Raw genomic sequence first — 57,671 nt, 5'->3', positions numbered from 1 at the left:
AAGGGTTTGCCGGGCAACTCCAACATCCCAGTGCCCGGCAGCATCGCGGTCGAGGGCATGGGCGACAGCGGCGGAGCCTTCGGCTGCCCCGTCAACTTCTACTGCGTCAAGAACGACGGTAAGTACCCGGCGTCGATGTCGATCACGCAGGCACTTGCACTGTCGCCCAACACGGCCTTCGTCAAGTTGCTGCAGCAGGTCGGCGTGAAGCCGGCGGTCGATATGGCCGTCCGCCTCGGCATGCGTTCGTACACGGTGCCCGGCTCATCGGGCTTCGGCGACAAGAGCATCGCGCAGTACGTCAAGGACGGCAATCTCGGTTCGTTCACACTCGGCCCCTGGCCGGTCAACGCCATCGAGCTCTCGAACGTGGCAGCGACCCTCGGCTCCGGCGGCATGTGGTGCCCACCGAACCCGATCAAGTCGATCAGCAAGATCAAGCGCGACCAGTACGGCAACCCGGTCCTGGACCCCGACGGCAAGCCCGCGACCACTCCGGTCGCGTTCAATCCGCCCGGATGTGAACGGGTCGTCGAACCCGGTATGGCCAACACGATGGCCAATCTGATGAGCCAGGACGACAGGGGCGGCGGCACGTCCGCGGGCGCGGCAGGCGCATCGGGCTGGAACCTACCGATGTCGGGCAAGACCGGTACGACGGAAGCACACCGCTCGGCGGCGTTCGTCGGGTTCACCAACCAGATGGCTGCGGCCACCTACGTCTACTCCGACGGCCCCAACCCGTCGGGTGTCTGCTCCGGACCGGCACGGCTGTGCGGCGAGGGCGACATCTACGGCGGCATGGAACCCGCGCGGACGTGGTACTCGGCACTCACCCCGATCGCGACGAAGTTCGGTCCGGTCAGCCTCCCACCCGCCGACCCGCGCTACATGAACGGCAATAACAGCGGTCGGATACCGCAGGTCACGGGACTGCCCGCCAGCGACGCGACGTCGCGTCTGCAAGAAGCGGGCTTCAAGGTGAACCAGTTGGAGGTCGACAGCGGCAGGCAGCAGGGCACGGTGGTGTTCACCGCGCCGTCCGACTCGGCGATGCCCGGCAGCACTGTCACGATCTACGTGAGCAACGGCAGAAAGAACGACAGCGGCGACAGCCCCGGCCCGACACAGACCACGGTGCAGGTACCGGGCGTCGGTCCGGTGGTGATCCAGCTTCCCGGCTGACGCCGACCGGTGGGGCTCCCCGGCTTTGACGCCGGAGGGGTGAGTTCGCCGGCGTGCGCTCGCCGAGACGTGCTGTTGAGGTGGTTGGCCGACCACCGTGGCGCGTATCCTGGGTGAATGTCTGATGTCCACTCGGATGCCGCATCACGGGTGCGGGCCGCAATCTCGTCTATCGCGTCGTCTACTCCGTCGGGGCTGTTCCGTGAGCAACTGGCGTCGCACCGCACCGCGCGTGCGGTCGGCGCAGCGGCGGGCCTCGCCGCGGGCGGACTCTTCTATTCGACGGTGATCGAGCGCAACGCCTTCACGTTGCGGCACGCCACCATGTCGGTCCTCGAACCGGGCGCCGCACCGCTGCGCGTCCTGCACATCAGCGATCTGCACATGACGCCCAACCAGCGCCTCAAGCAGGCCTGGGTGTCTGAGCTCGAGTCGCTCGAACCCGACCTCGTCGTCAACACCGGCGACAACCTCGCCCACCCCGGCGCGGTGCCTGCCGTGATCCAGTCGCTTGGTGGATTGCTTTCGCGCCCAGGGCTTTTCGTGTTCGGTTCCAACGACTACTTCGGTCCGAGCCCCAAGAACCCACTGAAGTACTTCAAGACCGATCACGAGCGCACCCACGGCACCCCGCTGCCCTGGCAGGATCTGCGCGCGGCGTTCATCGAGCGCGGCTGGCTCGACGCGACGCACTCCGTACGCGAGCTCGAGGTGTCCGGGGTCCGCGTCGTCGCATCGGGCGTCGACGACCCGCACATCGAGCGCGACCGCTACGACACCATCGCAGGGCGCCCCAACCCACTCGCGCACCTGCGCCTGGGATTGACGCACTCGCCCGAGCCGCGCGTCCTCGACCGCTTCGCCGACGACGGCTACGACCTCGTGATGGCCGGCCACACGCACGGCGGACAGCTCTGCCTGCCCGGCATCGGGGCCATTGTCACCAATTGCCACCTCGACCGTTCCCGCGTCAAGGGGCCGTCGAATTGGGGCACGTCGATGAAGTTGCACGTCAGCGCCGGACTCGGCACCTCACCGTGGGCGCCCGCGCGGTTCTGCTGCCGCCCCGAAGCCAGCCTGCTGACCCTCACACCGGTCTCGCACGGCAACGCCGAATTCGACGAAGACCACTCGCTGCCACAGCTGGCCTCCGAGACGAGCTGACGGCTCGAGGCCGACAGCCACGCAGAAACAAGCGATAGCCCCATAGAAACGAGGAGGCCCTGACCTGGATCACTCCGGGTCAGGGCCTGCTACTACTTCTCAACCACAAGAAGCCTTGTCGGATCCGGTTCAACCAGATCCGTTGTCGGGGTGGCGGGATTCGAACCCACGACCTCTTCGTCCCGAACGAAGCGCGCTACCAAGCTGCGCCACACCCCGTGTGCAACCTGCGATAGCTTACCCCCGCGACCGCCCAGCCACTAAATCGCCTGGTCAGAGTGTCGATTGCAGCCAACGCAAACAGGCGGCCGCAGCGCGCGAATCCAGACGCGGGCAACGGGAATCACCGGAACACAATCCGACCACCGTGATCGCCCAAGGACTCAGAACAACGCATTCTGAGACAAGGTTTGGCATCACTACCACACAAAAAGGACACATCTGCCCCTGTGGTCACTAGTGTCCGAACCAGAACAATCACCTCTCGACCAGCGCGACCAATTCATCAGAATCGACAATGCGAAAGGTACGGGCACATGAGTAGTGAGTTCGAGAAGTACGAGGCGAAACAAGGCACCGCATTCGGAATCACCGTCGTGGCCGCTGCACTTCTGTTCGTGGCGGGCATCGTCGGCGTCTTCGCCGGAATCTCCGCGATCGCGGGCGACAACCTCTATGTCGCCACTCCCGATTACATCTACAAGTTCAACCTCACCACGTGGGGCTGGATTCATCTGATCATCGGCATCATCGCGATCATCGTCGCGGGCGGCCTGGCGGTCGGCTCCGGATGGGCGCGAGTCTCGGCGATCATCATCGCGTCCCTCTCGATCATCGCGCAGTTCCTCTGGCTGCCCTACAACCCGTGGTGGGCGATCCTGATCATCGTCCTCGACATCGTGGTCATCTGGGCCGTGTCCACCTGGGAACCCGACGTCGTCTGACACGCTGACTCCCTGACCTGCCAACTCACAGCAAAGCGGGCGAGCCCTGGACAAGGGCTCGCCCGTTTTCAGTCATTCCCGTTTTCAGTCATTTGGGGCGGTGTCGATCGGCAAAAGCCCAGGTCGTCGTCGACGGTCGGCGAGAAAATGACTGAAAACGGGCAAGCCGCTGATCGGGACCGCACTCTTCGCGCGACAGACGTGGCCCGCGAACCAATCCGCCGTGTCATCGGCGTCGAATCCTGCAACGTTCCATGACCCCACCCGACCCCAGGAGTCGTCCGATGCACACGCAGCGTCCCGTCCGGATTCTCGTCGTACTCGCCACAGCACTGCTCGCCGCCATGACAGCGCTGCTGTCGATACCCGCGCCCGCACGCGCCGACACCACGCTCCACCGGTGAAGAACCTCGACGTCGAGCGCTACCTCGGAACCTGGTGGCAGCAGGCCACCATTCCGGCGTTCTACGGAATCCGCTGCGCCAAGGACACCAACGCCACCTACACGCTGATCAACTCGACGACGGTCGGCGTCGACAACAAATGCACCAGCTTCACCGGACAACCCGACGGGATCAAGGGAAAAGCGACCGTCGTCGATCCCAAGAAGAGCAATGCCGCGCTGGCAGTCTCTTTTCCGGGAATCCCGAACACGATCAACACCGGTTCGTTCCCCAATTACGTGATCGCGTGGGTCGCGGATGGCAAGGATCCGAAGGGCCCCTATGAGTACGCGATCGTCGGTGACCCGTACCGGCTGTCGGGTTTCGTGCTGAGCCGAGAGAAGGTCGTGAGCAACGAGCAGCTGCACATGCTGCGGCTCAAGACGGAGTCGTTGGGCTTCAACTCGTGCACCTTCCTGATCTCCCCCATCACGGGTGGCCGCTCGGACTACTCGCCACTCTGCACCGTCTGATCAATCCGGGCGGCGAGCTCGGCTCGAGTTCGCCGCCCGGCCGATTACCCTGAACGCGTGGACACCGCGCCAAGCCCCACCGCGCTCATCGACGCCGCTTACCGCATCGCCGACGACCTCCTCTTTCCCGACGCAGCAGAGGTCGACCGCACGGGAGAGGTGCCTGCCTCCCACTGGAAGGCACTCGCCGACGCCGGGCTGTACGGCGTCGCGGCACCGCAAGCGGTTGGCGGCCCCGGACTCGAACTCACTCAGGTCATCGAGATCATCGAAGTCCTCACCAGCGGCTGCCTCTCCACGGCGTTCACCTGGCTGCAGCACCACGGTGTCGTCATCTCGCTGGCAAGCACCACCAACGACGCCCTACGCACCGAACTCCTCGCCGACGCCGTGACCGGCCGCACTCGCGCGGGCGTCGCCTACGCGGGTGCCGTACCGACACCGCCACGGATGAGTGCGTCGCGTACCGACGGCGGCTGGGTCTTCTCGGGATACGCGCCGTTCGTCAGCGGGTGGGGCCACATCGACCTGCTGCAGATCTCGGCGCGAGACGTCGACACCGACGACGTCATCGCCGCGATCGTTCCCACCCACCCGATGTCGGCAGCCATCACGGTCTCGCCGATGCGACTCACCGCGGCCAACGCGTCGCACACCGTCAGCCTGCGTGTCGATTCGCTGCCGGTTCCCGACGCACTCGTGGTCAGCAGAGTCGCGCTCGACGCCTTCTTCGCCAACCAGAACATCGGCATCCGACTCAACGGCGCACTGCCGTTCGGAATTCTCCGCCGATGCACAGCGCTGCTCGACCGCGGTGGCGCAACCGCGCAGGCACGACGACTCCGCGAGCGCGGCAGCGAGATCCGCACCCGCCTCGACACCTCACTCGCCGACGCCGACGCGTTGCTCGCCGCACGCGCCGACGGAGCGCAACTGGCTGTCGACGCCGCCGCCGCGCTCGTGGCAGCAGACGGCGGCCGCGCACTGATTGTCGGAAGCGACGCCGACCGACTCTCCCGCGAAGCGACGTTCACCCTTGTCGCCGCAAGTCGCCCCGAACTGAAAGGCCTACTCCTGCAACGCTTCAGCGGGGAGGAGGACTAGTCGTCGACTACTCCGGCCGCACGTAGTCGCGCAGGAACAAGGCCTCCGCGATGGCCAGGTTCTCGATCTCCGACGGGTCGACACTCTCGTTGGGCGCGTGGATCAGACACGACGGCTCTTCGACACCGAGCAGCATGATCTCGGCGTCGGGGAAGGTCTGCTGCAGCACGGTACACAGTGGAATCGATCCGCCCTGCCCCTGCATGACCACGTCGCGCCCGTATGCGGAACTCATCGCGTCGACCAACGCGTCGAAGGCCGGCCCCTCGGTCGATCCGGAGAATGGCGCCCCGATGGCCTCGCGCTCGACCGAGATCTTGACGTGCCAGGGCGCGACCTCTTCGAGGTGCGCGATCAGCGCGTCTTGTGCGACCTTCGCGTCCATGCCGGGCGGCACCCGCAGGTTGATCCGTGCACGTGCTCGTGGAGTCACCGCGGCCGACGACCCGACGACCGGCGAACAGTCGATGCCGAGCACCGTGGCGGCGGGGCGCGCCCACACCATGTCCGAAATACGGCCGGACCCAACGACATCGACGCCGTCGAGGACGGTGGCGTCGCGTCGGAAATCCTCTGCGGGATAGTCGATGCCGTCGAATTCCTGTGTGGCGTCCAGCCCGCGGACCGTGGTGTTCCCGTGCTCGTCGCGCAAGCTCGCGAGCATAGAGATCAATGCCGCCAAGGCGTCGGGAGCCGCACCACCGAACATGCCCGAATGCATTGCCGATTCCAGTGTTTCGACACTCACGACCACGTTGGCGACACCACGCAGGCTCGTCGTCAAAGTCGGTTGTCCGACAGTGCAATTGCCGGAGTCGCAGATGAGAATGGCGTCGGCGTCGAGCAATTCGGGATGCTTCGGCACAAAGTCCTCGATGCCTCCCGAACCCTGCTCCTCCGAGCCCTCGCCGATGATCTTGATGTTCACTCCGGCCTCGCCCGCGAGTGCGCGCAGCGCGGTGAGGTGGACGGCGATGTTGCCCTTGCAATCTGCCGCACCCCGCCCGTACCAGCGGCCGTCACGTTCGGTGAGCTCCCATGCGGGCGACTTCCACGCGTTGAGGTCCATCGGCGGCTGCACGTCGTGGTGAAAGTAGAGCAGCACGGTCGGCGCACTGGGCGGTCCGGGGATGTGTCCGGTCACGGCCTTGCTTCCGTCGGCGGTCACATGCGCTTCGACGTCGTGCACCCCGACCTCGGTGAACGCCGCAATCAGCCACTCGACCATCTCGTCACAGTCGGGCGGGGGCTCTCCGGCGGGATCGTAGACGGATTTGAAGGCAACCATCTCGGCGAGGTCGCTGCGGGCCTGTGGCATCAGCTCGTGGACGCGGGTACGGAGGGTCTCGACATCGTTTGACTCAGTCACCCCTCAAGTATCCCGTCAGTGATGAAAGTTCGGGCCGCTTCCGTCGCGTGGCAGCGGTGCCTCAAGGGTTTCGAGGTAGCTGACCTGGCTCTTGATGTCGGCCACGAGCGCGACCGCGAGATCGTGACTCATCCCGTTCTTGACGACGACGCGCTGCAGGACCAGGTTCGACATGTCGTCGGCCATCGGATACGCGGGCACCAGCCATCCGCGAAGTCGAAGTCTGTCAGCGAGGTCGTACAGGGTCCACGTCGAGGTGTAACCCTCCTTGATGCGCCAGGCGAACACAGGGATGGTGTCGCCCTTGCTCACCAGCTCAAAGGGCTCCATCGCAGCGATCTCGCCCGAAATGTACTGGGCCACATCGAGGGATTCCTGCTGCGTGGCACGATAGCCCTCGAACCCCAGGCGCAAGAAGTTGTAATACTGCAAGAGCACCTGGGCGCCGGGTCGTGAGAACGGCAGCGCAAGGGTCGGCAGGTCACCACCGAGATAGCTGACGTGGAAGATCAGGCTCTCTGGCATAGCGGCCTTGTCCCGCCACACCGCCCAACCAATGCCTGGATATACCAAGCCGTATTTGTGACCTGACGCATTGATCGATGCGACCCTCGACACCCGAAAATCCCACTCGAGGTCTGGTTGGCAGAAGGGTGCGACGAAGCCGCCCGACGCAGCGTCGACGTGGATCTTTATATCGAGCCCGGTCTTCTGCTCGATCTCGTCGAGTTTCGCCGAGATCTGCTTCACCGGTTCGTAGAGCCCATTGAACGTGACGCCCATTATCGCGACCACGCCGATGGTGTTCTCGTCGACGTAGTTCTCGAGGTCGGTGCCGTCGAATACAAAGTGTTCGGGCGTGCAGGGCACAAATCGCGGTTCGACGTCCCAATAGTTGCAGAACTTCTCCCAGCAGACTTGCACGGCGCTCGAGAGCACGAGATTCGGCTTGTCGAATGGCTTGCCCGCGGCTTTGCGCGCATCTTGCCATCGCCGCTTGAGTGCCAAGCCGCCGAGCATCGACGCGTCGGACGAGCCGACGGTAGCTGTACCGATGGTGTGCCCGGGATCAGGCGCATGCCACAGGTCTGCGATGATGCGCCAACAGCGTTCCTCGACGGCGGCGGTCGCTGGATACTCGTCCTTGTCGATCTCGTTCTTGTCGAACGACTCCGCATACAGGCGGTTGGCGTGATCGTCCATCCAAGTGGTGACGAAGGTCGCCAGGTTGAGTCGGGCATTGCCGTCGAGCATCGCTTCGTCGTGGACGATCTGGTAGGCCGTTTCTGGCAGCATCGAATCTCTCGCCAGGGAGAACTTCGGCAATTCGGTTGCCTCGCCGCTGCGGGAGAAGACGGGGAGCGACAGGGAGTCGCTCAGATTGGTCCTGAATACACTCTTGCGGTCGTCCGAAGGCATCGGGCTACTCCTTAGTGTTCCTCCTGAAGGTTCCTCATGACCGTACCGACATCGCGGCGTGGCCGCGGCCATAGCTGCACAAAGAGAACCGAAAAGCTCAGTCGCAAAAGAGATTATTGGAACGACACAAAGTATGGTCGCGGCTCCACATTCATCGTCTGAGAAGGCGTCAACATCGGGGTGTCCTCGGTGTAGAAATTCTTCCACCCCATCACCACGTTCGGCGGTAGGTCGACCAGAATTCGACGCCAGGTGTCCATCTTGACCGAGGGAATCCCGTGTCCGTCGGCGTGGATAACGGTTTGCAGCTCCGGTCGCGTCGTCACGATCTGTTGGCGGTTCGCGAGCATGTCGGTGTCGAACTCGTGCAGCACGAACAGTTTCTGCGGCAACCGATGCTCACGTGTCAGGCCCGCGAGCCAGTCCGACGTCGCGTTCACTTCTGCGGCCCCGACCGAACCGATCTGCGTGAGGTGCACCTGGTCGGGTTTGAGCCGCCACTCGGGGTCGAGCGCGAGTCCGACATGCGGCATCGCGAGTAGGTCTGCGTAACGCTTGGCCTGCGTCAGGAAGTTCATCCGCCCGGGCTGCAGATCCAATGTGACATAGACGCCCGCCCTCCCGGCGGCCTCGACCCACGGCCGAATCTGCGCGGGATCGATCATCGAGGTGTAGGCGCCGCCGTCACCCGGCGACGCAGATGCGACGGTCACGATGATCTCGAAGGCAGGCACCACCAATTCGCGGCTCACCCGTTGGTATTGCGCCGCGATGCCCTTGACCCGTGCGATCGTCGCATCGAGGCCTTGGCGGCCGAGTGGCCCGAGCGACGGCGAGCCGGGAGATCCGTACAGCGCCACCATGCGCCTACCGGATGCCACGAGCTGCCCACCGCCCGGGATCTCCGGCAGGGTGACCGCCTGCTCGACGTTCCTGGCAAACGTCGGGGTGTCGCCGAACGCCCGTCCCACAGCGATCACGGGAACTGTGCCGCGCGCCTCGCGCAGCGCCCGCACCGATTCGCCGCTCGCGCGCGGGTCCGGTACCGCGACGTCGACGAGTCGTGTTCCGCCTGCCGCCGCGGTGGCTGCGAGGTCGGGGTCGAGCGGCCCCGCCGCGAAGACGACGGGCCTCGGACCGTCGGGGGCCGGGTTGCCACGGAGTCCGGCGAGGTCGGCCGAGGGCGTCGACACCTGCGTCGTCGAGAACTGCGACGTCGAGTGAAAGCCCGTCTCGCCTGCACCGACGACCCAGACCGACCGCGTGCCGAGGCGGTGGAGTTCTGCTTCGACGTCCGCACTGGTCGCGGGGCGTACCGCGAAGACCGGAACATGCCGGGTCGCTGCGGTCTCGGCGACAGTTTTCCAGTCGTCGCGCGTCGCGGAGTCGGTGACGACCACGGCGTCACTCGAACTGCGAAATAGCTTGCTGCTCAGAGAAACTGCGGGACTGCTCGGCGCATCGACGACCTGCGGCCCGATCGCCGGGGTCGCGAAAACCGCGACGTCGGACATACGGGGGACCGTCGACGCGGCGGTGAGGAGTGCGATCACGATGAGTGCCGCCACGAGGGCGACTGCTCGTCCGCGTGAGACCACCGACGCGTCACTCCCCTCCCGATTGCCTACGACTCGAGTGCTCTAGCGCTCCGGTGCTCTAGGACCCCGGTGCTCTAGGACCCCGATGCAGAGTACTCGCGCCGACGTGCTCAACCAACGTAACAACCAGGTTCCCGCCCGGACCGCATACGGCTCGTCACGCGCAGTCGCGGCGGTGCAGCCGCAGCACCGATAGCTCGTCGGCGATGCGTTGCGCGTCGGCGTCAGCCGACGGTGTCACCGAACCGCGCGCCCAGTCGCCGTGTCCGCCGGAGTGATCGAAGCCGAACGGTATCGCGGGCAGATCGCGGTCCCAGTGCACGCGGATGACCGCGTAGACGACCGGGACCACGAAGACCAGAACGAGAAGGACCAGGAGGAGAACGTCTGAGAATGTCATGTCAGAAATCATCCGCCCGCACAAATTCCGCCACCAGTGGCACTAAAGCCAACGTTCGACAATTTTCTGCCATACTGGTTGCGTGCTCAGCAAGGTGGCAGCGATCCTGCACGGTAACGTCGCACTCTTTGAATTCGGCGTGCTCAACGAGGTGTTCGGCCTCGATCGCACGGATCTCGGTGGCCCGCCATTCGACTTCCGCGTCTGCGCACCCGACCCTTCCGAGCCGCTCAGTATCGGCAACGGCGCGAGCATCGTCGCAACGCATGGACTCGACGCCGCGCGCGACGTCGACCTCGTCGCCATCCCAGGCGGCAGCACGAGTGGTGACTATCCCGAGGAGATCCTCGACACCTTGCGCGCGGTCGTCGACAACGGCGGACGAGTGCTGACGGTGTGCTCGGGCGCGTTCGTCGCGGGTGCCGCCGGACTACTCGACGGCCGACGCTGTACTACCCACTGGGCCTACGGCGAGAAACTCGCGCACATGTTTCCGGCGGCCCGCGTCGACACCGACGTCCTGTTCGTCGACGACGGCCCGGTCACCACAAGCGCGGGCACCGCAGCGGGCATCGACGCCGCGCTGCATCTCGTCCGCGAAGAAATCGGGCACGAGGCAGCCAATCTGATCGCGCGTCGCATGGTCGTTCCGCCGCATCGCGACGGCGGTCAGCGACAATTCGTCGACACCCCGATCCCCGAATGCGGCTCGAAGGGCTTTGCCGAGATGCTCGACTGGCTTGTCGAGAACCTCGACCGCGAGGTCCGGGTCGACGAGATGGCCGCCCGCATGCACATGTCGCCACGGACCTTCGCCAGGCGCTTCGGCGACGAAGTGGGCGTTTCCCCGCACAAATGGCTCACCGAACAGCGCGTCGCACACGCGCGTCGGCTACTCGAGACCACGTCGCTGCCGATGGAACAGATAGCCACGCAGGCCGGATTCGGATCGGCGACGCTCCTGCGCCACCACTTCGCGTCAGCGGTCGGCGTCTCGCCTGCCACCTATCGCCGACGCTTCGCCGCCCAGCAGGCAGGCTAGCCGTCGTTCTTCGACGCCTCGGGATTTTTCGACGCCGCGGTCTCCGACACTGCCTCTGGTGCGCTGACGCTCGACGCAGCCTCGGGGCCCTTGTCGTCACCGGTCGGCGCGTCGTCGTATGACTCGCTGAAGGAGACGCGCGGGGTGGTGGCGACGTGGATCAGAGCGAGTACGCCGTAGACGATCGCGGCGATTCCGAAGAGCACCGCGAGCACCACCGCGCCGATGTGTACCGCGCCGAGCACCACTCCGTCTCCGCGCGACGCGACGGCTCCGACCGCGGAGAGCACCGCCGCGAGAAGCGCCCAGGCCGCGCCGCGCAGACGCGGCGTCACGATCGACGAGTAGAACAGGCGCTGATAGAGCGTGACCTCGTACTCCTCAACGGCAGCGAGGCGGACCGGATCGCCGTCGGCGAGCTCGCGCAATTCACGCGCCAAACCCGCGGCGCGAGCCAATCGATCGGCTTCACGCTCGCGGGTTCGGACGTATGCGATGGTCGCGACCGTGGCTGCAACGAGCCCAAGGCCGACCATGACCCCCAGATCATTCACGGACTAGACGCTACAGCGCGGGCGTCTCACGCAATCTGCGCTTGCCACATCCAGTGGAGTTGCTCCAGCTTCGCGGCGAATGAGATCAGCAGATCCTGGGTGACCGGGTCGGCCTCTTCCGTCTCGTCGATCCGCGTACGCAGACCGGCGATCACGGCTTTGAGGTTCTCGACGATCGACGTGATGACCTCGGTGTCGGACGTCCAGCCGTCACCGAATCCGGTGGTGCCGGCCGTCTTGGCGACAGTCTCGGCCCGACCGTCGGGCGAGACGCCGATCGCGGTCGCGCGTTCGGCGGCCTGATCGGTGAACTCGCGGCTCACCGTGACCAGCTCGTCGAGTTCGAGGTGGACCGAACGGAAGTTCCGCCCGACGACATTCCAGTGCGCCTGCTTGGCGACCAGGGACAGATCGATCAGATCGACCAGGGTCTGCTGCAGCGCGTTGCCGGTGATGGTCTTCTGCTCATCGGTCAGGGTGCTCGTGATCGGAGTGTTCGTCATCGTGTGACTCCTTACTCTCTCGCTGCCGCCGGTAGGCGGACTTGAATGCTGCCGCCGGTAGGCGGGCTTGCGGTTGTGCCCGACGCCGGGCTGTGGCGCCGGGCTCGCAACGGGCGCGTCAGTTGCTCAGACGCGAACCGTCAGATTGTGGGCGATGTTGCCCTTGGTCGCCTTCGAGTAGGGGCAGAAGGCGTGTGCGCCCTCGGCGAGTTCCTTCGCCTTGGCCTCGTCGACGCCGGGGATGTAGGTCTCGATGTCGGCGACGAGTCCGAACCCACCGTCGGCCGGGTCCTTGCCGATGCCGATGGTGACGGTGACCGTCGACTCGTCGGGAACAGGCGATCCGGCGTTCTTGGAGGTTGCACGCAGAGCGCCGAGGAAGCAGGCCGCGTAGCCCGCCGAGAAGAGCTCCTCGGGGTTGCTGCCTTCTCCGCTGCCGCCGAGTTCCTTCGGTGGGCGCAGGTCCAGATCGATCTGTCCGCTTGCGGAAACGACCTCGCCGTCGCGGCCGCCGCCGGTCGCCGTGGACGAAATGGTGTAAGCGGGTTCGATAGCCAGGTGTACTCCTCTGAGACTCAGATACTGCGTGACTGGGTACTGCTTATGATGTGCTACTTCTTTGTCTTACAACAGCTCTCGCGACCGTGGTGTTCCGAGATCGCGGATGTTCAGCAAGATTTCAGTTCTGCAGGCCTGCGCGGACGCCCGATTCGACCTTCTTGCCCAGATCCTCGTCGACGTTGCGCCAGTACTCGAAGACTCGCGAGAGCACCGGCTCACTGACACCACCGAGTACGTGTCCGACGATGTTGTCGACGAGGCGTTCGCGTGCTGCATCGTCGAGTACGTCACGCACCATCGTGCCCGCCTGTGCCCAATCGCTGTCCTCGGCGTGCTCGATGTAGCCTGCACGCACCGCGGCGCCGTCGAACGACCAGAGTCCTTCGTCGCCCGCAGCACTCGGATCGGCGTGTGGTCCGCCAAATGAGTTGGGCGCGTATACCGGAACGTCGGGAGCGGAGAAGTTGTATGCCATCGCACCCTCCTTGGAGTAGGTGTTGACCTCTGCGCGTTTCGCCGAATTGACCGGCAACTGAGCGTAATTCGTCCCGATGCGGTAGCGATGCGCGTCCGCATAGGCAAAGACTCTGCCCAGCAACATCTTGTCGGGTGAGAAGCCCACTCCGGGAACCACATTCGACGGCTCGAACGATGCCAGTTCGATCTCGGAGAAGAAGTTCTGCGGGTTGCGGTTCAGCGTCCAGGTGCCCACCTCGATGAGCGGGTAGTCCTGCTGCGACCAGACCTTGGTGAGGTCAAACGGATTGAAGCGATACCCCTCCGCCTCGTCGACCGGCATGATCTGGACCTTGAGTGTCCAGCTCGGGAACTCGCCGTTCTCGATCGCCTCGTACAGATCCTGGCGGTGATAGTCGGGATCACTGCCTGCCAGCGTGTCGGCCTCCGCTTGCGTGAGGAACTCGATGCCCTGATCGGTCTTGAAGTGGTACTTCACCCAGAAGCGCTCGCCGTCGGCATTGACCCACTGATACGTGTGCGAGCCGAATCCGTCCATATGCCGCCACGACTTCGGGATGCCCCGATCGCCCATCAACCAGGTGACCTGATGCGCGGTTTCGGGCCGCAACGTCCAGAAGTCCCACTGCATGTTGTGATCGCGAAGCCCCGAACCGGGAAGTCGCTTCTGCGAACGGATGAAGTCGGGGAACTTGATCGGATCCTTGATGAAGAAGATCGGCGTGTTGTTGCCAACCAGATCGTAGTTGCCGTCCTCGGTGTAGAACTTGATCGCGAATCCGCGGGGATCGCGCCAGGTATCGGGACTGCCCTGCTCGCCCGCGACCGTCGAAAAGCGTACGAGCGATTCGGTTTTCGCGCCCGGCTGGAATAGCTTGGCCTTGGTGTAGCGCGACACGTCACCCGTGATCACGAGTTCGCCGAACGCCCCGCCGCCCTTGGCGTGCACGATCCGCTCGGGTACGCGCTCACGGTTGAACTGCGCAAGCTTTTCAATGAGGTAGTGGTCGTGGAGCAGGATCGGACCCTGCGTTCCGGCCGTCAACGACTCGTCGTCGCTGGCGACCGGAATCCCGGTGTTCGTGGTGGTACGTGGTGTCATCTGCGAATCTCCTTCGTTGTCGGGGCTGTTCGCTTCTGAGGTCGGTTGACGAGCGATGGCGGCGTCGCCTCGCTAGCTCCTTCCGCTGCGGCGGGCCGGCCGCAGCGGTCGAGAACACGCTGGTGTGAAAAATGTTGGCATTACGCGGGTTTCACGTTCGACGCCGCCGCTCGACAACTCGGGCACTGACCCCAGAACGTCACCTCGGCTTCGTCGATCGTGTAGCCGTGGTCATCGTCGGGAATCAGACAGGGGGCCTGCCCGACGACGCAGTCGATGTCGACGATCTCGCCACACGTGCGGCAGACGAGATGGTGGTGATTGTCTGCTGTGCGCGTCTCGTAGCGCACGGCAGATCCTGCAGGTTCGATGCTTCGAAGCAGTCCGTTATCGGTGCACGAGCGCAAGACGTCGTAGATGGTCTGCGTCGACACCGCGCCGAGTTGCTCGCGCACACCACGCGCGACGACGTCCGCCGTCGAATGTGGGTGCTCCGCCAGGACCTCGAGCACCGCGAGGCGCGGAGCGGTGACCCGCATGCCTGCCTCACGGAGTTGCTGCACGAGCGCCTGTCGATCCTGCATGACTCCACCATAGCCACGTTTCTGGAATTAGTCCATTGTTTGGAGAAGTTCCAGAATCAGATCGGATGCCGGAGCACCCGTGGCCCCGCACATGGATTCGGGATCGGCCAAACCGGTCCGCGCCCGGGCTCCCGACTGTCATGCTCGCAGGGTTGTCCGAAGCATCGGGGGATTCATGCGCACGCTCGTCGTCAGCACACTCGCACTGCTGCTTGCGGCGGTCGGGATCGCCGTGGCGCCGCAGGCGCATGCGTCCGACGCCTTCACGGTCACCACTCTGCACTTCGACGCCGCTCACGACTCGGGCCCGCGCTGCGACGTCGTCGGCGATCTCTATGTTCCGCAGGGTGTTTCGCCAAGTAACCGCGCACCGGCTGTGCTGACGACCAACGGCTTCGGTGGCAGCAAAGACAGTCAGGCACCGCTGGCACGGATGTACGCCTCGCGCGGTTACGTCGTGCTCGCCTATTCCGGCCTGGGCTTCGGTGGATCGAGTTGTCGCATCACTTTCGACAGTCCGATTCCCGACGGCGCAGCGGCGTCGCGCCTCGTGAGCTACCTGGGTGGCGCGACCGGCATCGCCTTCCGCGACGCCGCACACACGAAGCCGGCACCTCGGCTCGACGTCGTCGTGCATGACGGCGTCGACCATAGGGGCACCCGGAGATCCGACGATCCGCGGGTCGGCATGATCGGCGGCTCCTACGGCGGCCACATCCAGTTCGCGGCAGCATCGGTCGATCCCCGAATCGACGCGATTGTCCCGATGGTGACCTGGAATGATCTCTCATACTCGTTGTCCCCCAACAACACCGGACAGTCCGTCGGTGTCAGCACCCCGACGCAGGGTGCGGTCAAGATCAACTGGAGCGCGTCTCTGGCTGCTGCGGGACTGATATCCGGTGTGCAGCACGCATCGGTTGAACCGCAGCGCCTGACGGGCTGCCCCGATTTCCCTGCCGCGGTGTGCTCCGCACTCGTCGGGTCGGCGACGAGCGGAACAGTCGACCGGTCGATCCTCGACGGGTTTCGGCGTGGGTCGGTCGCGTCGTTCCTCGACCGCGTCACCGTTCCGACTCTGCTGGTGCAGGGCCAGAAGGACACCCTGTTCAACATCCAGGAGGCGTTGGCAACCTACCGCGGCCTTTCCGCCAAAGGTGTTCCGACGGCGATGATCTGGTTCTCCGGCGGACACTCGGGCACGCCCGCCGCCGGCGACTACTCCTCCACGACACCGAACCCCGACACCCAATACGTCACCCAGCGCGCGGTGGGATGGCTCGACCACTAAATGAAGGGCAGCGGCCCGGGAACCGGCCCGAGGTTCGCCTACTACCGCGACTGGATCGACTACCGCGGCATCGCGACACCCGCCTATGCGACGGCAGGCAGCGTCGACGTCGGCAGCCGGGCGCAGTATGCCCTCTCCGGCGCCACCGGATTGGCGCCGTCGGCCACGCCACCCCGACCGGGCACCGCGCGCTTGACCACACCGCCGGCAGGGTTGCCCACAACGCACGACGCGCCCGACGCACTCGGGCTCATCAGCCTTCCCGAACGCGACGTCGCGGGCACGTACGCCCAGTGGGATACCGCGCCCCTGCGGTTGGCGCTCGACGTCGTCGGAACGCCGACGCTGCGCCTGCGTGTGTCCGCGCCCCTCGACGTCGGCGCGCCACTGGCCGACCAACTTGTCCTTTTCGCCCGAATCGTCGACGTCGGCGCCGACGGATCGTCGACGACCGTGGGTAATCTTGTTGCGCCCGTGCGGATATCGGACCCCCGCGTACCGATGACCATCACCATCCCCGCATTCGTCCACCGTTTCGATCCGGGACACCGACTACGCCTTGTCGTCTCCGGCGGATCGACCAACTACCGCGGCGGGATGCGCCCGATTCCGGTGTCGATCGACGCCGGAGCCGACCAGATCCTCCGACTACCGATCGTCTGACGCGGCACGACATCGCGAGACCCGCCTCGTTCTCGAGTGGCGCCCTCTGCGTGGCTGTCGTATCGTTGCTCCCACGAGATCACGTGTAGCAACGGGGAAGAGTCCCGATGTTCGCGTCCGTGACGGCCCTTCTCTCGGGTCCCGCGTCGAAAAGCGCACGCGATCTCATTCGTGAAGAGAGAACACACCCATGAGCAACACCACCACGCCGGCTACCGCCTCCGCCGACTCGTACGCGATGACAGAACTCAATCGCGAAGCGCAGATGGGCGGTATGGGCACCGAGACCACCGACCGTGAGGTCCGCCGCATCAGCCTTGCCGACTTCGAACAGCGTCGTGCACAGATCGCCGACGAACTCTGGTCCGCCGCAACCGATATCGGCTTCTTCCAGGTCGTCGACCACGGCATCGACATGGCCGAGGTCAACCACGCCTTCGAGATGTCGGCCAAGTTCTTCGAGCTACCCCGCGAGGTCAAGGAGCAGTTCCCCCTCAAGAAGGGCCAGAACGCCGGGTGGGAATTCTCCAGCCAGGTCCGCCCGTCTGTGGGTACGCCTGATCAGAAGGAGTCCTACCAGCTCACCCTCCCCCGCATGGAAGGACTGTGGCCGACCGAAGAGGAACTCGCCGGATTCCAGGCAACGCTGCTCGACTTCGAGCACAAGTGCTGGAAGCTCGCGATGGACATCCTCGGCTGCTTCGCGGAGAAGCTCGGATTCGACCGTGAGTTCTTCACTCGCGCACACGATCCCAGCACCGAGACCTACCAGAGCACACTTCGCCTGCTGCACTACTACGCCTTCCCCGACGCCATGCTCGACGAGCCGAACGTCTGGCGCGCAGGCGCTCACACCGACTTCAACGCCTTGACGCTGCTGTTCCAGCGCGCGGGCCAGGGCGGCCTGCAGGTGCTCCCGGGGGCCGAGGCATCCACGCAGGCGTGGACTCCTGTCGAGCCGTCCGACGAGGCGATCACCTGCAATATCGGCGACATGTTGATGCGCTGGTCCGACGACAAGCTCCCGTCGAACTTCCATCGCGTGCGCGCACCGCGTCGTGGCGAGTACACCGGCCCGCGCTACACCATCGCCTACTTCGCGCAGGCGAACACCGACGCCCTGATCGAGAGTGCCGCAGGCAAGTACCCGGCGATCACCGGCGGCGACTACATCGCACAGCGCATCGCGGCGAACTTCGCCAAATGAGCGACGACGTGACCTCGGGAGAACAGTCGAGCTCGGTGTTATCCAGCTCGGTGTTCTCCGACGTCGCCATGTACACGGGCGGCATCTGGCTCGAGCATCAGGATGTTCGCGTGGTCGGCGGGGTCGTCGAATCGATCTCGCCCCACGCGTCGTCGACAACTGCTGCCGCTGAATCGATTTCGACCGGCGGCTACCTGATTCCGGGTTTCGTCAACACGCACACCCACCTGCAGCAGTCGCTGATGCGCGGTATCGCCGAGTGCACGCCGCTACTGGAGTGGCTGCTCGCTGTCGGCGAGGAGTCGGTCGCCATCACACCCGAGCGCGCGTACACGGCGGCAGTTGCGGCAAGTCTGGAGATGCTTCGGTCGGGCACCACGACCGTCGTCGAGCACATGTGGCCCCACCCGTCCACCGAGGTCCACGGTGCGGTGATCCAGGCGTTGCGCGACACCGGGATTCGTGCGGTCCTCGGACGCGGTGTCGCCGATCGGCCAGACGCCACCCGCAAGTGGGGATTCGAGCCACGACTGATGCAGCCGCTCGACGAGGTGCTCGACCATGTCGAGCACCTGCGCGAGCAGACTGCAGAGTCGACGATCAGTGTGGCACTTGCCATTCCGAACCCGCGATCGGTCACCGAGTCGGGAATGGTCACACTGCGCGAGTTCGCTCAAGAACGTGACATGTCGGTGATGATCCACCTGCTCGAAACACCGACCGACGATGTGATGTGTCTCGAGCATGCGGGACTCGGCGCGGTCGAGTACCTCGACTCCAACGATTTCTTGTGGAACAGGCTACTCGCGGTGCACTGCGTCGAACTCGACGACGTCGGACAGTCGATCCTCGCCGAACGCGGAGTTGCGGTGTCGCACAACCCGTTGTCGAATATGCGGCTCGGTAGCGGTATCGCGCCGATCCCCGCGATGCTCGACCGCGGCGTCGGCGTCGGACTCGGTGTCGACGGCGCGGCGAGCAATGACACACAGGACATGCTCGAGACGTTCCGCATCGGAGCGTATCTACAACGCGCGGCACACAAGCGCGCCGACCTCATGGGATTCGAGACGATGCTCGACATCGCTTGTGGCGGAGCGAATGTGGCGCTCGGTCTGCCCGAGGTCATCGGCGGCGTGAGCGTCGGCGCGCCCGCCGACCTCACGCTTGTCCGGTTCGACCGCGACTACGCGACGTTGCCAGTCCGCGACCCCGGCGCATCGCTGCTGACCACCGGGTCACGCTCGATCGTCGACGTCGTGATGGTCGACGGCGACGTGGTGATCGCAGACGGTCGGAGCACTCGTATCGACGAGGCGGAGTTCACCAAAGAGGTTGCGTCCCTGTCCTAGGACATAAAGGTTCTACGTTGCGTGGGACCTGGGGGTGCAATTGTGCACCTCTGGGTCCCACACAACTCGCCGAAGGTCAGCTGAAACGGGCAAGCACGCTGTGGACCGCCTGCGTGACGGTGAGCCTGTCGAACGACTGCACGAAGTCGAAGGTGCGCTCGAGGTCGGGGCCATCGTCGTGCTGATCGCGTGCCGAGAGCAGCGCGGCGAAGTGAGGTCCGAGTATCGCGACTGTCCACTCGTTGACGAGATCGTCGGCGGCGTCGAGCGGCGCGTGTCTGACGTTGCCCTCGACCATGTGCGACAGTCCGACACCGTAGACACCGGCGAAGCCCGTGACGTCTGCGAGTTCGCGCCACCGCTGTGACGTGGTGTCCGTGAAGTGTTGCGCGTGCTGGAAGGTGCCGACGACGATCATCGCCTGGCCGGCAGATGCCGCCTGGGCTTCGAGCGCTTTGCTCATCTCGACAAGAAGTCGCTTGGTTCCGCGGCGCGGCTCCTGCATGACCGACGCGAGTGCATACGGGGTGTCGGCCGACGGCGCTGGGCTCGACCACACCGGCGCCTCCGGAAAGGGCACCACCTCGTCGGCCGGAAGCTCCGACGGGTTGGCGACGGCCGGGTAGAGCCGTCCGGTGCCGAATGTCGCTCCGATGGTCATCGCTGCCGATCGCGACTGCTCGTCGTGGACACCTTCTGCGACGACAACAGCGTTGCTGCGTTCGACGTGCGCGGCGAGCGCATGCGCGACCTCGGCCATGTCGGGTTCCGTGGCAACCGAGAGCAACTCGGGTCCGGTGATGATCACGTCGGGCTCGATGAGTGGGAGCATCGAGATCGCGTGCGGGTCGACACCTATGCCGTCGACGCAGATCACGCGGCCACGGCTACGTGCTGCCTTCACCGCGCCGAGCGCCTCGTGCGGACGGCTGAGCAACTGCGCCGGCGATACCGAGAAAACCAGACGCTGCAGGGCTGCCGGTGTCGGCAACGCATCGAGTTCGTGCTGCGGGATGGAGTCCATGTCGACTGCGACGAGCACCGGGAGGATCTCGGCGATTTCCACCGCCTGCGGCGAGTCGGCGAACACCATCTTCTGCTTATCGAGCGGCGCCTTCTGTTCCATCAGGCGTGCGGCTCGACGCAGTGCCTCTGCGGTACCCATCGCGCTTCCGGCCAGACCTCGAACCTGCAATTCGACAGCAGCGAGCGCACCGTCCGACAGACGGCGAACCGGCGCGAACTGCATGACCACCTCCATCGACAAATCGTCGGCGGCCAACACCGACGAGTGGTAGGTGGATCGTCGAGATAGGCGCGTCATCTTCTTAGCTAACCATCCATTTACGTAATATGCGAAAGTCACCGTCGCCGCCGTCCCCGACACGGCCGCCGTTACCTTCTCGTGACCATGGGTTGCCGTGCGGTGTCAGTACTGCCGCGGCCCTGGTCAACGCGTCACGGCGGTCCGTAACGTCGACGTCAGTTCATCGCGGCGCCTCGTTCGTGACGACATTCGAGTGAGGAGAGACTCATGTCGCAGATCACGACGACCGCTGATTCAGACCATGTCCCGGCCGCTGCCACAGCGACTGGAATCGACGAACCGATCCCGCTGATCGCGTCCGCCAGGTCGGGGATCGTCATACTCACGCTTCTCGCGGCGAGCACGACCATCACGTTCGGTTCGCTGTTCTTCGCGTAACCCGCCTCTTCGCACACCCGACTCCGCAAAACTTCGACTCCGCATCACTCGACTCGAGAGTGGAAGCACGTCACAGTGCTGCGCCCGTGTGCCGCCTGCGCCGACCCCCGCGTCCGCAGGCGGTGCACACCACTCGGGGTCGGCGCATGGAGCCGCGCAGTATCAGCGACCCTTCACCATCCGTGTCGGGCGCATCCGCGTCGACTGCGGGAGCCACCGGTTCACCGACTTCTGCATCGTGCACAGCGCTGAGATCACGAGAAGCGCGAACTGAATCCACCCGATGACCGGCAGAGCCGACCACACGTCCGGGTAGCGGAACAGCAGATCTATCCCGATCGGGATACAGAGCAGGTTGACGACGACCGCGGCGAGGTAGAAGTTGCGGCAGTTGCGACTGTGATGCGTGGCCGCGGCGACCAGCAGCGCGTACTCGATAGCGAGGAAGACGACGATCATGATCAGCATGAACGGCGGAAAGAAGTTCGCCATCGGGTCGATGCGGTCGGCCGGTGCCGCGTTCCGCGGATCGGTTGCGAGTCCCTCGCGCAGACGGTCCCTCAGCAGTCCTCTGATCGTCCCGACATTGACGAAGCCGTAGACGAACGCGACCAGTCCAGCGGCTGCTGCTCCCCAGAACGCGACGCGCGCGTGGACGGTCAGCGCGCGCGGCGCCGGACCCGGATCGGTCGGTCGCGACGGATAGAGCACCGCCTCGTCCTTGTCCTTCGACCGACGCTCGATCGCCGCCAGGTCCTCGGCGTCGAGTTCGGCCTGCGTCGGGATGCGATCGGACTCATCAGGGTCGGTCATGGTGACGATTGTCGCACCGTCACCGGCGCCCGATCTTGAGCATCCGGGACTCGACGACCGGCGGCCGACTTCTCGACGCCTCCCGATCTTCAGCATCCGGCTCACCGTCGCCTGCCAGAGCGAGCCGTCGGGCGCGATGGTGCCGGTCAGTTCGAGCGGCTCGTCGACCGGTCCGTCGCCGACGTGCAACGTGCGTACGCGGGCGCCCGTCGCGAAATCGGTGGCGATGTAGTCGATAGGCCCGACCTGCTGGATCGATCCTGGCCGATAGGGCCCGTACCCGAGGCCGTGGATGAGCCCGTCGGCGCGCGAGAGTCGGGGCAGCGACGCGAGGCGGTCGCCGTTCTCCCACACCCGGTGGCACTCCCCCGCGGACACGTCGATGCGTGTCGATCCGCCGACGAAGGGCGCGTTGGCAGGCACGCTCGGACCGCTGACGGCCATGGGCGGGTACTGGTAGCCGTAGGTGCTGGGGATGATGAGCGAGTTGCCCCAGGCCATCGGCGAGTTCTCGGTGCCCTGTCCTGAGCTGCCGAACGCGGGCATGCGGCACACCGTCGAGCCGGTGTTGCTGTCGTAGACGATCAACTGGGGTCGGGAGGCGTTGTCGACGATGGCAACCCATCCGTCGCCACCGGGGCCGAAGTAGGTGGGTGTTGTGCCCGATCCCCAGGTCAATTGGCCGGGGCGACGTGCGGTTCCTCGGTCATACGCGCGGCGCCACACCACCTCTGGTGTTCCGTCGACGCCCGCTCGCACCTCGTAGAGAGCGTGCGTCGAGATGACCGACACTCCCGATGCTCGCACCGAGAGCCCGTTTCCGAGGTCCTCGCCAGCAGGCAGATGCATCGACCGCACACGTTGAGCTGCGCCGACCGTGCCGACGACGCCGTGGGTGGTCACAAACCAGACGCGTCCCGCGAAGTCCGGCGCGAGCGCGGTGATGGCGTCGCCCGCGGGGATATGCGCCTTCAGGTCGACGCGATCGTCGACGTAGAGCTGCCACCCCTGCGTCGAATGCCGATGTGCCACACGCAGAATCGCGCCGGACCCGTCGGCGACGACCACGCGATCGCGATCGTCGAGATACCCGTACACACCTCCGAGCAGCCCACCCTTGGTCAACTGCTTGCGTGCGATCGGCACCGCGGTCGTCGGATCGAAGAGCGTCACCGTCGCCACCGCGACCTGCAGCGGCGCTGTGCCGACGAACTGGGTACACAGCGACACCGGCATCCCATCGCGTCCCACGAACGTCGCGGCGCAGGCACCGCCGGGAATCGACGACGCCGCGAGACGCGCGGACTTTCCCGGTCCGGCGAACGGCGTCGAGTCCGACGACCACAGGTCACCGTGCATCAGCGACGTTCCGACCGGACCGAGTCCGGTCGCCGGGCCCGGTGCGGGAGCCGTCGAACCGTGTGTCGGTGGCGCCGCGACCGCAGGTCCTCCGACGATCGCACCCACGAGTATCGCGACGACGATGGTCGACGCGGCGAGTATGCGGATGCGGATGCGGGCAGCACACATACGCGGACCTGGCGATGTCACCGCGTCACTCTGACAGATAGGCGACGATAGCGCCCGACATTCCCGCACGGGCGTCATCAAGGTTGCCGTAGGTACCCAACGTGTGCTCCGAGATGAGTCCGCGCATCGCACCCGGGATCAGCGCGGCCATCTGCCGGACCTTCCCTGGATCGAGGTCGAGGTCGGCAAATGCACGCTCGAACGCCGCGTCCCAGTTCGGCTTCCACGAAGCCAATTCGGCTGCGGTGAGGGGAAATTCGCGTTCCAATTCGACGTGTTCGCGCGGAAGCGCCGCGCGGAGCGTCTCAATGGCCCGCGCCTCCGGCGTCGTGAGTCCGTAGAACATCGCGTCGATCAGAGCGGACACCCTCTCTCGCAGCGTCCCGTCGGGTTTGACGCTGGCCGGGAGATCGCCGCGCTGGTCCGCGGTGTGACGCAGAACCGCTGCCCACAGACCGTCGATATCGCCGAACTGGTACTTGACCACACCCCACGTCGCACCGATCTCCCGCGCGATCCGATTACCCGAGACCGCCGTCGGATCACCCGTCGCCAACGCGGCGATTGCCGCACGGATCATGCTGTCCCGCGTGGCCTGACCACGCTTGTTCGCGCGCCGGGGGGTGGTCGTCGCCTCACTCATAACGATCGAGTCTAGCCACATATCGAGATTTTCACAGAACCCTCTTGCACTATTTCACAGAGGGTTCTACGGTTCTTCCTATGGCACAGACCCCGCTGTCGATGGAACCGACTGGCTGGTACCAGGTCGCCTGGTCGCACGAGATCGCCGTCGGCGACGTCCACCGCATGACCTACTTCTCCCGCGACATGGTCGCGTGGCGCTCGGCGTCGGGAAAGATCTCGGTGTTCGACGCCTATTGCGAGCACCTCGGCGCACATCTCGGGTACGGCGGTCGCGTCGAGGGCGAGAACCTCGTCTGCCCATTCCATGGGTGGCAGTGGAACGAGCAGGGTCGCAACGTCTGCATCCCGTACGAGAAGAGACCGAACAGAGGCAGGCGAATTCGCAGCTACCCTGCAGTCGAGCGCAACCATGCCGTGTGGATCTGGTTCGACACCGCCTCTCGCCCACCGTATTTCGAGGTGCCGGACGTGTTCACCGCATTCGGCGACGACGCATCGGACGCCGACAACTACTACGCACCCATCCCCGGCGGGACACTGTTCCACGAGCGGCTCGAGCTCCATCCGCAGTACATCATGGAGAACGGCGTCGACTTCGCCCATTTCAAGTTCGTCCACGAGACGCCGTTCATGCCGGAGTTCACCCGGCACGATTTCCATGGACCGGTCTCCTACGTCGATTTCACCATCGCGTTCGAACAGGGAGCCACCCTCGAATCCGCCTCCAGCGGCGTCTATTCCGTGAACGCTGGACTCGGGTGCTCCGTGACCAAGTCGTGGGGGATGGTCGAGAACCGCACGATGCCTGCGGTCACCCCGGTCGACGGATCGACGTGCGACGTACGGTTCACCGTCTGGATCGGCAAGAAGCCGGGCGAAGAAGACGCCACCGAGCTGACCAAGTACGGCAAGGTGATGAGCGACCTGGTCATCGACCAGTTCGACAGGGACGTCCAAATCTGGTCGCACCAGCGCTATTCGGATCCTCCTGCGCTCTCGCAGCGAGAGTTCAAGGGCTTCACCGCATTACGCAACTGGGCGGTGCAGTTCTATCCCGAGGGCGACTCGGCCTACGGGCGAGACCCGACACGTCCCGAAAGCGGTGCAATTGTGCCGCTGCACCCGTCGGCCGCCGCCGCAACAGCCTGAGCGCACCAGCGTCGCGAACATGTCCACACGAAAGGTCCAGCCCATGAACAGTTCCCGCACGATTCGCGTATTCCAGGTTGCCACAGGCAATCTCGGCACCGAGATGATCGGACGAATCACCTCCCACCCAGACCTCGAACTCGTCGGTCTGCACTGCTACACCGCCGACAAAATCGGACGCGACGTTGGCGAGATCGTGGGCATCGACGCGATCGGCATCGCGGCCACGGGTTCCGTCGAGGAGATCATCGCAGCACGGCCGGACGTCGTGACATTCCACGGCGTCTTCCCTGATGAGGACCTCTACGAGAAGGTGCTCGAGGCAGGCATCAACGTCGTGACCACCGCCGACTGGATCACCGGATATCACCGGGACACCAACTGGCAGCATCCTTCCGGGCGCAAGGTCAGCGAGGTCATCGAGGCTGCCTGTCAACGCGGAGGGTCGACGTTCTATGGCACGGGCATGAACCCGGGACTGTGTCAGATCCTCGGCATCGTCCACAGCGCCGACGTCGCCGCGATCGAGAACGTCACCGTCACCGAATCGGTCGACGTCTCATGCCATCACTCCGTCGACACCTGGAAGGCCGTCGGATACGGTCTGCCGGTTGATGATCCGACGATTCCGGAGTCATTGCACAAGTACACCGCAGTCTTTGCCGACTCCGTCTATCTCATGGCCGACGCATTCGGGCTCGAGCTCGACGAGGTGAAGTACTCCTACGAACTCGGCGCGTGCACCAAGGACGTCGATCTCGGCTGGTACTTCCTACCCAAGGGATCATTGGGCGCCAACTACATCAAATACCAGGGCATGGTCGACGGTGTCCCGCGGATCGAGACCCACCTCGAGTGGCAGATGACACCGCACACCGATCCCGCGTGGGATATCAAGGCCTGCTATATCACTCAGATCACTGGCGATCCGAGTATCTACAGCAAGCACATGATCTTCCCCAAGCCGGGAATGGATTTGTCGAAGCCCGAGAACTTCGCCTCCATCGGCATGACCGTGACCGGGCTGCCGGCGCTCAACTCGATCCGCTCGGTCGTCGAGGCGAGGCCCGGCATCATCACCAGTAACGACCTTCCACTGAGGGCATTCGCCGGACGATTCGCCGTGTGACATCACGTATCGGCTGTGCCCGCGATATCGAGTGCAGGCCCGAGCCAGCGTCGAAGATAGACACGCAACTGCTCCGGCGTACGCGGTGGGTCCGAGGGGTACTGCAGAAACGACATCAGCACGCGCAGCATGAACTCGGCGAGTCCCTCGAGTTTCTCGTCGTCGATTCCCACCTCGTCCCAGTCGATCGGGAATCGTCGCAACACCGACGCGCCGAACTCCATTGCGCGAGAGGATGTTGCGCCACGGCTGAAGAGTTCGTTCTCCCCCACCTGAACGAGAAGTCCGATATACGGTTCGTCGGGCAGTCGCCCCAACGTGTAGACGATGGCCTCGGCAAGGGCATCGCGCGGATCGGTGATGTCGGCGACGTGATCGGTGAGGCGGTCGAGGAACTGCGTGGCACCTGCTTCACCAACCGCGGTCAGTAGTTCGGCGGTCGTCGGGAACACGCGGTAGACCGTCTGCCTGGTGACCTGGAGTTCGGCGGCGACATCGGCGAGAGTTGCCTTGCCAGGACCCGAACGATCGATGCACCGCATCGCGGCCGCCACGATGCGTTCGCGTGCTTCGTCTTCGGTGCGCGGCAGGTCGCCGCCCCAACCTCGGGTTCTCATCGGTCAATCGTCGCACGCGGGTATTTCGAATCTGGTCATACACATAAGCATTGTTTGTATGATCGAGCATGTCGGCCACGCCCCTTCACCAGCCTGAGGTGCACCAATGCAGACCTGTACAGCCGAGTACCTCCGCCTGTCGGAGACGCTGACCGGTGTTCGATGCGACGGCAATGCGTTCGTCACGTTCACCAATCCGGCGAACCTCGCGAACTGGACCCTGCCCGTCATCGAGGCGACGCTCGTCATCGGACTCGTCGCGTGTCTGATCCACGCCATCCGGTGGTATCGCGCCACGCGCGACGCGTCGAATCTGGTGGTGTGGTGCAGCGGGATACTCGCATTGCTCCTCGTCGAACCGATCGCCTACTTTCCGCAGTGGTTCGGTATCGAGGAAGAACTCGGACTGACCTTCGCGCACAACATGTTTACGGTGCAGTTCCTCTACGACCGGTTACCGCTCTACATCATCGCGATGTACCCGGTCTACCTGTACGTGGCGTACACGCTCGTCCAGCGGACGGGAATCTTCAAGCGCTACAACATCTTCGTATCCGCAGCCTGCGTGGCTTTCGTATTCCACTGCCTGTACCAGGTTGTCGACGGCCTTGGGCCACAGATGAAGTGGTGGGTGTGGAACCCAGAAGTCTCCACGGCACACCCGTCATTCAGCGGTATCCCCCTGCTGAACATGAGCGCCTTCAGCGTCATGCTGCCGTTCGGCATCGCCCTGGTGACGCGCTGGTTGTGCACAGTCCCGCACCGCGGCGGTTGGTATCTCGTCCGCGACGTCGCGCTGACGAGTGTGCTCGTCTGGCCCGTCCTCTTCGTCGGATCAATTCCCCCCACCATCCTCGATCTGCTGGGCGGTTCGCTACTGGTCGGTCGAGCCGTCTCGGCGTGGACCTACGTGGCGATCCTGGCGGTCGTCACCGTCGCGGCATTCCGGGGCGCCTACCGAGCACGCCGCAGTGATCCGTCGTTCCTCCCCGAACCGCTTGCGCGGGAATGGTTTCCGGTGATCTGCTCCGCGGTATACCTGGTCGTCGCGGCAGTGCTGTGGATCAGTGCACTGCCCGACTACTTCGCAGCTGTCGACGGGGTGGCACCCAACGGCGGACGCATCGGGCCGCTTCCGTATGCGACCGCCGCCTACGTGGCCTCGGCGTTGCTCACGATCGGTTCGTTCGTCGGCGTCCGACGCCCTCGGGCCTCCGCCCCCACGGAACGCGTCCGAAGCGGCTCGGAGCTGCCTGCACCGTCTGCCTCGTGAATCGACCTGCCGCACAGACAACTACGGCCCCCGCGTCACTGCGGGGGCCGTAGTTCATTCCTGTGGGGGTGATTCCGTTCGATAACTCAGCCGTCGAAGTGCGACAGCAAGAAGTTGGTGGCGGGCAGCAGCGTGAACACCATCGGCAGCGCGTGGTTGACCACGAGGCCGGGGAAGATCGGCGGGATCGTGTTGGTGATCATGCGAACGTCAGCTCCCTGAGCACGCCAGTCACGGTCGAGCGTGGCCACCTGGCCGTACGGAATGACGTCGTCGCTGAGGCCACCTTCGAGCAGGACCGGCGCGTTCGGCTTGAGCCTGCCGATCCGCTGCTCGTCGACGATCTTCTTGACGTTCGGGTAGCGATTGATGACCGCAGACAACGACTTTCCGTCGCGTGTCCACGAACTCGTGCGCTGGAATCCGAAACTCAGCCCGGTATCGGCGATGCACTGCGTCGACAGTTGCTTGAGCACCTGACGTCCGCGGGGTGTCGTCTCCTTGTCGACGACGGTCTTCAGTTCGGGATAGCGGGCCTCGAGACCATTGATGGCATAACCGATTCCGCCGACGATGAACGTGCCGTCGATCTGGTCGATCACCTTCGACAGGTCCGCGGGCGGTGCACCCGCATACGATGCCTTGACGTTCAGTTCGGGAGCGTAGCTCGACGCCAGTTCGGCCGCCGATGCCGACGCACCGCCGCCCTGCGAGTAACCGGAGAAGCCGACCGGCGCGTTGGCGGGCGCCTTCTCGACCTTCAGCGCCGCACGCGCCGCGTCGAGCATCGCCTGGCCGGACTCGACCCTGTTCACGTAGGTGTGAATTCCCGGGGTGCCCATGCCGATGTAGTCGGTGATGGCCACGCGCACGCCGTTGATCAGCAAGAGATTCAGTTCGAGAGCCGTGTAGTTCAGCGCGAGGCTCGGCTTGCTCGGGTCGATCGCGACGGGCAGGCTCATCAGTTTCGAGCCAGCGCACTGATCACCCTGACCGATGGTTCCCGGGCCGAGCACGACGGTTGGTCGCGGACCCTTGCCTCGCCACGGCGCAGTGGGTTCGACGACGGTCCCGGTGACCGCCGCGGGCGTTCCATCCTGGTAGCGAGAGGTGTACATGATCCGCGTCGCCGTGCCCGGCCACTGGTTCTTGATGCCGGGAATCTGCAGCAGCAGCGGGCTGGGCTCGCTGCGGATGATCGACCCCGGAGTCGCCGAGAACTGCGACGGCGGGGTGTAGAAATCCGCCGCGTGAGCCGGTCCGACTGCCGCCGTCGCAGCACCAAGAGCCAACGCACCCGTCGTGAGCGCAACCGTGGACCGTCGTGTCACACGACCGATCCGCCTACCTGAGATGAATCCCCGAATTCGTGTCATGGACGTAACCTACCGCACAGTAAGTCACGGGTGTGATCCAGGGCGCAGGCGTGTTACGGGAAACTACGCAAAGCGCACATTCATTGTTGCTAGGCCAAAAATCTTGCGACCAGCCGACTTCGCCACGATGATGACGACGCCGCTGCGGGTCTCGGGATCGAGCGACTTGATCTTGCCGCTGAACTCGATGTCGCCGCCCTCTGCAGCAGACACGACCGCGACCTGCGACAAACGCACCGCGTACCGCGTCACGGCGCCCGGATCGCCCGACCACGCCGACACGAAGCCCGCGCCGAGCCCCATCGTCAGCATTCCGTGAGCGATCACGTCGGGAAGGCCGGCCAGCTTGGCGATCGACTCGTCCCAATGGATCGGATTACCGTCTCCGGAGACGCCCGCATAGTTGACCAGATCTCCGCGCGAGAGGCGGGCGTGCCGCACCGGCAGCGCGTCGCCGACCGTCAGCGAGTCGAAGTCGAGGCTGCCCGGAGCTCGCTGGGCGCCCGCACTCGAAATGACCTGTGCGCCTTCGGGTCGCACCGTCTTCACGTACGCGGCGTCCGAATCGTCGGACGACAGGACGTTCACGTCGTGCACCATGATGCTGCGGACCGCGTCGTTGATGCCCGGGTCGACATCGTCGGACGTCACGCCGACGACCGTGGTGTGCATGGTGTGCACGACCTCGCCCGCGGCGTCGGTGAACGTGTTGGTGACGGTGATCAGGTCGCGACCGGCGATGCGTCGAATCGACGACAGCTCGACGTCGGTCGTCAGTTCGTCACCCGCGACGATCGGTCGATGTTGCTCGAAGACCTGCTCGGTCTGCACGTAGGTCTCGTAACCGACCACGACCGACTCGAACAGAGCTCGGTTGGCGCCCATCGCCGGGATCGCCGTGAACGTCAGTGGCGCAACAAGTCCCGAGTAGCCGAGTGCGTGTGCAGCCTCTTCATCGCGGTGTGCGGCGTTGTGGTCTTGGACCGCGCGCGCGTACTCGCGCACCTTCTCACGACCGACCAGATAGGGCTCGTCGATCTTGTAGTAGTGGCCGAGTCTGTCGGCAACCGCCGGAGCGTCTGTGGGAGTTGACATCGTGATTCACCAATCGGCGGTTGTCGGATCAGGTGTGATGGTGCGGGACCTAGTTGGCCGGGCTGTTACCCGACGAGCAGCTCCGCGATCTGAATCGTGTTGAGAGCCGCACCCTTTCGCAGGTTGTCACCCGACACGAACAGCGCGAGTCCTCGACCGTCCGGCACGCCGGGATCCTGTCGAATCCGACCGACGAGCGAGTTGTCCTTGCCCGCCGCAGCGAGTGGGGTCGGAACGTCGGTCAACTCCACTCCCGCTGCACCGGAGAGGATCTCGTTGGCCTGGGCGGGAGACAGCGGCTGTGCGAACTCGGCGTTGATCGACAACGAGTGCCCGGTGAATACCGGCACCCGCACACAGGTTCCGCTGACGAGCAGCTCCGGAAGCCCGAGGATCTTGCGAGATTCGTTGCGCAGCTTCTGATCTTCGTCGGTCTCACCAGAACCGTCGTCGACCAGCGCTCCGGCAAGCGGCAACACATTGAACGCGATGGGCGCGACGTACTTGACCGGCGCGGGGAAGTCGATCGCCGAGCCGTCGTAGACAAGCTTTTCGAGGTCGTCGATCGCCGCACGCGACTCGGTGGCGAGCTCATCGACGCCTGCGAGCCCACTGCCCGACACCGCCTGATACGACGACACGATCAGTCGTTGCAGCCCTGCCGCATCGTGCAGCGGCTTGAGAACCGGCATCGCGGCCATCGTGGTGCAGTTCGGATTGGCGACGATCCCCTTGGGTGGATTCTTCGCCAGCTCGCCGTTGACCTCCGAAACCACCAGCGGCACATCGGGATCCTTGCGCCACGCCGACGAGTTGTCGATCACGGTCACGCCCGCGGCGGCAAACCGTGGCGCCTGCTCGCGCGACATGGTGGCACCTGCCGAGAACAGCGCGATGTCGAGGCCGGTCGGGTCTGCGGTCGCAGCATCCTCGACGACGATCTCGCCGTCACCCCACGGCAGCTTCTTACCCGCCGACCGAGGAGAGGCGAAGAATCGCACCTCGTCAGCGGGAAAGTTGCGCTCCGCCAACAGGGTTCGCATGACGCCGCCGACCTGACCGGTGGCTCCGACAACTCCGATACGTACGCCCATGGCTCAGCGCCCCGTTCCTGCGTAGACAACGGCTTCTTCTTCTCCGCCGAGGTCGAAGGCCTCGTGCAGTGCGCGCACGGCGTCGTCGAGTTCGGTGTCGCGGCACAGCACCGAGATTCGGATCTCCGACGTCGAGATCAACTCGATGTTGATGCCGACGTTGCTCAGCGCCTCGCAGAACGTCGCCGTGACGCCGGGATGGCTCTTCATGCCTGCGCCCACCAGCGAGACCTTGCCGATGTGGTCGTCGTAGAGGACCTCGGTGAAGCCGATCTCCTCCTGCAGCTTGGTGAGCTTCTCGACGCCGAGCGGCCCGAGTTCACGCGGGAGAGTGAAGGTGATGTCGGTCTTGCCCGTCTCGACCTTCGAGATGTTCTGCAGCACCATGTCGATGTTGATCTCGGCGTCGGCGACGGCACGGAACACCTTCGCGGCGTAACCGGGCTGATCGTCGAGGCCTACGACGGTGATCTTGGCCTCGCTGCGATCGTGTGCGACACCGGTGAGAATCGCTTCTTCCACGGGAATGTCCTCCATCGAGCCGGCAACCAGCGTGCCGGGTTTGGTCGAGTACGACGAGCGCACGTGTACGGGAACGTTGTATCGGCGGGCGTATTCCACACACCGCAGCATCAGCACCTTCGCGCCGCACGCGGCCATCTCGAGCATCTCCTCGAAGGAGACGGTCTCGAGGCGTCGGGCGTCGGGGACGATGCGCGGGTCGGCGGTGTAGACGCCGTCGACGTCGGTGTAGATCTCGCACACGTCGGCTTCGAGGGCCGCGGCCAACGCGACGGCCGTCGTATCCGATCCGCCGCGGCCGAGCGTCGTGATGTCCTTGGTGTCCTGCGAGACGCCCTGGAAACCTGCGACCAGCACGATCTTGCCCTCGTCGAGCGCACTGCGCACACGACCGGGCGTGACGTCGATGATCTTGGCCTTGCCGTGGCTGCTGGTGGTGATCACACCAGCCTGCGAGCCGGTGAACGACTGCGCCTGCGCACCGAGCGAGCTGATGGCCATCGCGACGAGAGCATTGGAGATGCGCTCGCCCGAGGTGAGCAGCATGTCCATCTCGCGAGCCGGTGGGGCCGGGTTGACCTGTTGCGCGAGGTCGAGGAGTTCGTCGGTGGTGTCGCCCATCGCGGACACGACCACGACGACGTCGTTCCCCTGCTTCTTGGTCTCCACGATGCGCTCGGCGACCCGACGGATGCGCTCAGCTGTCGCAACCGATGATCCACCGTATTTCTGCACCACGAGTGCCACGTAGATAACCTCCCGGCAGGGCTCGACGTCGGGTTTTCCGCTTGACTGCCGAGACAACCTTACCGACGATGCCCGCGGGCTCCACGTCGTGGTGGTGGCGGGACGGCTTCCACGTGCTGCAGACCACACGCGTCCCCTAACATCGCTGAGGTGACCAGCGAGACCGAGGTCGGGAAGGCGAGCCGACAACGCCGCTCCCGGAAGACCAGCGTCGCACCCGGCGCGACGTCCGCTGATCGAGCCGACGCGCCTGCCGCGGGTCGGCCCGGGGCGAATCCGCGTCGAGTCCGCCGGGTTGAGCGGCCCGCAGCCGGCGACGGGCGGGAGGAGATCGAAGCCACCTCACGTCCGGCCGTCGAAGACGACTCGCTGCCCTACTGGGTGACGGCGATCGGGGTGTTCATCGCGATCCGGATCGTCGGGTTGCTGGTGCTCGGTCGGTTCGCGCAGTTGCGCGAGACCAGCGTCGGAAACGCATTGTCGGCGTGGGATGGCAAGTGGATGCTCGCGATTGCCGAGCACGGTTACGGCGACGTGCCGTATTCCCTCACCGACGCCCGCGGTCTGCATACCGCCGACACCGCGTACGCCTTTTTTCCGGGGTATCCGTATCTGGTCGGGTGGATCGCCAAGCTTCCGTTCATCACGCCGTTCGGTGCGGCGATCTCGCTCAACGTCGTTCTCGGTTGCCTGACGGCCGTCGGAGCCGCTCGGTTGGGCGCTGACTGCGTACGTGCGATGGGTAACCGCTCGCCACTGACGCGCGGGGTGTCGGTCAATCCCGAACGTGTCGGGCTCTACCTTGTCGCGATCCTGGCCGCGACGCCGATGGCGATCGTGCTCAACATGGCTTACACCGAGGCGTTGTTCTGCGCGCTGACGGTGTGGGCGCTCGTCGGAGTGATCGAACGCAACTGGCTGCTCGCAGGCGTTGCAGCTTGCCTCGCGGGAACCGTGCGCCCGACGGCCGTCGTCATCATCGGCGTCGTGATGGTTGCCGCGGCGCTGACATTGGTGCGCGATCGGGATGCGCGCTCGTGGCGATCACGACGCGGAAGTGGCGCCTACCTGTGGCTGGCGATCGTGCTGAGTCCACTCGGATATCTCGGCTACCTCGCGGTCGTCTGGGCACACACGGGCTCGCCAACCGGCTGGTTCCGCATCCAGACCGAGGGCTGGGACACCCGGATCGACGGCGGCGTCGTCACCTTCAACTTCGTCAACGACGCGCTGGTGAACTCCGGCGAGGTCGCCTCCGTCGCCACCGCGTGGATCATCATCGCGACGTTGATCATGGTCGTCGTCGCATTCTGGGCGCGCCTGCCGTGGCCGGTGGTCGTCTACGGGACGCTCGTCGTGGCGTCGATCATGCTGTCGAGCGGACTGATGATCAGCCGTCCCCGGCTGCTGCTGCCCGCCTTTGTGCTGCTGCTTCCGCTCGCGATCGCGTTGGCCAAGCAGCGGACATCGGTCGGCGTGGCCGTCGTGGTCCCGATGGTCATCGGCAGCGCCTGGTTCGGCGCGCACATGCTGACCGTCTACCCGCACGCGATGTGAGGTCGGAGGTCGGGGTTCTTCCTCGGGTTTCGGCCGGGCCGCGCGGCTCTTCCTCGGGTTTCGGCCCGGCCGCTCGACTCTTCCTCGGGTTTTGCGCGTTCCCCGCGACACTTCTCGCCGAAAGCGAAGGAAGCCACGGAAAGAATCCTTCCCCTACTTTCTGCACCCGGTCGACGCTCAGCCGCGCGGGCGGAGGCCGTCGAGCACGAGGCCGACCATGCGTCGGCGCGTCTCGGGTGTGTCCTCGGCGACGCACGTCATCGACAGTCCGCCCACCAGGCGTGAGATGTCCGACGGCTCGATGTCTTCGCGGAACACGCCCTCGCGCTGGCCCTTCTCGAGCGTCGCGGCCATCAGTTCGCGTGACTGATCGCGGGCCTCGCTGAAGACCGGAGCCTCGTCGCCGACGGCCGCGAGGATCGCCTCCTTCATGCCGCGCTTGGTGCTCGCGGTGGACATGTACGCCTCGAAGACGCCGGCCAATGCGACGTCGGCAGGCCCTGACTCGAGCAGGCGCCAGCCGTCGGCGATGATCGAGTCCGAGTAGCTCCGAAATGTGGCTTCGATAAGCGCCGCGCGATTGGGAAAGTGCCGGTACAGCGTCCCTATGCCCACGCCGGCCTCGGCGGCGACCTTGTCGAGCGCGACGTCGACGCCCTCGGCGTGGAAGAGGTCCGCGGCCGCGGCGATCAGCTTGTCGTAGTTGCGTGCGGCATCGGCGCGGGCGGGCCGTCGGGACAGAGTTCGCCGCGAATCGTTCCCACTCGCGGCCCCGACCACTGACTCCCCAGCCACGGCGACTCCTACCTTCCGACACGAATAGCACCGACGACGCCGCGCGCACAGATCGAGCACAGCGGCGCCAGCAGACACAACAGTTGCAAAGCGGAGGACCCTCCGTATATTAATCGGAGGAAGCTTCCGTTTCTCCAGTGAGTGTACTCCACACCGGCGTGGGTGAGCCCCATCAGACTCACGCCGAATTCAGTGCACTGCTCCGCCGATCCATTCATTCGAAAAGAGCGGCCACATGTCCCTTTCCTCCATTGATCGCACGGCAGATTCGACGCCTTCGGGCTCAGGCCTACGCTCGCGCATCAACACCGATGCCCTGGTGCTGGTCGCCGTGCTCGGATGCCAGTTGATGGTGGTGGTCGACGCCACGATCGTCAACGTCGCACTGCCCGATATTCAACGCTCCCTTGGCTTTTCGACGTCAAATCTCTCCTGGGTGCTCAACGCCTACACGCTCACCTTCGGTGGGCTGCTACTACTCGGCGCCCGCCTGGGCGACATTCTCGGTCGACGCCGCACCTTCCTCGACGGTCTCGGACTGTTCGTCGCGGCGTCGGCATTCGGTGGTCTCGCAACCGATTCGACGATGCTCCTCGTTGCCCGCGCCCTGCAGGGCGTCGGCGCCGCGATCGCAGCACCCGCTGCACTGGCACTACTGATGACCCGATTCTCCGACGGCGCGCAGCGCACGCGCGCACTGGCGCTGTTCACCGCCGTCTCGATCGGTGGATTCTCGCTTGGCCTCGTCTCAGGCGGAGCGCTCGTGCAGTGGCTCGACTGGCGCTGGGTCTTCTTCGTCAACGTGCCGATCGGACTCGTGGTGATCGTCGCGGGTGCACTGTCACTACCGCGCACCACACGCGAGCGCGGCTCCTTCGATCTACCAGGCGCCGTATTGTCCACTGCCGGAATAGGTCTCATCGTGTACGGCCTCGTCAACGCGGCCGAGCACGGATGGAGCAGCACGATCACCATCATCGCCCTCGTCGCAGGCGCAGCACTTCTCGGCGCGTTCGTCTACGCCGAAGACCGCGCACACCAACCGATCACACCGCTGCGCCTCTTCGCCTCGACGCCGCGGAGCGCTGCATTCGCCGGTCGATTGGTGATGGTCGCGGGCTTCATGGGCATGATGTTCTTCCTCACGCAATACATGCAGGAGGTGCTGCACTACGGCCCACTCGAAACCGGATTGGCATACCTGCCGATGACGGCGGCGACTTTCGGCGCATCACAGTTGAGTGCGCGAGTTCTGGTGCCACGCTTGAGTACTCGCACCCTGCTACTCATAGCCTTCGGTGCAGCGGCAGCCGGCCTGTATTGGCTGAGCACTCTCGACGCTCCTACTCCGTATCTGTCACTGCTCGGGCCGTTCATCCTCGTCGGTGCGGGCGGCGGTATGGCCTTCCTGTCGCTGACCACGGCGTCGTTACGCGGCGTCGACCCTCAGGATGCCGGCGCGGCGTCGGGCTTGGTCAACACCGCGCAACAGCTCGGCGGCACAGTCGGTTTGGCGATCATGGTTGCCGTCTTCGGGGCCCCAACACGCGGAATGCCCACGTCGACAATCACATTCGCCCACGGCATGACAGTCACCGTACTGGTCGCTGCCATCCTGCTGACGGCTGGCGGCGTGCTGATGGCACTCACCCAGGGTGAGGCGCGCCCGCGACCGGTCGAGACATCACTCACGTGATCCGACGCGGCGTCGTCGACCTCACCTACGATTTCGACGACGCCGCTCTCGCCTCGAACCCCGCGCACAGATAGTCGACTCCGGCGTCGAGCAGCGCGCGCGGATCGTTCAACCGTGTGGCGTCGGCAGCGTCGGACAACGTGGACAGGTGCGGCAACCGCGAGGTGACCCGACCGGCGATGAGATCAGCGAGTCCACTCGGATGTTCACCGGGCGATGCGTCGAGCAACTCTTCACTGACCTGCGCGAGCGCGACGCCATTGACGTAGCTCCACAACGTGAGTGCCATTTCGGTGGCGGTAGTGATGTCGATGCCGAGTTCGGTGAAGCCCGCCGCGAGCCAGTCAAGGCCCTCGAGCGCGTCGACACCAAAGCTGTAGCGCGGCGCCGAGTACGCCAGCACCACCCACGGATGGCGGCGATAGAGCTGCCAATCGATGTCGACGGCGATCGCGACCCGTTCGCGCCACGACCATGGCCCCGCCTCGTCGACGGGATAGGGAAATCGACGACCGATCTCCTCGGCCATCGCCTCGAGCAGCGCGTCCTTGTCGGAGATGTGCCGGTAGAGCGACATCGCGCCGACGCCCAGTTCGTCAGCGATGCGTCGCATCGACAGCGCGGGCAGCCCGTCCCGGTCGGCGACGTTGATGGCGGTGTCGACGATCAGCTCGGTGGTGAGCTTGGGCGCACGCTCGTCGGCCACCAACTCTCCTCACGTGTCGGGAATAAATTGTTTGCGTACAGCGTACTCATCACCGTACCGTCGATGCGTACGGCGTACGCGGGTGCCCGAGAGCACAACACCGTCGACGCATTCACACTTATCGAAGGAGAGCAGTAGTCATGTCCGTCCGCATCCGTCCGTCCGAGAAGCGCACCCGCGAAAATCCGGGCGCCGATCGACGCGCGTGGTGGGGACTGGCCGTGCTGACCCTTCCGGTTCTCCTGGTCTCGATGGACTTCTCCGTCCTCTACCTCGCGATCCCGGCGATCACCGACGCCCTCGATCCCAGCGCCGCCCAGCAGTTGTGGATTCTCGACATCTACGGGTTCCTCATCGCAGGACTGCTCATCACGATGGGCAACGTCGGCGACCGCGTCGGCCGTCGACGCATCCTGCTGTTGGGTGCCGCGATGTTCGGCATCGCCTCGGTCATCGCCGCGTTCGCTCCCACCGCGGGCGTCCTGGTCGCTGCTCGCGCGCTGATGGGTATCGGTGGTGCGACGCTGATGCCGTCGAGCCTGTCGCTGATCGCCAACATGTTTCCCGACGCCAAGTCGCGCGGCCGGGCCATCGGTGTGTGGACCGCCGCCTTCGCGGGCGGTTCGGCCATCGGCCCCGTCGTCGGAGGCGTTCTGCTGCACCACTATTGGTGGGGCGTCGTCTTCCTGATCAACGTGCCGGTACTCGCCGTGCTGTTCCTCCTGGGACCCAAGCTGATCCCCGAGTACCGCGCAGGCACCGGTGAACCGTTCGACTTCATCGGCGTCGGACTCTCCCTGCTTGCGATCCTGCCGATCGTCTACTCGATCAAGACGATGGCGTCAGAAGGTGCCACCCTCCCGGTCGCAGCAGTCGGCGTGCTCGGTGTCGTGATGTTCGTGTTCTTCCTCATGCACCAGCGTCGAACCACAGCGCCACTGCTCGACCTGAAACTGTTCCGCAACGTGCAGTTCAGCGCCGCCGTGACGGTCGCGTTGTTCGGCATGATGGCGCTCGGCGGTATGTCGTATCTGACGGGCGTCTACCTGCAGTCGGTGCGCGACTTCGACGTCCTCAACGCCGCACTCGCCGGACTGCCGATGGCGATCGCCGTCGCGGTGTTCTCCATCGGTGCGACGCGCATCGCTGCGCGTGTCGGCATGCGGACGGCGTTCGTCGGGTCGGTCGCACTCGCCGCTGCGGGCAACCTGGGACTCCTGTGGCTCACGACGTCCAGCCCGCTGTGGGTCTACCTCGTGTTCACCTCGATCGCCGGTATCGGCTACGGCATCCAGTTCTCGCTGGTGTCCGACGTCGTCGTCGGCTCGGTGCCCGCGGAGAGATCCGGTGCGGCGTCGGGCATCTCGGAGACCAGCTTTGAGCTGGGAACCGCGCTCGGCCTCGCTCTGCTCGGTTCGCTCGCAACGCTGATGTTCCGCGAACACGGCGACGGCTGGGCGTTCGGCGACACCCTCGGCGAGACTCTGCACCGCTCCAACGAGATGGGTCCCGCGGGCGCCGAACTCGCCACCGCGGCCAAGCAGGCATTCGTCGACGGCATCCACGCGGCGTCACTCGCGTCGGTGATCGCGCTCGGTGTGCTCGGCGTGATTCTCGCGGTCGTGATGCGTACACCGCGCGTCGTCGAGCAGTCGGTGGATCCCGAACTGCCTGCCGCGCAGGACAGTTAGCCCTGTCGCGGGAGTCCGCTCCCACGCACGCTGCTCCTCATGCCGTTGTGCTCCAGTACCGTTGGCGCGGTGCATGAACTGATCAGTCAGCGCTGGAGCGCTCGCGGCTACGACGCCGAGGCCACCGTCTCGGTCGACGAGGTCACCGAGATCCTCGACGCCGGACGGTGGGCACCCACGTGGGGACGCATGCAGCCGGTGAGGTTTGTGGTCGGTCTGCGCGGCGATACGACGTTCGACGCGCTGACCGCCACACTCAACCGGGGCAACACGACGTGGGCGCCCGCCGCAGGTGCACTGATCCTGTTGTGCACCACCGACGATCCGTCCGACCCCAAGCCCGACCTCTACGGCGGCGTCGACCTCGGGCTCGCGTTGGCACAGATGATCCTGCAGTGTGGCGCACTCGGCCTCAACGGACATCCACTCGCCGGATTCGACAAGGACTCCGCCAGAAGGGCTTTCGGCATACCCGCCGACAAGAAGCCCCTTGCGATGCTGGCCGTCGGTCATCTCGCCGACCCCTCGACGCTGCCCGCCGAGATCCGCGAGCGCGACGCCGAGCCGCGCGAACGGCTACCCCTCGACGAGGTCGCGTTCAGCGGCCACTGGGGCGAGCCGTTCGCGGCTCGCTGAGCGCCTCTACCCGCTGCAGGTCTCGAGCGCCTTCTTGATCGCGGCCCGGTGCGCGCTGCGATCCTTCTTGGCGATGCCATGGTCGCGCAGGAAGTTCTTGATCTCGGCGCGCTCCGGGTGCTTCTTGCGCATCTCTTCACGCTGCTGCTTGCGCTGAGCAGGGGTCAGCACGATCGTGTTCTCGAAATGCTCCTTGGCGCGCGGATGAGACTGGATCTCTTTCCACAGCGCGGGGTCTTCCTTGGCCAACGCCTTCTCGACTCCGGCCAACGTGCACTTGGTGCCGGGCACCGGGGTTGTCTGCGCGGGTGCGGGTTTTGCCTCATGCGGGGCCGGAGCGGCGTTCGCCACTCCGCCCGTCGCGATCGCGCTCGCGACGCCGACACCGGCCAACGCGACAGTGATGCGACGTGCCGTCGCTCCGGTGAACAAACGTGACATGTCTCTACCTTTCTCGGCACACACTCGCGGTTGAGTGTCGCAGCCAACCTTCCGGCGGCTCCTCGAAGCAAACGCCCAAAAGCTAAGTGCCGCCTGAGAATTCACAGTGCGAACGCCCAGTAATGCTCAGGCAAAGAGACTTTCAGTCGGCGCCAAAGTATCCTTTGTCGCCACTAATCCGACAGAACACCCCAATGTGGCGGGCCGCAAACTATGGTAAGCCTAGCCTGTGAAACTCATGCGTCGTGCGATCGTGACAGCCCTGACCGTCGGCAGCATCGGTGCTGCCGTGACCACGGCCGCTCCGGCCGCCCATGCGGCAGACACGGCATTCTCGGACGAGTTCAACGGTGCGGCCGGATCGGCTCCCAACAGCGCCCTGTGGAATTACGAAACCGGAGGCGGGGGCTGGGGTAACGACGAAAAGCAGACCTACACCTCGAGCCGAGAGAACTCACGCCTCGACGGAAGCGGAAATCTTCTCATCGAGGCCAAGAACTCCGGTAGCGGGTGGACGTCGGCCCGGCTGAACACCAAGGACAAGCGCGAATTCACCTACGGCACCATCTCCGCGCGGCTCTCACTTCCCACCGGCGCCGGCCTGCACAGCGGGTTCTGGCTACTCGGAGCCGACATCTGGGAAGTCGGGTTCCCGGAGTCCGGCGAGATCGATATCGCCGAACACATCAACAGCTACAACTTCGTGCACATCGGCGTTCACGGCCCGACCGGTTCCGACGGCTTCGGTTCGGCCGACGCCGGGTCGTTGCGCGACATCCTGCCCGACGCCATCCCGCTTCCCGACGGCGCCAACGGCAAGTACCAGCGCGGCTCCGACATCACGGGCATCGACCCCACCGACTTCCACACCTACGGCGTCCGCAAGACGGCCACCTCGATCACGTTCCTCTTCGACGGGCAGTCGGTGTACACCGTCAATCGAGCCGACCTCACCGCCGGCCAGCGGTGGGTCTTCGACAAGCCGATGTACCCGATCCTGAACCTGGCCATCGGTGGTGTCTGGCCTGGTCCGACGAACTCTGCCACGCCCAACCCGGCGACGATGAAGGTCGACTGGCTGCGCTACACCCCCTGACCGACCCGGCCGTAGGGTTGACCGGTGCCCGGCTCTGACTCGCCAACACCAGCTGAACCGTTCAGACCACAGCCTCCCCCTCGCCTGCACGTCAGGCGCGCACTGTTCGCGATCCCCGACGTTCGCGGGCGCTGGCCCGCGGCCATCCGAGCGGGTCTCGCGTTTGCGGTGCCCGCGTGCGTCCTGCTCGCCGTCGGATTCGAGCGCGACTCGCTACTCGCGGCGCTCGGCGCCTTCGCCGTGCTCTACGGCGAGAAGCGCCCATACCGAGTGCGGTGGCGGGCGATCGTGCTCGCGGCCGCCGTACTGATCGCCGCGGCCACACTGTTCGGGCTTCTCGGCCACTTCGCCGGTCCGCACCCGAACACAGCGATCGCGCTGACGGTGGTCGTCGCTCTCGTGGCGTGGGCGTCGGCGACGGTGTTCACCGTCAACGCCATGCGACTCGGTCCGCCCGGTCCGTTCTTCTTCGTGCTCACGGCCTGCATCTCGTCCGTGGTGACCGGACACGGCGTCGACGTTTCCGCGCTGGTCATCGCGACGTGCGCAGGCGGATTGAGTTCACTGATCGTCGGAATGGCACCGGCACTGTGGCGTCCGGAAGGGCCACAGACTGCGGCGACGCTCGCCGCGATCGAGACGATCGACGCCTACCTCGCCGACAACCAGTCCACCGATCCCGCACATCGGCACGGTGTGGCGATGTCGACGCTCAACGCGTGGACGGTCCTGCACGACGCCGCTGCCACCGACACTCCACTCGCCCAACGGCTCTGGACGTCGTTGCATCAGTTCCACGTGGCACCGCCGGGTCCGCTGTCGCCGCCGCTGCGTCGACCATCGGTGCGACACCGCCTGTCCACGGCACTTCGCCGCTATAGCCATGCACGCGTCACCACTGCGCGAGTCGCACTCACCGCGCTGGTCGCGGGCGTGGCGTCGCTCGCGATCGGTCTCTCGCGACCGGACTGGGCAATCCTCGGCACCGTCCTGGTGCTGCAGTTGGGGCCCGACCGCATCCGGGGCGTCATCCGCGCAACACACCGACTCGCGGGAACCATCGTCGGCCTGGTGATCTTCGTCGGACTCCACCACCTCGGCCTCACCACACTGTGGCTCATCGTGGTGATCGCCGTGCTCAACGTGCTGATCGAGCTGACGATCGTCGGCAACTACGGCGTCGCGGTCTCGTTCATCACTCCTCTCGCCATGCTCATGGGCAACCCTGAATCCGACATCACCATCCCCGTGCGAGACCGCTTCCTCGAAACGCTGCTCGGCGTCGGGTTGGCTGTCGCAGCACTGTTGTGGCTGCTTCCGCATGCGCACCGACGCACGTGGGCACGCGCCGACACCGACGTCCTCGACAACGTCGACCATCTCCTCGACGACGCCGCGCTCTCACCGATCGGTTCACCGCGCATGCTCGCGGCCCGGCGTGACCTGCAGTGGTCGCTGCTCGAGGCCGAGATGAGTGCAACCGACAGCGCCAGCGACGAACCGGACTGGGCAACACCGCGGTGGCCGCGCCACATCGCGCTGTGTCGGGTGGGATACGAAGCACTCGACTGGTGCTACCGCACCGATCCGTCGACTCCGATCGCTCCCGGAATCCGGAGCACCCTGCGCATGCATCGCACCCTCGTTCACACACCCGAGGACCCCTGACATGCGAGTTCGGACAATGCGGACCTAGAGTCCGAACGACTGACCTCATTTGATCGACGACCAGCCCGGGGAGTACATTTACTCGCATGCAGCGTGCACTCCTTCTCGGTTGCCGCGGCGGGGTCTGACACGACCGGCCCTCCGTCGCGGGGCCTCATCACGCGCCGGTCACTCCCCAATCTGAGACCTACTTCGGAGATTGACCATCATGGCACCAGCAGACACTTTCACCTCGGGCCCGAGCCGCATCGTCGAGCCGTCCGGCCCCATCCCAGCAGGACAGCCCTCCTGGAACCCGCAACGCAGTTCCGCGATGCCCGTTCACCGCTACCGGCAATTCGCCGACGAGGTCGAGCAGATCTCGATCCCCGATCGCACCTGGCCAGACAAGGTGATCACCGCGGCACCGATGTGGTGCGCCGTGGATCTGCGCGACGGCAACCAGGCCCTGATCGACCCGATGAGTCCCGCTCGCAAGCGCCGCATGTTCGAGCTGCTGGTGCGCATGGGCTACAAGGAGATCGAGGTCGGTTTCCCGTCGGCGAGCCAGACCGACTACGACTTCGTTCGCGAAATCATCGAAGACGGGGCCATCCCCGACGACGTGACCATCCAGGTGCTGACGCAGTGCCGCGACGAGCTGATCGAGCGCACCTTCGAAGCGTGCCGCGGAGCGTCGAATGTGATCGTGCACTTTTACAATTCGACGTCGGTGCTGCAGCGTCGGGTCGTGTTCCGTGCCGACAAGTCGAAGATCACCGAGATCGCGACGCACGCCGCGCACAAGGTTCTCGAGGAGCAGCAGAAGTACCCGGACACCAACTGGCGCTACGAGTATTCGCCCGAGTCCTACACCGGCACGGAGCTGAGCTACGCCAAGGAAGTATGCGACGCGGTGAGCGAAATCATCGCTCCCACATCCGATAAGCCGCTCATCATCAACCTGCCTGCCACCGTCGAGATGGCAACACCGAACGTCTACGCCGATTCCATCGAGTGGATGAGCCGTAATCTCGCCCGCCGCGACTCGATCATCCTGAGCCTGCACCCGCACAACGATCGCGGAACCGCTGTCGCCGCAGCGGAACTCGGCTATCAGGCGGGCGCCGACCGCATCGAGGGCTGCCTGTTCGGCAACGGTGAGCGCACCGGCAATGTCTGCCTGGTGACACTGGGCATGAACATGTTCAGCCGCGGCGTCGACCCGCAGATCTCGTTCTCCGACATCGACGAGATCCGACGCACCGTCGAATACTGCAACCAGCTCGGTGTACCCGAACGCCACCCCTACGGCGGCGACCTGGTCTACACCGCATTCTCCGGCAGCCACCAGGACGCGATCAACAAGGGTCTCGACCAGATGAAGGTCGACGCCGACACCGCCGATTCCGACGTCGACGACATCCTGTGGCAGGTGCCCTATCTGCCGATCGACCCCAAGGATGTCGGCCGCAATTACGAAGCCGTCATCCGCGTCAACAGCCAGTCCGGCAAGGGCGGCGTCGCCTACATCATGAAGGCCGACCACGGCATGGACCTGCCGCGACGCCTGCAAATCGAGTTCAGCCGCGAGATCCAGAAGATCACCGACGGCGAGGGCGGCGAGGTCTCTCCCAAGGAGATGTGGGACGTCTTCGCCGACGAATACCTGCATCCGATCCGCCCGCTCGAGCGGATGCGCCAGAAGGTCGACGCCTCCGAGATCGACGGCGGCGACGACCACATCACCGCTGTGGTCAAGGTCGACGGCGCCGAGAAGGAGATCTCGGGCAGCGGCAACGGACCCCTCGCGGCATTCGTCGACGCGCTGTCGACCGTCGGATTCGACGTCCGCGTACTGGATTACGCCGAGCACGCACTCACCGCGGGCGGCGACGCCAGCGCGGCCGCCTACGTCGAGACCGAGGTCAACGGTGAAACCGTGTGGGGCGTCGGCGTTGCGTCGTCGATCACGACGGCGAGCCTGCGTGCCGTGGTGTCCGCAGTCAATCGCGCCTACCGCGTGACCGCTTCGGCTCCAGTGGAGACCGATGCCGCCCCACGTACCTGGGCGCCGTAAACCTTTCTCTCACCGATGAACTCACGGTGACGCGGGTACCCCCCGCCGTCGCTGTGTCAGGCAATGGGCCGAAACTCTCGTCAAGCGGGCGATCCCCGCGCGCGAGGTTTCGGCCCATTCCGTCTGCGCGACACTCGTAACCGACGTGAGCCCGTGTCCGAAGTCGACCCTGTGGTTCGGTTCCACCCTCTGTAGTTCGGCTTCACCCCGTAGTTCGGCTTCACCCTGTAGTCCGGTTCCACCCTGTAGACCCGTGTCACCCTGTAGTTTGTGAGACGGCAGCTGTGGAGAGCGTCGCGAAGGTGGTCGGTGTGATGACAGTTCGACGCCGAACCAAAAACCCTGCCCCATGACCGGCCTCGACACGCTCGGAAGGCGTGCACGCGCCGGCCTGACACAGACCATCGGCGTGCTGTTCGGTGCCGGGGCAGCAATCGGCCTGACGCACATCGGAGCCGCTCCACAGATCTCAACGTCATCGGTCGCGACCGTTCTCATCGGCCTCGGCGGCGCGGTGTTCGGCACACTTGCAGTGATCTTTTCGTTGCTGTTCCTCGTAGTCCAATGGGTGGCAACCACTTTCACACCCCGACTGACGCTCTTCCGGGACGCTCCCATCGTCTGGCGTACAGCCGCCGTGGCAATGAGCGTCATCGTTTTCTGCATCACCGCGATCCTCGCGTCGGGCAGCCGGGACACGATCTCGGCGAGTGTTCCGCTCGTGGCGGTCGTGGGTACCTTGGCCGTGCTTGTGCTGTTGCGCGTGGTACTGGCCAATGCCCTTGCCGCAACCCAGATCTCGCCGGTATTGACGACGATCTGCGAACACGGTCAGCAATCGATTGTCGCGACGTACCCCACGAGCGACGACCTCGACCCGCAGCAACCCGTCGACTCCACTGCCGAACCGCACAGCATCCCGTGGTCTCGCAATCCGTTGGTACTGCAGCGATTACACGTCGAGAGGCTGGTTCACCTCGCCGAATCCGCTGACGCCGTGATCGTCATGGAGCAGACGGTCGGGTCAACACTGCGCGCAGGCGCTACGCTCGCCCACGTGTACGGTCCTGCCGCACAAAGGAACGGCAACGGCGACAGCGACAGCGACACCGGAGAGATCGATACCGGAGCCTTCTTCGCTGCGCTCGACACCGGGCCGGAACGCACATTCGACGGCGATTCGCTCCTGGCATTCCGCCTCATCGCCGATATCGCACTCCGTGCCATGTCGCCTGCGATCAACGATCCCGCGACCGCGGCGCAGGCGGTCGACCAGATCGAATTCCTGTTGGTATCCGCGACGTCTATCGACGAGAGCGCGCGGCGCTGGCGCGATGCCGGTGGTCATCTCAGGCTCGTGGTCCCCCGACCGTCGTGGACGGACATGCTCGTCGTCGGATTCGACGATGTCATCGCAGCCTCGCTCGAATCCCCATTGATGCTCGCCCGACTCGACGCGGCACTCACTCGCGTATCGACCGTCGCGGCAACCGTCGAACAACGTACGCAACTCGCGCGACGACGCACGTGGGTCGCACAGGCGCGGGCCGACCGATTCCCCACCCTCGATCAGTGAACCTCTGCGTTTCGTGGTGTGAACCGACTTCGGATGCGCGACAGTTGAAGTCATGAGTGAGGCGACCACCGGAACCGGACAGCAGGACTCGACGCGAGTACCCGTCGGGAAACTACTCGCACTCACACCTGTCGCCCTACTCGTGGGTGTCGTATGTGCCCTGCTGCTGTGGGGAATCTCGGCCGTCGCCAGCACTCTCGAACACTTCCTCTGGCACACCGTGACGTCGTGGCTGGGCATCACCGACAGCACCTGGTGGTGGATTCTGCTCGTGCTGACCATCGCGGGCGTTCTGGTGGGACTGGTGATCCGATTCGCTCCCGGCCACGCCGGAGATGATCCCGCGACGCAGGAGTTGGTGTCCACACCGATCGCCGTCGGTGCAACCCCCGGCCTCGCGATCGCGGCGATCCTGGCGCTGGCAGGCGGCGTCAGCCTCGGTCCGGAGAGCCCGATCATGGTCATCAATGCGGCGATCGTGGTGGCCGTCGGTGTGCGCCTGATTCCGAGGATCGACCAGACCCAGTGGATGGGCCTCTCAACTGCTGCGACACTCGGCGCACTGTTCGGAACCCCGGTCGCCGCGGCCCTCATGCTGTCGGAGGCCAATCCCGGCGATCAGCGAATTCCCCTGTGGAATCGCCTGTATTTGCCCCTGGTCGCGGCGGCTACCGGATCGTTCGTCATCCTGCGCTTCACCGACCTCACGATGTCGATCGACCTACCGGAGGAAAAGGTTGGCAGCATCATCGACACCTTGATCGCCGTCGGGGTAGCCGTGGTCATCGCCGCATGCGGTGTTGTCGCGGCCTTCGTGTTCGATCCGCTGCACCGCGTGCTGCATCGCTCGCTACGAGACCCCATCATCCGGTTGACATTGGTGGGAGCGATCCTCGGCGGCCTCGGCATCCTTGGCGGAACGATCACGCTGTTCAAGGGCCTCGATCAGATGAAGGAACTGCCCGACCGGATCGGGACCACGACCGCCCTCGGGTTCTTCGCGTTCGCAGGCATCAAGATGTGTGCCATGCTGTTGGCCAGCGCGGGCGGCTTCCGTGGTGGTCGCATCTTTCCGTCTGTCTTCGCCGGTGCCGCAGCGGGATTCGGCATGCACGTGCTGTGGCCGTCGCTTCCGTTGACGATCACGGTGGCCGCGAGCATCGTCGGGATCGTCGTCGCGGCAACACGGAACGGCTGGATCAGCCTCTTCCTCGGACTCGCTGTTGTGCCGCAACTCGATCTGTTGATACCGCTCCTGTTCGCGACGCTGGCCGCGTGGCTTGTCGTGGCCAATGCCCCCGAATTGCGTGCGAAGCCGGTCGACGACCCGAGCCCCGACGCGGCAGGGAGCACCTGACGCGCACTGCGTACGGCCAGCCATAGTCCCCGCAGCCATTGTCCTCAGCTGCGTTTTACAGAAGGCGCCACTCGCGGGCACGGTCGACGGCGGCGCGGCGTGTCGATACCCCCAACTTGCGGTAGATCGACTGCTGGTGTGTCTTCACGGTGTTCACCGACACGAAGAGGTCCGCGGCTATCTCCGCCGACTTGTACATCGTTGGCAGATAACGCAATACGGCGAGCTCCCGCTCGGTGAGCGGGTCCGATGGAGTCGCAGGTCGAATCGTTGCGGCCCCATCGGCAGCTGTCAGCCGTACGAGAAGTGCCCGATCGAGTTCTGAGGGTTCAGCGTTCAGATGTCGATAGCGCGCCAGCAGAACAGTGATCTCCTCGCTGTGAGCCACGAAGGGCCGCAGCGCTCCGATCGGAGCCGCCGCATCGATGGCCTGCCCCATCCGCTCCAGTGCGATCGAGTCCAACCTGAGCCGATCCGCCGCGATCGCTGACAACAGCGCGGCCTCGACGACGAGCGTGCGGTGGGCCGCATACCGAGCCGGCGTACCCAGAAGGTCGAACGCGGCGCGTGGTTCATGCTGCGCGAGGAGGACTTCCGCACGCGCGATGGTGACGAGTTCGGCACTGAATTCGCTCGATGAAGAAGAGGTCGATGCGGGCAGCCCGGTCAGGATCTTCTCAGCGGAATCGACGTCGTCGCAGAGTAATTCGACGCGGGCCAGCGAGACCGCAACCCAGTGGTCGAGCAGAGGGAGTCCAGTGCAACTCGCGCTCAGCGCACGGAGGCGGCTCGCCGCCGCTCGCGCGGTATGCAGTTCACGCCGCGCGAGCGCAACGCCGACGGCCGCGATCTGAAGGACCACTGTCGCAGGCAGATCAGACCCGTGGAGAACGAGGTCGAAGCCGGAGTCGATGCACTCGCTTGCGGCGTCGAGTTCGTCTGTCTCCAGGTGCACCAAAGCGGAGGCGGCGTTGGCCGCAAGCAACTGGGGTTGCTGTGTCCAACCGCGTCGAACACCCAGTCTCGCGAGCATGTCGCTTCGACGTCCCGCTTCCGGGAGGTCACCCGCGATGACATCCAGTAGAGCCAGGTAGGCATGCGCCGCAGCCGAGGTGAGTGCCACCCCGGCACGATCAGCCTCGACCCGCACATCTTCCAAATGCACACGAGCACGGTCGAATTCGCCGCGAAGAACGAGGCTGATGGCTACGTTGGTCCGGCCGATGACCGCGTACGCACCTACCGCGGGCAGCTCGTTGCGCGATGCCCCGGTCGCGACGGTCAGCACTTCGTTCGCACTCTCGTACAGTTCCACGGGTGTGAAGACCCGAGCTGCGACCATCCGCGCCAGCGCGACGATGACCTGGGCCCATCGAGGTGGTTCGACGCCGCTCGCCAACAGCGCGGTCTCGGCATCCAAGGCGTTCTGGCGCATGGTTACGAAGTCCCGAGAATGATGCGCCACAACACTTGCCGCGAGAAGCACCTCCGGTCGCGGATCGCGTTCGACGACGTCGAGCGCAGGAGCCAACGCCGCCGCCAGCTCACCCCCGTGGATCGTCAGGATCAGTGGGAGTGCCGATTTTCCCACCACCTTCGCCACCGCGAGCCAGTCGCCCGCCGCGACCAGATGCCTGATCCCGGGGATGAGCTCACCGCTGTCCAGGTACCACTGTGCCGTCCGCCGATGGAGCGTCGAAATCTCCTGTGGGCGTTCAATAGTGAGTCGGTCGCGGAGAAACTCGCGTAGAAGGGGGTGATAGCGGAACCATCCGGCTCGGCCGGTCAATCGCACCGTCAACACGTTTCGCGCAACCAATTGTTCGAGAATCGCGCGGCTGTCAGCACGTCCGGTCAAGGCCTGCGCGAGATCCGCACAGACAACGGGCGTCACACTTGTGGCGAGCAGGAACTCACGATCGGAGCTGGCCACCCTCGCAAGTACCTCTTCGAGTAGATACGACGCCACCAGCTTGCCACCGCCGCCGAAGCCCGTCAGTGCCGCATGCACATCACCTCCGTATTCGACTGTGGCACTGAGCAAGGCCAACCGGATTCCGGCGGGCCAGCCTTGCGTCCGGTTCATCAGACGCTCCCGGCTCTCCGGGTCCAGCCCGAATCCGATGCGTGCACACAGATCTTCAGCTTCGCCTGGCGTGAACGCCAGTACGGCGGCATCGATCTCGCGAAGCCTTCCCATCACCTGCAGACGGCGCATCGGGATTCGCGGTTCCACGCGTGAGATGAGAACCAGATGCACTGTCAGAACGCCACACTCGATCACTCGGTGGATCGACTTCAGAAGGTCCACCGACGTGAGGCGATGGAAGTCGTCGATCACCAGCGTCACAGTCTCTGGTAGAGACGACAGGGCATCAACCAGACCCGCCACGTCAGAATCCCCGAATGCGGGTCCGGGCATGAACTCGGCGATCCGCGCTTCGTCGGCCACGACCGGAAGCATTCGAAGTGCCACGATCACGTCATGCCAAAACGCCGCAACGCCTACGCCTTCGCCCGCGGCGAGCCATGCGGTCCGATCGAGCCGATGTACGCTTTGCGCCCAAGCCGCGACAGCAAGAGTCTTCCCGTACCCGGCCCCGGCACACACCAAGGTCACGTCGCCGCCCCGTGCAGCGTCGAGCATCTCGTCGATGCGAGAACGCACCACAAACCCGGGAGGTAATGACGGTGGCGCGAAACGCAGACTCAGAATCGGCGGAGCTGCCGCGATTGTGTCTACTTCGAGTGCGTCGGGTTCACCCTCGCCGTCCTGACCGCTTCGTGGGGAGGGTACCGCGCCTTTCATGCACTGAATGGTACGACGACCAGCGCGAATGCGACGGGCGAATATTCCTCGCGAGGTCGCGCACGAGGTGCTGACCCCCTACGACGTGCGGTTCATTTCGCTCTGGGACTGTCAGTCGAATCGACTACGGTTGCAGCCGCGTCATCGCCGACGGTCTCGGTCACGACGGTCTCGGTGACAACGATCTCGGAGCTTTCAGGACTGGCACTCTCGACGACAAGATCCTTGGCAACAACGCTCCCGGCGGCCACTCCGCGGCGCGCGGGAGCGATGGCGAATTCGAAAGCCGCCAGGATGAGGCACGCGACGACCACCACCCAGAAGACGACCATGCCTGTCGGGTAGTGCCAGAACATAAGGACGAACGCAGCGATTATCGGGACCCCGAGACGCACGACGTACCGCAGCCGCCACAGTTGGACCTCCACCATCGACGCCGAGCGTTGCTTTCGACGACGATCGACCGATTCGAATCCCCCGGCGATGACACGTCGAGTGGCGGCCGCGGCACGAGTTCCGCCTGCGAAGAAGCCCACAAGTGCCAAGACGAGTCCGAGCACCGCCACCGCACGAAGGGCAGTGCGCAGCGGACTGATCACGGTGTCGAAGATCGCCTGGGCGGCGGCGGGAGACAAGACGTCTGCAGGCACGTTGTTCAGGTAGATCGTGCGACCGACGATGATGCCGATTGCCAACACCAGCATCGCGCCGACGACCGCGATCCCGATTGCTGTCAGGGTTCGGATACGGCGACCGACTCCCGCGAGTCCGATCGCAGCGAGAGCGACAAGAATCGCAAGCCACGGCAGCACGGTGGCGACCTTGTCGAGCGACCTCACGAGGTTCTGCGCCCGAGCGAGTTCCTTGGACTGCCAGACGACGAACTGCTTGTTCACCACGGGGATCTTGTCGGCGAAGGCGAACCCCTGCGCACTCAGCCGCTGCTTCACCTGGGTGATGATCGGCCCGAGCTCGATGCTGATCGATCCGTTGGTCGTGTCGACATTCACCGCGCCATGCTGCGTATCACCGGTCACCGCCGCAACAACAGCATCGTGCGCTTCGCGATTGGCCGTCGTCCACAGCGCAGCGAACTGATCAGAGCCGACGAACTGCGCCACCGTGTTGTGGATGAAGCTCTCCGCCTGTGCGCTGATCACCGGAGCGAGTCCGGTGATCGCCTGATCCACCCGGGGACGATCGGCCGGTGTGAGTTGAGTCAGTTCGTTGAGCGCATTCGACGTCACCTCTTCGATGTTCGCCTGCTGATTGATCTCGTTCGTGATCGAGTTGGTGACCTGTTGCTGCACAGCGGGATTCGATGCCAGTGGTGCGACGGTCGATACGTAATGATCGGTGTCGAGGATCTGACTCCTGACGTACCGCGTGGTGACCGACAGCAGCGTGAGTACCGCACACAGTATGACCAGCGCGACGACGCCGATCATTCGCCAGTTGATCCGCCGACGCTTGGACTCCTTGCCGACATCCGACGGTTGCCCCGACTTGATCTCGGCGATCTCGACGCGCAGACGTTCGAGTTCGGCTCGTTCGTCTGCGTCGAGACCGCGTCCCGATTCGCCTTCCGCGCTCACGACCGTCTCGGGCATGCGCGTCACCGCTCGTCGGCGACAGCCGCAACCGCGCCTGCCCGAATCGCGTCGACGAACACGCGATGATCCTCGTCATTCCTTTTCGCATAGCGCGATGCGAAACGCCTTACAGCCCTATCGAATTCGTCGTCGTCGCCGAGATAGTTCGCTATGGCAACCGCATCGCCCGACCGACCGTGACCGTAGGCGAGGACTCGACCGCACGCTCGCCCGTAGACCTCGAGACCCCGTGGGTCCAGACCCTCCACGACGATGGAGCCCTTTGCATCCCGAAGCTGCCTGAGGTAGAGATCACGCCGAACACCATCAGCTCCTGGACCTCCGGACCACCCCAGGAACACGTCGCTGACAGCTTGCGTAAGGCGCTGTCCCTCCACCACCCGCCTGCCCTCGTTGTCATATTTCGGACCGTCGAGATACCGTGCGAGAACTGATTTTTCGGCTTGCTTGGCCTGGAGCAGCAGCACATCGGATTCGTCTCGTCCGACCATCAGCAAGACCCACGCCTGAGTTCCCACGCTGCCAACCCCGACCACCTTGCGCGCCATGCGGACAAATGTGAATCTGTCGAACAGCACGCGGTAGTGGGGAGCGAGCGTCGCGCGAAGAGCGTCGACACGATCGGCAAGCTGACCGTACAGACGCGCTGTGACCTCCGCGTCCCACAGTTCTTCGATGGGCACGATGAGCGGAGGTTGGCTGACGAACTGCAATTCACCGTCGACGGTGGTGGTCAGCTTCTTGAGCGCAGACAGGCCGTCACGCGTCCACGCCTTGTCGATCTGCTTTCGCACGTTCTTCGCGGTCGATGAATCGATGAGATCGCGGATGTTCACCAGTTTTCGAGAGGGCTCGGCGCGTCGATACCAGCCGTCCAACGTGTCGAGTCCCGCGAGCGACGCGATGGACTCCCTGTACTCACGGGCACATGCACCGGCGATCCGCTTGGCGGTCTTGTTGTCGAATCCGTTGCCGCGTGCCGCAACCACGAGACTCGCGGCCAAGAGCTTCACGTCCCATTCGAACGGCCCAGGGTAGGTTTCGTCGAAGTCGTTGACGTCGAACGCCAGTTTGCGCTCAGGCGTGGCGAACAACCCGAAATTGGACAGATGCGCGTCGCCACACAGTTGCACGGTCAGGCCTGAGTTCTCGGTTCGAGCCAGGTCATCGGCCATGACGAGCGCTGCCCCGCGGTAGAAGGTGAAGGGAGAAACAGCCATTCGCCCGTATCTGACCGGAACGAGTTCCGGAACCCGGGTGCGCGCCTGATCTTGGAGTAGACCGATCGGGTCACGGCCCGATTCGTCGCCGAGGTCGCCGATGCCGCTGAGCGGCAACCGCTCCCGAGCCTGCAGCCCCAGATAGACACTCTCGGCACGGGTCCTGCGGCCAGGGCCGTCATAGCACGTCGCCGCGTCCGCGGGATCGACCACGCTCGTCATCGCCGTCACCTTCCTTGCGCCGCGTCAGATCTCGTCGGTCTCAGGACTCCACGCCGCCAACGCCCAGATTCCGACGATCGAGAGTGCGATCAGAGTGATCGACCACCACGGGTAGTACGGAATCCAGAGGAAGTTGGCTATCACGGAGAGTGACAAGAGCACGATCGCGAGCACCCGTGCAAATGTCTTTCCGAAAAACACCGCAATACCCGTCGCAGCGACGATGAGGCCGATGATCAGGTGGATCCAACCCCACGTCGTCAGGTTGAACTTATAGATGTAGTTGGTTCCTACGACGAAGACATTGTCAGCCGCGATGGCCGAGACACCCTGGAGGAACTCCAGTATCCCGACGACGAGCAGCACGCAGCCACTGACAATGGATAGCCCGCCTGCCCAACGCTGCTTCGTGGAAGGTGATGAGGTGGTCATGAAATTCCTACTCGTTGTTATCGATGTGGCTGTTAACGATGTGGTTGGAAATGAACACTGACGGATCGGCCGATTCTCAGAGACCGAGGATACGTCGCTTCTCCGATTCGAATTCCGTTTCGGTGAGAACACCTGAACTTCGAAGCTCACCGAGTTTCGTCAATGCAGCGATTCGGTCATCCGGCGCTGTTGTCTGTTCGGTGGGAACCGGCGGTTGCGGGTTCTGGACGGGCGCGGCCGCGTAGGCCTGGGGTGCTGCCTCGGCCGACCGTCTGGCCCACCGCTCGCCTTGACGACGCGACACCCTGTTGGACACCGCGGTTGCAGTCCCTGCAACCGCGGCCGTTCGGGCGACCCCGCGTAATAGTCCTGGCATGGCTGGTACCTGCACTTTCTCACTCGAGTGGTTCTCAGTTGAATCGATCGGGCATAACGCTTCAAGCAGAGCCCTGCGGTCAGCCCGACGTCGGTCAGTCGGTTGTGCCGAGGGCCTCGAGAATGGCATTGACGGGAATCCGCCCGGACGCGACCAGTTGAGCGCCGGCTCGCCGCAGGTCAGTGGCGAACGGAGCAGCCCACACGTTCTCGTAGACGACGAGAACGCCGAGGCAGCCGTCCGCCAGCACCGACGCCGCGTCGGCGAGGTCCTGATCGTCGAGCAGTCCGCTCGACGCCTCTGCGAGGACATTGGCGTCCAGATCAGCACCGACGTCGAGATCCGAGACCGCAAGCGCAGCAACACTATCGCCGTCTCGTCGGATCACTGCGAGATCCAGCACGCTGATCACATTTCGATCGACAAGATCGAGCAGGTGTATCAGCGCCGAGCCGTCTGGATTGTGATCGGCGGGAAATTCGACGAGAAGGTAATCGATAGGCCCCGTTTCCACATCGACGGGCACATCGGCAGAGGTTTCGGTCATATTCCCGATGCTGGCATCAATAGGATGCGACTACATCACCCGTATCGGGTGAGACATACGCTGATGATGAGCGCTCATACGATTCGAATGACTGAAATCACGGGTCGATCGTCGAGTCTTAGACCATGACGACATCGAAACCCCTTACCGGTGATACCGCGAGCTTGGCAGCGGAGGCCTACGTCTATATGTATCCCCTCGTCATCATGGAGGTCAGCCGTCGACAACAAACAGCACGGGGATCCTCGGGCAAACCGGGCTTCGGAGCCTCGAACGCCTTCCACCACATGCGGGCGTTTCCGACTGCGGATTTCCGCGCTATCGTCCGTCCGAATTTCGACACGCTGTACTCGTCCGCCTGGCTCGACCTGACCGGTGGAGCAGTCCTGATCGAACTTCCCGACAGCGACGGTCGCTACTACATGCTGCCACTACTGGACATGTGGACCGACGTGTTCGCGGTTCCGGGATCCCGTACGACGGGAAACACAGGCACGCGAATCATGGTGATACCACCGGGATTTGACGGCGATGTCCCCGACGATGCCCTCATCATCGAGGCCCCGACACCGTACGTGTGGGCCATCGGTCGGTCGCAGACCAACGGCCCGAGCGACTACGACGCCGTCGGCAAGTTCCAGGACGGCTTCACCATCACTCCGTTGGGCGGCCCGACCCGACCAGAGTCGAGCACTCCCATCGACCTGGACACCGAACCACTGCGCATCGTCGCGGAACTGTCTGCTCCTGAGTTCTTCACACTCGCAGCAGAGGTTCTGACAACTACGCCACCGCACCTCACGGATCAGTCCGTGCTGGCGCGTATCGCTGCAATCGGGATCGTCCCCGGACTGGAGTTCGACACATCGGGATTCGACGAGGCCGGCCTCACGGCACTCGAGTCGGGCATCGCGTCGGCGAGGAAGAAGCTGCCTGACATCTCCGGCCTCGGTGATCGCGTGAACGGCTGGCAGATCATGTCGCGATCGGTCGGCGTCTACGGCAACGACTATTTTCAACGAGCACAGCTCGCGCTGATCGGGTTGGGTGCCAACCCTCCCGAGGATGCGATCTATCCAGTCGTCGTGGCCGACGCCGACGGTCAGCCACTCGACGGGCACAACGATTACACAATCACGTTTCCCGCTGATGGCCTTCCACCCGTGAATGCCTTCTGGTCGGTCACGATGTACGACGCCGAGGGCTATCAGGTCGCCAATGAACTCGACCGGTTCGCGTTGGGCGATCGCGACGAACTGCGGTTCAACGACGACGGTTCGCTCGTCTTGTATCTGCAGCACGAGAATCCGGGTGGCGAGAAGACCGACAACTGGCTTCCCGCGCCACAGGCCGCGCTCGGCGTCACGATGCGCCTGTACGCTCCGCGCGCCGAGGTACTCGACGGGACATGGGCGCCGCCCGCTGTGCAGCGCGTGAAGCGCGCATCTCCAGACAGCGATGCCTGATCGGACGCCGCATCTCGACCACATCGATAGCGTCGAATCACTGTCTGCCGACCAAAACTGCGTCACCCGTACCAATTGTGAGGCCGACTACGATTTGCCTGGTCACAGCGACAACGCGCGCAACCGCGCGGACCATTGAGGCATGCAGATGCTAGTTCTCCTGGTCTCGGTGCTCGTCGCGTTGCCGCTCGTCGTCGCGGGGATCGGGGTTGTCATGGGTAAGGTCGCGGGCGCCGATCTCTGACCCTTGCCGGCGCGGCGGATCGTCGAACGCGAGTAGCGTGACGCGGGTGGAACGCATCGTCGTCGTTGGCGCGGACGCCGCCGGTATGAGTGCCGCTCATCAGGCACTTCGGACAGCAGAGGTCACCGCTCGCAGCGTCGAGGTGATCGCGCTCGAGCAGACGTCGGATACGTCGTACTCGGCATGCGGCATTCCGTACCTCGTCGCAGGCCTCGTCGACTCCGAGACCGATCTCGTTGCGCGCAGCGCCGCGCAACACCGGGAACTCGGCGTCGACCTCCGCATGGGAACGACGGTCACCGGAATCGACCGTGATCGGAAGGTCGTCTCG

50 protein-coding genes, 1 tRNA gene and 2 pseudogenes (1 of these 53 running past the window's edge) are annotated in these 57,671 nt (G+C 64.7%); 25 read left to right on the top strand and 28 right to left on the bottom strand.

The annotated features are described in order from the left end of the window. On the top strand, window positions 1–1,185 hold the 3' portion of the coding sequence (locus tag A5785_RS15275; protein ID WP_064867316.1) for a penicillin-binding protein. It extends 1,269 nt beyond the left edge of the window; the window shows 1,185 of its 2,454 coding nt (coding positions 1,270–2,454); its start codon lies off the left edge, out of view; the stop codon is at window positions 1,183–1,185. Window positions 1,186–1,302: 117 nt separating this feature from the next. Continuing rightward, on the top strand, window positions 1,303–2,349 hold the full coding sequence (locus A5785_RS15270) for a metallophosphoesterase (RefSeq protein ID WP_197494472.1): 1,047 nt from the start codon (window positions 1,303–1,305) through the stop codon (window positions 2,347–2,349). A gap of 145 nt (window positions 2,350–2,494) precedes the next feature. On the opposite strand, the gene A5785_RS15265 is transcribed toward A5785_RS15270, so the two are convergent. Further along, window positions 2,495–2,568: transfer RNA gene (locus A5785_RS15265), tRNA-Pro, on the bottom strand. 317 nt (window positions 2,569–2,885) lie between these two features. On the opposite strand from A5785_RS15265, the gene A5785_RS15260 reads away from it, so the two are divergent. The 3 genes and pseudogenes from A5785_RS15260 (at window position 2,886) to A5785_RS15250 (ending at window position 5,313) form a co-directional block, all read left to right on the top strand. Further along, window positions 2,886–3,293, top strand: coding sequence for a DUF7144 family membrane protein (locus A5785_RS15260; RefSeq protein ID WP_005208248.1), 408 nt, complete (start codon window positions 2,886–2,888; stop codon window positions 3,291–3,293). 284 nt (window positions 3,294–3,577) lie between these two features. Further along, a pseudogene (locus A5785_RS15255) lies at window positions 3,578–4,209 on the top strand (lipocalin family protein). A gap of 57 nt (window positions 4,210–4,266) precedes the next feature. Continuing rightward, entirely contained in the window at window positions 4,267–5,313 is a 1,047-nt protein-coding gene (locus A5785_RS15250) for an acyl-CoA dehydrogenase family protein (protein WP_064867280.1), read from the top strand. A 7-nt stretch (window positions 5,314–5,320) separates the two neighbouring features. On the opposite strand, the gene A5785_RS15245 is transcribed toward A5785_RS15250, so the two are convergent. The 4 genes from A5785_RS15245 to A5785_RS15230 form a co-directional block, all read right to left on the bottom strand. Further along, window positions 5,321–6,682: a dipeptidase gene (locus A5785_RS15245; protein ID WP_082937869.1), complete on the bottom strand. Its 1,362-nt coding sequence runs from the start codon at window positions 6,680–6,682 to the stop codon at window positions 5,321–5,323. Between the two features lie 15 nt (window positions 6,683–6,697). Next, window positions 6,698–8,101, bottom strand: coding sequence for a glutamate decarboxylase (locus tag A5785_RS15240; RefSeq protein WP_064867278.1), 1,404 nt, complete (start codon window positions 8,099–8,101; stop codon window positions 6,698–6,700). 113 nt (window positions 8,102–8,214) lie between these two features. Beyond that, window positions 8,215–9,699, bottom strand: a complete 1,485-nt coding sequence (locus A5785_RS15235) for a hypothetical protein (protein WP_064867276.1) — start codon at window positions 9,697–9,699, stop codon at window positions 8,215–8,217. A 157-nt stretch (window positions 9,700–9,856) separates the two neighbouring features. Beyond that, window positions 9,857–10,099 carry a hypothetical protein gene (locus A5785_RS15230; protein ID WP_064867274.1) on the bottom strand — a complete coding sequence of 81 codons (243 nt, stop codon included), beginning with the start codon at window positions 10,097–10,099 and terminating at the stop codon, window positions 9,857–9,859. An 82-nt stretch (window positions 10,100–10,181) separates the two neighbouring features. On the opposite strand from A5785_RS15230, the gene A5785_RS15225 reads away from it, so the two are divergent. Further along, window positions 10,182–11,141 carry a GlxA family transcriptional regulator gene (locus tag A5785_RS15225; RefSeq protein ID WP_049700554.1) on the top strand — a complete coding sequence of 320 codons (960 nt, stop codon included), beginning with the start codon at window positions 10,182–10,184 and terminating at the stop codon, window positions 11,139–11,141. Here A5785_RS15225 and A5785_RS15220 read toward each other — a convergent pair. The 5 genes from A5785_RS15220 to A5785_RS15205 all read right to left on the bottom strand — a co-directional run bounded on the left by A5785_RS15220 (window position 11,138) and on the right by A5785_RS15205 (window position 14,922). Further along, window positions 11,138–11,677: a hypothetical protein gene (locus A5785_RS15220; protein WP_064867272.1), complete on the bottom strand. Its 540-nt coding sequence runs from the start codon at window positions 11,675–11,677 to the stop codon at window positions 11,138–11,140. The two genes, A5785_RS15225 and A5785_RS15220, sit on opposite strands and share 4 nt — an antisense overlap. A 44-nt stretch (window positions 11,678–11,721) precedes the next feature. Then, entirely contained in the window at window positions 11,722–12,198 is a 477-nt protein-coding gene (locus tag A5785_RS15215) for a Dps family protein (protein ID WP_049700552.1), read from the bottom strand. A 126-nt stretch (window positions 12,199–12,324) separates the two neighbouring features. Further along, window positions 12,325–12,756: an organic hydroperoxide resistance protein gene (locus A5785_RS23000; RefSeq protein ID WP_049700551.1), complete on the bottom strand. Its 432-nt coding sequence runs from the start codon at window positions 12,754–12,756 to the stop codon at window positions 12,325–12,327. A gap of 121 nt (window positions 12,757–12,877) precedes the next feature. Beyond that, window positions 12,878–14,338: a catalase gene (locus A5785_RS15210; protein ID WP_064867270.1), complete on the bottom strand. Its 1,461-nt coding sequence runs from the start codon at window positions 14,336–14,338 to the stop codon at window positions 12,878–12,880. A gap of 140 nt (window positions 14,339–14,478) precedes the next feature. Then, on the bottom strand, window positions 14,479–14,922 hold the full coding sequence (locus A5785_RS15205; protein ID WP_064867268.1) for a Fur family transcriptional regulator: 444 nt from the start codon (window positions 14,920–14,922) through the stop codon (window positions 14,479–14,481). Between the two features lie 175 nt (window positions 14,923–15,097). On the opposite strand from A5785_RS15205, the gene A5785_RS23770 reads away from it, so the two are divergent. The 4 genes from A5785_RS23770 to A5785_RS15190 all read left to right on the top strand — a co-directional run bounded on the left by A5785_RS23770 (window position 15,098) and on the right by A5785_RS15190 (window position 19,435). Further along, a complete protein-coding gene (locus A5785_RS23770; RefSeq protein ID WP_231894114.1) occupies window positions 15,098–16,213 on the top strand; it encodes an alpha/beta hydrolase family protein in 1,116 nt (371 codons plus the stop codon). Further along, window positions 16,214–16,876, top strand: coding sequence for a CocE/NonD family hydrolase C-terminal non-catalytic domain-containing protein (locus A5785_RS23765; protein WP_231894113.1), 663 nt, complete (start codon window positions 16,214–16,216; stop codon window positions 16,874–16,876). A 190-nt stretch (window positions 16,877–17,066) separates the two neighbouring features. Next, complete coding sequence (locus A5785_RS15195; protein ID WP_064867266.1) at window positions 17,067–18,083, top strand: isopenicillin N synthase family dioxygenase; 1,017 nt, start codon at window positions 17,067–17,069, stop codon at window positions 18,081–18,083. After that, window positions 18,080–19,435, top strand: coding sequence for an amidohydrolase family protein (locus A5785_RS15190; protein WP_064867264.1), 1,356 nt, complete (start codon window positions 18,080–18,082; stop codon window positions 19,433–19,435). The genes A5785_RS15195 and A5785_RS15190 overlap by 4 nt, the downstream gene beginning before the upstream one ends. 76 nt (window positions 19,436–19,511) lie before the next feature. On the opposite strand, the gene A5785_RS15185 is transcribed toward A5785_RS15190, so the two are convergent. Continuing rightward, window positions 19,512–20,684: an EAL domain-containing protein gene (locus tag A5785_RS15185; RefSeq protein WP_082937870.1), complete on the bottom strand. Its 1,173-nt coding sequence runs from the start codon at window positions 20,682–20,684 to the stop codon at window positions 19,512–19,514. A gap of 285 nt (window positions 20,685–20,969) precedes the next feature. On the opposite strand from A5785_RS15185, the gene A5785_RS23520 reads away from it, so the two are divergent. Then, a complete protein-coding gene (locus A5785_RS23520) occupies window positions 20,970–21,140 on the top strand; it encodes a hypothetical protein (protein WP_197494471.1) in 171 nt (56 codons plus the stop codon). A gap of 162 nt (window positions 21,141–21,302) precedes the next feature. On the opposite strand, the gene A5785_RS22995 is transcribed toward A5785_RS23520, so the two are convergent. From A5785_RS22995 to A5785_RS15175, 3 genes and pseudogenes are all read right to left on the bottom strand, one after another. Further along, window positions 21,303–21,953 carry a hypothetical protein gene (locus tag A5785_RS22995; protein WP_049700544.1) on the bottom strand — a complete coding sequence of 217 codons (651 nt, stop codon included), beginning with the start codon at window positions 21,951–21,953 and terminating at the stop codon, window positions 21,303–21,305. A gap of 78 nt (window positions 21,954–22,031) precedes the next feature. Further along, window positions 22,032–23,483: pseudogene (locus tag A5785_RS15180) on the bottom strand (hypothetical protein); the annotation flags it as partial. 25 nt (window positions 23,484–23,508) lie between these two features. Further along, window positions 23,509–24,126, bottom strand: a complete 618-nt coding sequence (locus A5785_RS15175; protein ID WP_064867262.1) for a TetR/AcrR family transcriptional regulator — start codon at window positions 24,124–24,126, stop codon at window positions 23,509–23,511. A gap of 80 nt (window positions 24,127–24,206) precedes the next feature. On the opposite strand from A5785_RS15175, the gene A5785_RS15170 reads away from it, so the two are divergent. Next, on the top strand, window positions 24,207–25,280 hold the full coding sequence (locus A5785_RS15170) for a Rieske 2Fe-2S domain-containing protein (RefSeq protein ID WP_064867260.1): 1,074 nt from the start codon (window positions 24,207–24,209) through the stop codon (window positions 25,278–25,280). 43 nt (window positions 25,281–25,323) lie between these two features. After that, window positions 25,324–26,409 (top strand): NAD(P)H-dependent amine dehydrogenase family protein, encoded by a 1,086-nt coding sequence (locus tag A5785_RS15165; RefSeq protein WP_064867258.1) that lies wholly within the window; start codon window positions 25,324–25,326, stop codon window positions 26,407–26,409. 2 nt (window positions 26,410–26,411) lie between these two features. Here the strand turns inward: A5785_RS15165 and A5785_RS15160 are convergent, their stop codons facing one another. Next, on the bottom strand, window positions 26,412–27,026 hold the full coding sequence (locus tag A5785_RS15160; RefSeq protein WP_064867256.1) for a TetR/AcrR family transcriptional regulator: 615 nt from the start codon (window positions 27,024–27,026) through the stop codon (window positions 26,412–26,414). Between the two features lie 106 nt (window positions 27,027–27,132). Between A5785_RS15160 and A5785_RS15155 the strand changes: the two genes are divergently transcribed. After that, window positions 27,133–28,299, top strand: coding sequence for a hypothetical protein (locus tag A5785_RS15155; protein WP_064867254.1), 1,167 nt, complete (start codon window positions 27,133–27,135; stop codon window positions 28,297–28,299). A gap of 86 nt (window positions 28,300–28,385) precedes the next feature. Here A5785_RS15155 and A5785_RS15150 read toward each other — a convergent pair whose 3' ends face one another. From A5785_RS15150 to A5785_RS15135, 4 genes are all read right to left on the bottom strand, one after another. Continuing rightward, a complete protein-coding gene (locus A5785_RS15150; protein ID WP_231894112.1) occupies window positions 28,386–29,675 on the bottom strand; it encodes a lipase family protein in 1,290 nt (429 codons plus the stop codon). A 63-nt stretch (window positions 29,676–29,738) separates the two neighbouring features. Next, a complete protein-coding gene (locus A5785_RS15145) occupies window positions 29,739–30,770 on the bottom strand; it encodes a fused (3R)-hydroxyacyl-ACP dehydratase subunits HadA/HadB (RefSeq protein WP_049700536.1) in 1,032 nt (343 codons plus the stop codon). A gap of 65 nt (window positions 30,771–30,835) precedes the next feature. After that, window positions 30,836–31,864, bottom strand: a complete 1,029-nt coding sequence (locus A5785_RS15140; RefSeq protein ID WP_049700535.1) for an aspartate-semialdehyde dehydrogenase — start codon at window positions 31,862–31,864, stop codon at window positions 30,836–30,838. 3 nt (window positions 31,865–31,867) lie between these two features. Continuing rightward, window positions 31,868–33,133 (bottom strand): aspartate kinase, encoded by a 1,266-nt coding sequence (locus tag A5785_RS15135; protein ID WP_005209522.1) that lies wholly within the window; start codon window positions 33,131–33,133, stop codon window positions 31,868–31,870. Between the two features lie 150 nt (window positions 33,134–33,283). Between A5785_RS15135 and A5785_RS15130 the strand changes: the two genes are divergently transcribed. After that, window positions 33,284–34,690: a hypothetical protein gene (locus A5785_RS15130; RefSeq protein ID WP_431816331.1), complete on the top strand. Its 1,407-nt coding sequence runs from the start codon at window positions 33,284–33,286 to the stop codon at window positions 34,688–34,690. Between the two features lie 177 nt (window positions 34,691–34,867). Here A5785_RS15130 and A5785_RS15125 read toward each other — a convergent pair whose 3' ends face one another. After that, entirely contained in the window at window positions 34,868–35,485 is a 618-nt protein-coding gene (locus A5785_RS15125; RefSeq protein WP_197494470.1) for a TetR/AcrR family transcriptional regulator, read from the bottom strand. A 235-nt stretch (window positions 35,486–35,720) separates the two neighbouring features. Here A5785_RS15125 and A5785_RS15120 point away from each other — a divergent pair, with 235 nt between their 5' ends. Next, window positions 35,721–37,181, top strand: coding sequence for an MFS transporter (locus tag A5785_RS15120; RefSeq protein WP_064867248.1), 1,461 nt, complete (start codon window positions 35,721–35,723; stop codon window positions 37,179–37,181). Between the two features lie 25 nt (window positions 37,182–37,206). Here A5785_RS15120 and A5785_RS15115 read toward each other — a convergent pair whose 3' ends face one another. After that, the gene (locus A5785_RS15115) at window positions 37,207–37,887 is read right to left on the bottom strand and encodes a TetR/AcrR family transcriptional regulator (protein WP_049700533.1); all 681 of its coding nucleotides are present in this window, start codon (window positions 37,885–37,887) and stop codon (window positions 37,207–37,209) included. 140 nt (window positions 37,888–38,027) lie between these two features. On the opposite strand from A5785_RS15115, the gene A5785_RS15110 reads away from it, so the two are divergent. Together A5785_RS15110 and A5785_RS15105 are read left to right on the top strand one after the other, a co-directional pair. Next, entirely contained in the window at window positions 38,028–39,578 is a 1,551-nt protein-coding gene (locus tag A5785_RS15110) for an MFS transporter (RefSeq protein ID WP_049700532.1), read from the top strand. 69 nt (window positions 39,579–39,647) lie between these two features. Continuing rightward, on the top strand, window positions 39,648–40,214 hold the full coding sequence (locus A5785_RS15105) for a nitroreductase family protein (RefSeq protein WP_049700531.1): 567 nt from the start codon (window positions 39,648–39,650) through the stop codon (window positions 40,212–40,214). Between the two features lie 6 nt (window positions 40,215–40,220). Here A5785_RS15105 and A5785_RS15100 read toward each other — a convergent pair whose 3' ends face one another. Next, complete coding sequence (locus A5785_RS15100) at window positions 40,221–40,655, bottom strand: hypothetical protein (RefSeq protein WP_049700530.1); 435 nt, start codon at window positions 40,653–40,655, stop codon at window positions 40,221–40,223. Window positions 40,656–40,893: 238 nt separating this feature from the next. Here A5785_RS15100 and A5785_RS15095 point away from each other — a divergent pair, with 238 nt between their 5' ends. The 5 genes from A5785_RS15095 (at window position 40,894) to A5785_RS15075 (ending at window position 48,411) form a co-directional block, all read left to right on the top strand. Beyond that, window positions 40,894–41,751, top strand: coding sequence for a glycoside hydrolase family 16 protein (locus A5785_RS15095; RefSeq protein WP_049700634.1), 858 nt, complete (start codon window positions 40,894–40,896; stop codon window positions 41,749–41,751). Window positions 41,752–41,775: 24 nt separating this feature from the next. Then, a complete protein-coding gene (locus A5785_RS15090; RefSeq protein WP_049700529.1) occupies window positions 41,776–43,419 on the top strand; it encodes an FUSC family protein in 1,644 nt (547 codons plus the stop codon). A gap of 208 nt (window positions 43,420–43,627) precedes the next feature. Next, window positions 43,628–45,478 (top strand): 2-isopropylmalate synthase, encoded by a 1,851-nt coding sequence (leuA, locus tag A5785_RS15085; RefSeq protein WP_049700528.1) that lies wholly within the window; start codon window positions 43,628–43,630, stop codon window positions 45,476–45,478. Between the two features lie 349 nt (window positions 45,479–45,827). After that, window positions 45,828–47,054: a DUF2254 family protein gene (locus A5785_RS15080; RefSeq protein WP_049700527.1), complete on the top strand. Its 1,227-nt coding sequence runs from the start codon at window positions 45,828–45,830 to the stop codon at window positions 47,052–47,054. Window positions 47,055–47,106: 52 nt separating this feature from the next. Next, window positions 47,107–48,411: an ion channel protein gene (locus A5785_RS15075; RefSeq protein WP_049700526.1), complete on the top strand. Its 1,305-nt coding sequence runs from the start codon at window positions 47,107–47,109 to the stop codon at window positions 48,409–48,411. Window positions 48,412–48,466: 55 nt separating this feature from the next. On the opposite strand, the gene A5785_RS23910 is transcribed toward A5785_RS15075, so the two are convergent. The 6 genes from A5785_RS23910 to A5785_RS15045 all read right to left on the bottom strand — a co-directional run bounded on the left by A5785_RS23910 (window position 48,467) and on the right by A5785_RS15045 (window position 55,630). Further along, window positions 48,467–51,220 carry a LuxR C-terminal-related transcriptional regulator gene (locus tag A5785_RS23910; protein ID WP_064868902.1) on the bottom strand — a complete coding sequence of 918 codons (2,754 nt, stop codon included), beginning with the start codon at window positions 51,218–51,220 and terminating at the stop codon, window positions 48,467–48,469. A 92-nt stretch (window positions 51,221–51,312) separates the two neighbouring features. After that, window positions 51,313–52,830 carry a hypothetical protein gene (locus tag A5785_RS15065; protein WP_049700633.1) on the bottom strand — a complete coding sequence of 506 codons (1,518 nt, stop codon included), beginning with the start codon at window positions 52,828–52,830 and terminating at the stop codon, window positions 51,313–51,315. Between the two features lie 5 nt (window positions 52,831–52,835). Continuing rightward, on the bottom strand, window positions 52,836–54,275 hold the full coding sequence (locus tag A5785_RS15060; protein WP_082946586.1) for a DUF2252 domain-containing protein: 1,440 nt from the start codon (window positions 54,273–54,275) through the stop codon (window positions 52,836–52,838). Window positions 54,276–54,299: 24 nt separating this feature from the next. Further along, window positions 54,300–54,707, bottom strand: a complete 408-nt coding sequence (locus tag A5785_RS15055) for a DUF7144 family membrane protein (protein WP_049700524.1) — start codon at window positions 54,705–54,707, stop codon at window positions 54,300–54,302. A gap of 76 nt (window positions 54,708–54,783) precedes the next feature. Next, complete coding sequence (locus A5785_RS15050; protein ID WP_049700523.1) at window positions 54,784–55,083, bottom strand: SHOCT domain-containing protein; 300 nt, start codon at window positions 55,081–55,083, stop codon at window positions 54,784–54,786. 94 nt (window positions 55,084–55,177) lie between these two features. Then, window positions 55,178–55,630, bottom strand: coding sequence for a DUF6325 family protein (locus A5785_RS15045; RefSeq protein WP_049700522.1), 453 nt, complete (start codon window positions 55,628–55,630; stop codon window positions 55,178–55,180). A gap of 125 nt (window positions 55,631–55,755) precedes the next feature. Between A5785_RS15045 and A5785_RS15040 the strand changes: the two genes are divergently transcribed. Together A5785_RS15040 and A5785_RS15035 are read left to right on the top strand one after the other, a co-directional pair. After that, window positions 55,756–57,096, top strand: a complete 1,341-nt coding sequence (locus A5785_RS15040) for a DUF1254 domain-containing protein (RefSeq protein WP_049700521.1) — start codon at window positions 55,756–55,758, stop codon at window positions 57,094–57,096. Window positions 57,097–57,386: 290 nt separating this feature from the next. Further along, window positions 57,387–57,671: FAD-dependent oxidoreductase (locus tag A5785_RS15035; RefSeq protein ID WP_231895477.1), on the top strand; the 285-nt coding region annotated here is incomplete at its 3' end.

The organism is Gordonia sp. 852002-50395_SCH5434458, from assembly GCF_001665905.1.
GTDB classification, from domain to species: Bacteria; Actinomycetota; Actinomycetes; order Mycobacteriales; family Mycobacteriaceae; genus Gordonia; species Gordonia jacobaea.
Note: the sequence above shows the minus strand (reverse complement) of the source record. Positions and strands in the feature narration are given on the sequence as shown.

Excerpts from the sequence above, each read along its gene's own strand:
- A5785_RS15270 (WP_197494472.1), top strand. The coding sequence starts at position 1,303 with ATGTCTGATGTCCACTCGGATGCCGCATCACGGGTGCGGGCCGCAATC.
- A5785_RS15260 (WP_005208248.1), top strand. The coding sequence starts at position 2,886 with ATGAGTAGTGAGTTCGAGAAGTACGAGGCGAAACAAGGCACCGCATTC.
- A5785_RS15240 (WP_064867278.1), bottom strand. The coding sequence starts at position 8,101 with ATGCCTTCGGACGACCGCAAGAGTGTATTCAGGACCAATCTGAGCGAC.
- A5785_RS15230 (WP_064867274.1), bottom strand. The coding sequence starts at position 10,099 with ATGACATTCTCAGACGTTCTCCTCCTGGTCCTTCTCGTTCTGGTCTTC.
- A5785_RS15220 (WP_064867272.1), bottom strand. The coding sequence starts at position 11,677 with ATGGTCGGCCTTGGGCTCGTTGCAGCCACGGTCGCGACCATCGCATAC.
- A5785_RS15215 (WP_049700552.1), bottom strand. The coding sequence starts at position 12,198 with ATGACGAACACTCCGATCACGAGCACCCTGACCGATGAGCAGAAGACC.
- A5785_RS15210 (WP_064867270.1), bottom strand. The coding sequence starts at position 14,338 with ATGACACCACGTACCACCACGAACACCGGGATTCCGGTCGCCAGCGAC.
- A5785_RS15205 (WP_064867268.1), bottom strand. The coding sequence starts at position 14,922 with ATGCAGGATCGACAGGCGCTCGTGCAGCAACTCCGTGAGGCAGGCATG.
- A5785_RS23770 (WP_231894114.1), top strand. The coding sequence starts at position 15,098 with ATGCGCACGCTCGTCGTCAGCACACTCGCACTGCTGCTTGCGGCGGTC.
- A5785_RS23765 (WP_231894113.1), top strand. The coding sequence starts at position 16,214 with ATGAAGGGCAGCGGCCCGGGAACCGGCCCGAGGTTCGCCTACTACCGC.
- A5785_RS15195 (WP_064867266.1), top strand. The coding sequence starts at position 17,067 with ATGAGCAACACCACCACGCCGGCTACCGCCTCCGCCGACTCGTACGCG.
- A5785_RS15190 (WP_064867264.1), top strand. The coding sequence starts at position 18,080 with ATGAGCGACGACGTGACCTCGGGAGAACAGTCGAGCTCGGTGTTATCC.
- A5785_RS15185 (WP_082937870.1), bottom strand. The coding sequence starts at position 20,684 with ATGCAGTTCGCGCCGGTTCGCCGTCTGTCGGACGGTGCGCTCGCTGCT.
- A5785_RS23520 (WP_197494471.1), top strand. The coding sequence starts at position 20,970 with ATGTCGCAGATCACGACGACCGCTGATTCAGACCATGTCCCGGCCGCT.
- A5785_RS22995 (WP_049700544.1), bottom strand. The coding sequence starts at position 21,953 with ATGACCGACCCTGATGAGTCCGATCGCATCCCGACGCAGGCCGAACTC.
- A5785_RS15175 (WP_064867262.1), bottom strand. The coding sequence starts at position 24,126 with ATGAGTGAGGCGACGACCACCCCCCGGCGCGCGAACAAGCGTGGTCAG.
- A5785_RS15170 (WP_064867260.1), top strand. The coding sequence starts at position 24,207 with ATGGCACAGACCCCGCTGTCGATGGAACCGACTGGCTGGTACCAGGTC.
- A5785_RS15165 (WP_064867258.1), top strand. The coding sequence starts at position 25,324 with ATGAACAGTTCCCGCACGATTCGCGTATTCCAGGTTGCCACAGGCAAT.
- A5785_RS15160 (WP_064867256.1), bottom strand. The coding sequence starts at position 27,026 with ATGAGAACCCGAGGTTGGGGCGGCGACCTGCCGCGCACCGAAGACGAA.
- A5785_RS15155 (WP_064867254.1), top strand. The coding sequence starts at position 27,133 with ATGCAGACCTGTACAGCCGAGTACCTCCGCCTGTCGGAGACGCTGACC.
- A5785_RS15150 (WP_231894112.1), bottom strand. The coding sequence starts at position 29,675 with ATGACACGAATTCGGGGATTCATCTCAGGTAGGCGGATCGGTCGTGTG.
- A5785_RS15145 (WP_049700536.1), bottom strand. The coding sequence starts at position 30,770 with ATGTCAACTCCCACAGACGCTCCGGCGGTTGCCGACAGACTCGGCCAC.
- A5785_RS15140 (WP_049700535.1), bottom strand. The coding sequence starts at position 31,864 with ATGGGCGTACGTATCGGAGTTGTCGGAGCCACCGGTCAGGTCGGCGGC.
- A5785_RS15120 (WP_064867248.1), top strand. The coding sequence starts at position 35,721 with ATGTCCCTTTCCTCCATTGATCGCACGGCAGATTCGACGCCTTCGGGC.
- A5785_RS15110 (WP_049700532.1), top strand. The coding sequence starts at position 38,028 with ATGTCCGTCCGCATCCGTCCGTCCGAGAAGCGCACCCGCGAAAATCCG.
- A5785_RS15100 (WP_049700530.1), bottom strand. The coding sequence starts at position 40,655 with ATGTCACGTTTGTTCACCGGAGCGACGGCACGTCGCATCACTGTCGCG.
- A5785_RS15095 (WP_049700634.1), top strand. The coding sequence starts at position 40,894 with ATGCGTCGTGCGATCGTGACAGCCCTGACCGTCGGCAGCATCGGTGCT.
- leuA (WP_049700528.1), top strand. The coding sequence starts at position 43,628 with ATGGCACCAGCAGACACTTTCACCTCGGGCCCGAGCCGCATCGTCGAG.
- A5785_RS15080 (WP_049700527.1), top strand. The coding sequence starts at position 45,828 with ATGACCGGCCTCGACACGCTCGGAAGGCGTGCACGCGCCGGCCTGACA.
- A5785_RS15075 (WP_049700526.1), top strand. The coding sequence starts at position 47,107 with ATGAGTGAGGCGACCACCGGAACCGGACAGCAGGACTCGACGCGAGTA.
- A5785_RS23910 (WP_064868902.1), bottom strand. The coding sequence starts at position 51,220 with ATGAAAGGCGCGGTACCCTCCCCACGAAGCGGTCAGGACGGCGAGGGT.
- A5785_RS15065 (WP_049700633.1), bottom strand. The coding sequence starts at position 52,830 with ATGCCCGAGACGGTCGTGAGCGCGGAAGGCGAATCGGGACGCGGTCTC.
- A5785_RS15060 (WP_082946586.1), bottom strand. The coding sequence starts at position 54,275 with ATGACGAGCGTGGTCGATCCCGCGGACGCGGCGACGTGCTATGACGGC.
- A5785_RS15055 (WP_049700524.1), bottom strand. The coding sequence starts at position 54,707 with ATGACCACCTCATCACCTTCCACGAAGCAGCGTTGGGCAGGCGGGCTA.
- A5785_RS15050 (WP_049700523.1), bottom strand. The coding sequence starts at position 55,083 with ATGCCAGGACTATTACGCGGGGTCGCCCGAACGGCCGCGGTTGCAGGG.
- A5785_RS15045 (WP_049700522.1), bottom strand. The coding sequence starts at position 55,630 with ATGACCGAAACCTCTGCCGATGTGCCCGTCGATGTGGAAACGGGGCCT.
- A5785_RS15040 (WP_049700521.1), top strand. The coding sequence starts at position 55,756 with ATGACGACATCGAAACCCCTTACCGGTGATACCGCGAGCTTGGCAGCG.